Source organism: Streptomyces sp. NPDC001222 (genome assembly GCF_042896945.1).
GTDB lineage: Bacteria > Actinomycetota > Actinomycetes > Streptomycetales > Streptomycetaceae > Streptomyces > Streptomyces gibsoniae.
Genome location: NZ_JBIAXT010000001.1, coordinates 101,630 through 158,718, shown reverse-complemented (window position 1 = coordinate 158,718; position 57,089 = coordinate 101,630). Strand labels below are relative to the sequence as shown.

Below are 57,089 nucleotides of genomic sequence, written 5' to 3'. Positions count from 1 at the left end.
GTGGCCCATGAGGTCGAAGCGGAACCCGTCCACCTTGTACTCCTTGGCCCAGGTGACGAGCGAGTCCACGACGAGCTTGCCCATCATGGCGTTCTCGGGCGCGGTGTTCGCACAGCAGGTGCTGTTCGCCACCGAGCCGTCGGCGAGCAGCCGCTGGTAGTAGCCGGGCACGATCCTGTCCAGGACGCTGGTGTCCGCCTGCCCGCTCGCCGCCGTGTGGTTGTAGACGACGTCCATCACGACCCTGAGGCCGTCGTCGTTGAGGGACTTGACCATCGTGCGGAACTGGACCGTGCGCCCGGTGCCGTCCGGGTCCGTGGCGTACGAGCCCTCGGGGACCGTGAAGTGGTACGGGTCGTAGCCCCAGTTGTAGGCGTCCTTCGCGGCGGTCGCGGCGACGCAGGCCTGCTGCCGGTCGGAGTCGGCGGCGTAGGAGGCGAGGTCGCAGCCGGGGGTCTGCTGCTCGGACTTCTTCTCGGGGATGGTCGCGATGTCGAAGGCGGGCAGCAGATGGACGTACGAGGTGCCCGCCTTCGCCAGCTCGCGCAGATGCCGGGAGCCGTCGCTCCTCTTGTCGGCGAAGGCGAGATAGGTGCCCTGGTCCTTGGCCGGCACGGTCTTGTCCGCGACGGAGAAGTCCCGGATGTGCAGCTCCTGGATCCGGGCGTCCCTGAGCGGCACCGCCTTCGGCTTCCTCAGATGCGACCAGCCGCTCGGGGCGAGGGACCGGTCGTTCAGGTCGACGACGAGGCTGCGCGCGGAGTCGGCCGTGAGGGCGAGGGAGTACGGGTCGGTGACCTTGTTGGTGACGATCTTCCGGGCGCTGGGCGCCCACACCTTCACGACATACCGGTAGGGCTTGTTCTTCCAGGACGCCGGGCCCGTGACGGACCAGACGCCGGTGGTGGCGTTCCGCCGCATGGCGACCGTGGAGCCGCCCACTTCGAGCCTCACCGACTGTGCGGTGGGCGCCCACACGGCCAGCGTGGGACGGCCGTGGTGGAACGTCGGCCCGAGGTCGGCCTTCGTCGCGTCGTACACGTCATCGAGTACGCCGGCGATCTGGACGCCCGTCGCCGCCGGCACCGCCCCGTCGGCGGCCCGCTGCGAGGCGACGAGCTGGCCGCTCAGGGCCTCGCGCACCCGGCCGCGGTCGCGCGGGTCGACGGACCAGGCGGTGTAGTCCTTCAGATAGGGGAACTTCGCCTTCTGGGCGTCGGTGAGCGTGGTTTTCGTCAGCCGCAGCCAGCGCTCGTCGTCGCTCGTCAGCGTCCCGTCCTTGACGGCGATGGAGCCGTCGTGGGAGTAGACCAGCTGGGTGGAGGCGGCGCCGTCGGCGCCGTTCCAGGCGAGCGTGTCCCGGTCGATCCAGACCGCCTTGGAGGTGGTGAGGTCGAGAGCGGCCGAGCTTCCCGCGGGCTGCGGCAGCAGGTACTTCTCCTGGCCGTTCAGCAGCCACACCTCGTGGCCGTTCGCCTTCAGGTCGAGCGACTGGTCGGCGGCGAGGTCCTTCTCGTCGCCCTTGTGGATGATGTAGCTGAGGCTGGTGGCGCCGTCGGCGAGCGGCACCTCGAAGACCGCGCCGTACGCGTCGGTCCGTACCGGCTTGAGCGGGCTGGACCAGTCGGTCGGGTTCGCGGCGCCCGTCCAGACGTGGAGGCCCCAGCCGTCGTAGTTCCCGTCGGCGCGGTGGTAGTGGATGACCGCCTTGGCCGTGTCCTGCGGCGGGTAGTCGGCCGTCGGCTTCTCGGTGAGGACGGTCTCCTTGCCCTGCTCGACCCAGACCTCGCCGGTCTTGGTGACGTCGATGGTGCGGTCGGCGGAGACGTCCTTGTCGCCGTTCTTGTCGATGACGAGGAAGCCGACGCTGGAGGCACCGGGCTTCAGCTTGACGTAGGCGAAGGCCCCGTAGGCGTCGCGGCCCACGAAGGGATGGCTGTCCGGCCAGGTCGTCGCCTCGCCGTCGGCGAGGTCACCCCAGGCGTACAGACCCCAGTCGGCGTAGTTCCCGTCGGCGCGCCTGTAGTGGACGATCGCGTAGTCGCGGGAGGAGGCGGTGGGGACCTGGGGGGCCGGCGGGGTGCCGGTCGTACTGTCCGCCGTCGCGCTCGCCGTGCGGCCTGCCGAGTCGATCACGACCGCCTTGTAGCGCAGGGCGGTTCCGGCCGCGACGTTCTTCGCGAGGGTCTGGGTGACCTTGTACGGGGCGTGGTCGGCGGAGCCGAGGGTCCGCCAGGAGCCGTTGCCGGTCTGGGCGGCGAAGACGACCCGGTCGAGCTGCCCGCCCTCGACGTCCGCGGAGACCTCGACGGTGCCGGTGGCGCCCGCGTCCGGGGCCTTCAGGGTGATCGTCGGTCTGGTGGCCGGTGCGCCGAGCGGGCGGGTGGCCTTGAGGACGACGGCGGAGTAGGCGGGGACGGTGACGGTGACCTTGCGGTCGGCGTCGCTGCGGACCGACGCGTCCGTCCCGTGGATGCCCCGGAAGGTCATGTCCGGTGAGCCGGTGGCGAAGGCGGCCGTCTTCTGCTCGCCCGCGTTGTTGAGGGCGACGAGGTACTCGGTGCCGTCGGTGCCGGTGCGCGAGAAGGCGTAGATGCCCGCGCCGTCGGCCGCGTAGCGCTCGGTCTGGACCCCGTCGGCGAGGGCGGGGTTGGCCTTGCGGAGCTCGGAGAGAGCGGCGATCTGACGGTAGAGCGGCGCACTCGTGTCGTACGCGTCGCTCGCGTGGGTGCGGTCGGTGCCGATCTCGTCGTCGTCCAGATAGTCCGCGACCTTTGAGGCGAACATCGTCTGGCGGGCGTCCTTGTCACCGCCGGAGCCGGTGAAGCCCTGCTCGTCGCCGTAGTAGACGACGGGGTTGCCGCGGCTGAGGAACATCACCTCGTCGGCGAACTCGTCCTTCTTCAGCAGCTCCGCGTCGGACGCCTTCGGGTTGTCCTGCTTCAGGAAGTACCCGATCCGCCCCATGTCGTGGTTGCCGAGGAAGGTGACCTGCTCGTACGCGTTGGCCTTGTCGGTCGTGTACTTGTAGTCGTCGGCGAAGACGCCCGCGAGTTTCCGTGCGCTGCCGCCCTGCGAGGCGTACTCCCGGGCCGCTTCCTGGAAGGGGAAGTCGAGCGTGGCGTCCAGGCGGCCCTCGGTGACGTACGGTGCGGTGATCGAGGGGTCGGCGGAGTAGACCTCGCCGAACATGAAGAAGTTCCTGCGGCCGTGCGCGGCGGCGTACCGGTCGAGCGCGGTCGCCCACTGCGTCCAGAACTCCATGTCGACGTGCTTCACGGTGTCGATCCGGAAGCCGTCGACGCCGAAGTCCCGCACCCAGCGCTCATAGATCTTCTCCATGCCGCTGACGACCTCGGGGCGCTCGGTCCACAGGTCGTCGAGGCCGGAGAAGTCGCCGTAGGTGGCGTTCTCGCCGGCGTAGGTGGAGTCACCGCGGTTGTGGTACATCGTCGGGTCGTTGAGCCACGACGGCTCCTTGATGTTCTTCTTCGCGGCCGGCACGACGGGCGTGCGCGGGAAGGAGCCGGTGCCGACCGGCGGGAAGCCCTTGGTGCCGTCCGCGTAGTCGGCGTCGTCGAAGGGCCGGCCGTCCTTGGTCAGATAGGGGAAGGCGCCCTTCGAGAGATAGTCGTGCGAGTGGCCCGCGTAGTCGACCACGTCGGCGGTGTGGTTGGTGATGACGTCGAAGAAGACCTTCATGCCCCTGGCGTGTGCCTTGGCGATGAGACCCGCCAGGTCCTCGTTGGTCCCGAAGTGCGGGTCGACTCTGGTGAAGTCGGTGATCCAGTAACCGTGGTACCCGGCCGATGCGTCGGCTCCGGTGCCCTGCACGGGCTGGTTCTTGAAGATCGGGGCCAGCCAGATGGCGGTGGTGCCGAGGCCCTTGATGTAGTCGAGCTTCCGGGTCAGGCCCTTGAGGTCGCCGCCCTGGTAGAAGCCCTTGTCCGTGGGGTCGTATCCGGTGGCGAGCCGTGAACCGGTGAGCCCGCCCCGGTCGTTGGAGGTGTCGCCGTTGGCGAACCGGTCCGGCATCACGAAGTAGAACTGCTCGCGGGTGTCGTCGTGCCGGGCGGGCTCGGCCGCGAGCCGCGCGTCGGAGGGCGGCGCGGGCGGGGTGGCCGCCCTGGCGGCGAGGGGCGGCAGGAGCGCCGCGGCGAGCGCGGTGACGGTGAGGGCCGTGACCCTTCTCCGGCTGGGGGTACGACGCCTCGGGGGCGTCGGCCATCTCGGTATCACAGGCGTGAACTCCTTGCGGCTGCGGCTCAATCGGGTCCGACCCCTGCGCCGCGGGACGGCTGCGTCGCCGGGCGCCCGCGCGACCGTACCGCCGACGAAAGCCTTACAGCAAGAGTCTTGAAACTCACGGCAAGTACTTTCAGAGCCAATTCCGCTCGGTACCGACTCACGGGCCGTGCACGGCTGTTGGGGCCCGGACACGACGGTGTGCCCTCCGGCGGATCTGCCGGAGGGCACCGCGGCGGTACGGACTGTCAGTCGGTCAGCAGCTCGACTTCCCCGCGTAGAGGGCGAGCGCGGTGTTCGGGGCGACGGACGCCTGGAACCAGCCGCTGCTGTTCACCGTCACGGTCCTGTTGCCCTGTACGTCGCAGTAGGTGCCGGCGGGCAGGGCTGTCTCGTACCACCGGTCGGCCGTGGTGCTCTCGTGGTTGATCACCACATAGCCCTTGGTGCCGCGGCCGAACGCGATGAGGTTGTTGCCGTCGTCCCACCACTTGGTGACCGCCTGGCCGCGCGTGGCGTTGCGGAAGGCGACCATGGACCTGATCTCCGGCCAGGCGTGCTGGCACTTCCAGCCGTTCTGCCAGCAGGCGTTCACCGCACCGCCGTTGGGCGGACCGGCGTCCGCGTCGGACCACTCGTAGCCGGAGTTGATGTCGGGGGCGCCGTAGGGCCAGGCCAGCATGAAGACGTTCGCCAGGGTGTAGTTGGCGCCGTCCTTGTAGTTCAGGGTCGAGCCGTTGCGCTCGGTGTCGTGGTTGTCCACGAAGACCCCGGCGACCGAGTTGCCCAGATAGCCCCAGCCCTCACCGAAGTTGTTCAGATAGGCGAGCTTCTCGCTGTTGAAGACCCGCTTGAGGTCGTAGGCGTAGCGGAACTCCTGGACGTCGCCGTTGCCCGTGTACTCGCTCGGCTGGACGGCCTCGCCGGCGCCGTAGATGACCTCCTGCTTCCAGTACGCGGAGGGGTTGGTCAGCCGGGACTTGATGTCGGCCAGGTCCTCGGCCGGGATGTGCTTGGCGGCATCGATGCGGAAGCCGTCCACGCCGAGACTGAGCAGGTCGTTCACATAGCCGGCGATGGTCGCGCGGACGTGCTCCTCGCCGGTGTCGAGGTCGGCGAGGCCCACCAGCTCGCAGTGCTGGACGTTCCAGCGGTCCTGGTAGTTGGTGACCTGGGAGGTGCAGTCGTCGAAGTCGGCGTACGAGTACAGGCCCGGGTAGTCGTACTTCGTGTACGACGAGCCTCCCGTGCCGGTGCCGCCGCCCGCCGACATGTGGTTGACGACGGTGTCCACGACGACCTTCACACCGGCCGCGTGGCAGGTGTTGACCATGTTCTGGAAGGCCGTGCGGTCGCCGAGGCGGCCCGCGATCCTGTAGCTCACCGGCTGGTACGACGTCCACCACTGGGGGCCCTGTATGTGCTCGGCGGGCGGGGAGACCTGGACGTAGCCGTAGCCTGCCGGGCCGAGGGTGTTGGTGCACTCCTTGGCGACCGAGGCGAAGTTCCACTCGAACAGAACCGCGGTGACGTCCTTGCTGCCGGGCGGGGAGGCGTACGCGGTCCCGGCGGGGACGGCGAGGGCGACCGACGCCGCCGCCGCGAGGGCGAGGGCCCCGGAGAGCGTTCTACTGGCCATGTGGGGGTTCCTTCTCCGTTGAAGGATCTGCTGAGGGGGTCCCTGACGGGCCGTGAGATCCCCTGAAGGGAATTGCTGCAAGTTTTCAACTACTTACAGTGCAGCAGACCGTACGAGCCCCGACCTCGACGGTCAACCCCCCGGACATGTTCCTGTCACATACGCGAAATAGTGGTCGGTTGCGGCTGGTTGACGCCACATCACCCGGTGCGGGCACACGACGGGGCCCGCCGTCCCGGTCGGACGACGGGCCCCTGAAATCCGATGAAAGGCTTGCGCCGGATCAGCCGGCTGTCCACCACACGGTGGTGTCGGCGGGCACCCTGCCCTCGCCGTTCGTCTCCGTCACCTCACCACTGGCGACCAGGACACGGCCGTACCACGGGACCGTGACGGCCTCGCCCGTGGTGTTGGCGACGCAGACGAAGTCCCCACGGCGGAAGGCGAGCACCCCCTCGGGCGCCCTCAGCCACTCCACCGAGTCGCCCGCGCCCAGTCCGGGCTGCTCGCGCCGCACGGCGAGGGCGGTGCGGTACAGCTCCAGGGTCGAGCCGGGGACCCCCTGCTGGGCCTCGACGCTGAGGTCGCCCCAGCTCACGGGCTGCGGCAGCCAGCTGCCGCCGCTGCCGAAGCCGTACGACGATCCGGTGCGGGTCCACGGGATCGGCACCCGGCAGCCGTCACGGAAGCCGTCCTGGCCCTCGCCCCGGAAGTAGGCGGGGTCCTGACGCACCTCGTCCGGCAGGTCCACGACGTCCGGCAGACCGAGTTCCTCGCCCTGGTAGAGGTACGCCGAGCCGGGCAGCGCCAGCATCAGCAGCGTGGCCGCGCGGGCGCGCCGCAGCCCCAGCTCGCGGTCGCCCGCCAGCCGGATCTGGGTGCCGAGGCCGGGCTCGTTGGCGAAGCGGGTGGCGTGCCGGGTCACATCGTGGTTGGACAGCACCCAGGTGGCGGGGGCACCGACCGGGCGCATCGCGTCGAGGGTGCGGTCGATGACCGTGCGCAGCTCCGCCGCGTCCCAGTGGGTGCCCAGGTACTGGAAGTTGAAGGCCTGATGCAGTTCGTCGGGGCGTACGTAGTGGGCGGTGCGCTCGATGGTCGGAGTCCAGGCCTCGGCCACGAAGATGCGCCCGCCCGTCTCCCACCACCGCCCTTCCGACGAAGGCTCTTCGAGCCCCATGTTCACGGCGTACTCGTCGAGGATCGTGCGCCACTGCCGGTAGATGGCGTGCACACCGTCCTGGTCGAAGAACGGCATGACATCGTTGCCCAGCAGTTTGAGCTGGTCGTGGCTGCCGAGGTCGGGCAGGCCCGCCGCCTTCACCAGGCCATGGGCGACGTCGATACGGAAGCCGTCGACCCCCATGTCCAGCCAGAAGCGCAGGATCGAGCGGAACTCGTCGCCGACCGCCGGGTGGTCCCAGTTGAAGTCGGGCTGCTCGGGCGCGAAGAGATGCAGGTACCACTCGCCGGCCGTGCCGTCGGGCTCGGTGACCCGGGTCCAGGCCGGGCCGCCGAAGATGGACTCCCAGTCGTTGGGGGGCAGCTCGCCGTTCACGCCCTTGCCGGGGCGGAAGTGGTAGCGCTCCCTCAGGGGTGAGCCCGGACCCTCCGCGATCGCCCGCTTGAACCACTCGTGCTGGTCGGAGGAGTGGTTGGGAACCAGGTCGACGATGATGCGCAGCCCCAGCCCATGGGCGTCGCGGATCAGCGCGTCGGCGTCCAGGAGGTTGCCGAACATGGGGTCGACGGCGCGGTAGTCGGCGACGTCGTAGCCGGCGTCGGCCTGCGGCGAGGCGTAGAAGGGGCTGAGCCACACGGCGTCCACGCCGAGGTCGCGCAGATACGGAAGTCGGGAACGTACGCCCTCCAGGTCGCCCATGCCGTCGCCGTTGCTGTCGGCGAAGCTGCGCGGATAGACCTGGTAGATCACCGCGTCACGCCACCAGTCGCGATGGGTGGCGACGGTGGCGAGAGCGGTGTTCGGGGCCGGGTCGGCGGAGTGCTGGCTCATGGCGTCCTTGATGCGGTGGGGTTCCCCGCCCCGGCGGAGCCGGGCGGGCAGGAGTCGGGGTCATGGAGTCATGCGAAGGGGCGGGGGTGACATGGCGGCCGCGGTGTCAGCGGGGTCGGAACGACACCGCGGCCGCCACCCGCGCGGATCAGGCGCGCGGGGGCTCCGGGAGGCGGGTCAGCCCTTGGTCCCGCCCGCGGTGAGGCCGGTCACCAGGTTCTTCTGCACAAGGTAGAAGAACACCGACACGGGTATCGCGATCAACACCGCGGTGGCGGCCATGTAGTTCCACTGCGCGTCGTGCTCGCTGACGAAGGTCTGCAGACCGACGGCGAACGTGTACTTCGAGTCGTCGAGCATGAAGGTGGTCGCGAAGGCGACCTCGCCGACGGCCGTGATGAAGTTGTAGAAGGCCGCCACGGCCAGTCCCGGGCGGGCCAGCGGCAGGATGAGCCGGAAGAAGGTGCCGAACGGGCTGAGCCCGTCGACGCGTCCCGCCTCGTCGATCTCGAAGGGGATGGTGTCGAAGTACCCCTTGAGCAGCCAGGCGCTGTACGGCACGGCCGTGGTGCAGTTGATGACGATCAGTGCCCAGTAGGTGTCGATGAGATCCAGCTCGCTGAAGATCTCGTACATCGGCACGATCAGGATGGCGATCGGGAAGGCCTGGGTCAGCAGCAGGACCCACATCAGCGGCTTGTAGCCGGGAAAGCGCATCCGCGAGACCGCGTAGCCGGTGGTGGCGGCGACGAAGACACCGATCACGGTGGTGCCGAGGGCCACGATCATCGTCGACTTGAACCAGTCGAAGAATCCGGTGTGCTGGAGCACATAGCTGTAGTTGGAGAAGGTGACCTTGCCCAGGATCTTGCCCGGGTGCAGATAGTCGTCCTTCTCCGGACCGAGAGACAGGAAGATCAGCCACGCCACCGGGGCGAGCGCGATCAGGCTCGCGACGGCTAGGCCGCCGTGCAGCAGGGCGATGCCGGCCGGGCCGCGCTCGCCGCGCCGGCGGGTCCGGCGCGAGGGCCGGGCGGCGGGGGCCGGTGCGGCCGCTGTCTCTTCCAGGGTCGTGATGCTCATGGCGGCGGCTCCTGCGGCGTCAGACGGCGAGCTGGTCATTGCGCTTCAGCCAGCGGAAGTAGAAGGAGGTGAAGACGGTGATGATCGACAGCAGCAGTACGCCGTACGCGGCGGACTGGGCGAAGTCGCGCGGCTGCTGTCCGAAGCCCAGGAAGTAGGCCCACGTGACGAGGATCTGGGCGTCGGGGGCGCTGGTCGGGCCGAACAGCAGGAAGATGATGGCGAACTGGTTGAAGGTCCAGATGATGCCGAGGAGCACGACGGTGGAGCTGACGGACCTCAGCCCCGGCAGGGTGACGTGCCGGAAGCGCTGCCAGGCGCTCGCGCCGTCCATCTCTGCCGCCTCGTAGAGCGAGGAGTCGATGGACTGCAGACCGCCGAGCAGCGAAAGCATCATGAACGGCACACCGCACCAGGTGTTGACCATGATCGCGGCGAAGCGCTGCCAGAAGGTGTCCTCCAGCCACTGCGGCTGGGGCAGGTGCAGGGCGTGCAGGACCTGGTTGATCACGCCGGAGTCGGCGAGCATGATCCGCCAGGAGAAGACCGTGACGAAGGTCGGCACGGCCCAGGGCACGACCAGCAGCACCCGGTAGAAGGTGCGTCCGCGCAGCTTCTCGTTGAGCATGAGCGCGAGGCCCAGGCCGAGGGCGTAGTGCAGGGCCACACAGGCGACCGTCCAGACGACGGTCCACAGGAAGTGCGACCAGAACCGGTCGTACGACAGCGGGCCGAACAGGATGTCCTTGTAGTTGTCGAGCCCGATGAACCTGTAGGTCGCCGCGATGTGGTTGACGCCGATCGTGCGCGCCGAGTTGAGGCTGTTGGCGTCCGTGAGGGTCAGGTAGAAGCCGCGGATCAGCGGATAGCCCACGATCACGGCGAGTACGACGACCACCGGGGCGATCATCGTGTAGGCGTACCAGTACTTCTGGTAGCCGTTTCTGATGCGCTGCCCCAGCCCGGGCCGGGGCCCGCGGTCACCGCGGCGCTTGCCGGTCGCGCGGTCGATGGCGACTGTCATGGTTCGACACCTTCAAAACGATCAGGAGTTGGGCTGGGCCGGGCACAGGGCGGTGGCCGCCGGCTCCCCTCCCCCGGTGGGGGAGATCCGACGGCCACAAGGGCTCACTTGCTGAAGTCGGGGACCAGCTTGGCGATGGCCACCTCGGCGTTGCTCAGGCCCTTGTCCAGCGGCTCCTTGCCGCCCGCGATCTTGGGCAGCTCGGTGTCGAGCGGGCCCCACAGCGAGCTGTACTCGGGCAGCGCCGGGCGCGGCTGGGCGGCGCTGAGCACGCTCTGGTAGCCGGCGATACCGGGGTCGGCCTTGACCTGGGCGCTGTAGGCGTCCTCGCGCGTCGGCAGCGTGGAGTTCTTCAGGGCGATGTTCTCCTGGGACTTCGCCGAGGTCATGAAGTTGACGAACTTCAGCGCCGCGTCCTGGTGGGCCTTGTCCGAGCCCGCGTACACGGAGAGGTTGTGACCGCCGGTCGGGGCGCCCGCCTTGCCGGAGGAGCCGGCCGGGACGCGGGCGATGCCGAGGTTGGACTTGTCCGAGAAGGCCGAGCCCTTGTAGAAGTTCGTGATCTCCCAGGGGCCCTGGATGATCGCGGCGACCTTGCCGTTGACGAACGCGTCCTGGATGTGGGCGTAGGCGTCTGCGGTGGTGTCGGCCGCGTGCAGGCCCTTGCCGGAGAACAGGCCCAGCCAGGTGCCGTAGGCCTTCTTCGCGGGGGCCGAGTCCACGGTGATCTTCTTGGCGGAGGCGTCGACCGTGTCGGTGCCCTCGCCGTAGAGGAAGCTCTGCGCGTAGTAGGCCTGGGTGGAGCCCCAGTAGCCGTCGACGCCCGCCTTGTCCTTGACCTTGGCGGCGTCGGACTTCAGCTCGGCCCAGGTCTTCGGCGCCTCGGTGATCCCGGCCTTCTTGAAGAGGGCCTTGTTGTAGACCAGCGCGAGGGTGTCGGTCACCAGCGGCACACCGTAGGTCTTGCCCTGGTACTGGGCCTGCTGGATCAGGCTGGACTGGAACTTGTCCTTGTCCGCGAGCGCCTGGGTGCCGTCCAGCGGCAGGAAGTAGCCCTTCTTCGCGAAGGCGGGGGTCCAGCCGACCTCGGAGCGCAGCACGTCCGGGGCGCCCTTGGAGCCGGCGGCGGTGTCGAACTTGTTCTGCGCCTGGTCGAAGGGGACGTCGACGTAGTTGACCTTGATCTTCGGGTTGGCCTTCTCGAAGTCCGCGACCAGTGCCTTGTACGTCGGCGCCTCATTGGTGGCGTTGGAGGTGTCCCACCAGGTGATGGTGACCGGCCCGTCGGACTTGCCGCTGCCGTTGTCACTTCCGCCGCAGGCCGTCGCCGCAAGGGCAACGGACGCCACCAGCGCGGTGGCCGCTATGCCACGCCGCATGAGTTCTCCTTGAGGGTGAAAGCCCGTGTAGCTACAGGTGGCGGTCCCGTCCGCCGCCCCTGCCGACTGTGCCGATGGGAGCCCCGCCCCCTCGCGGTCGAGGGGGCGGGGCTCCGCCGGGCGACGTGAACGTAACAGCGATGCAACCGGCGCGAAAGACCTTGCAGAAAAAAAGTGCAAGGGCTGACGATGGTTACCCGCCCGTGATCTGGCCGTGAGGGTCGGTACACCTGGCTTCGGGGCTGATCTGCGGGGCACAGACACGTGTGCAAGACTCTGCAATCTCTTGCCATGCGTTGCACGCGTGGGGATCATCCCCTTGCGGACACGGACGCCGAACACGATCACGAGGGAGCGCGATGACGCAGCAACCCGCAGCGGGCAGGCCAACCGCCCGGGCCCGGCGTCCGATTGGTGGGCAAGCGGAGACGCGACCGGTACAGTCCGGCCACGTGACCACACGGCTTGCCGACATCGCGGCGCAGGCGGGGGTCAGCGAGGCGACCGTCAGCCGTGTCCTCAACGGAAAGCCGGGCGTCGCCGCGACCACCCGCCAGTCCGTGCTGGCCGCCCTCGACGTGCTGGGCTACGAGCGCCCGGTGCGGCTGCGCCAGCGCAGCGAGGGCCTGGTCGGTCTGATCACCCCGGAGCTGGAGAACCCGATATTCCCGGCCCTCGCCCAGGTCATCGGCCAGGCGCTGACGCGGCAGGGGTACACCCCGGTGCTGGCGACCCAGACCCCCGGCGGCTCCACGGAGGACGAGCTGACGGAGATGCTGGTGGACCGCGGGGTGGCGGGCATCATCTATGTCTCCGGACTGCACGCGGACACCACCGCCGACATGCAGCGCTATGAGCGGCTGCGCGCCCAGGGCGTGCCCTTCGTGCTGGTGGACGGCTTCTCCCCCAAGGTGCAGGCGCCCTTCATCTCCCCCGACGACCGGGCCGCGATGTCGCTGGCGGTCACCCATCTGGTGTCCCTGGGGCACACCCGGATCGGGCTGGCTCTCGGACCCAGGCGTTTCGTGCCGGTGCAGCGGAAGATCGAGGGCTTCGTCCGCGCGATGCAGGACCAGCTCGGGCTGTCCCCGGAGGACATCGAGTCGCGACTCATCCAGCACTCCCTGTACACCCTGGAGGGCGGCCAGGCGGCGGCCGGCGCGCTCATCGAGCGGGAGTGCACCGCCGTGGTGTGCGCGAGCGACATGATGGCGCTCGGTGCGATACGCGCCGCGCGGCAGCGCGGGCTGGAAGTCCCCACGGACGTCTCGGTGGTGGGCTTCGACGACTCCCCGCTGATCGCCTTCACGGATCCGCCGCTGACGACGATCCGCAAGCCGGTCCCGGCGATGGGGCAGGCCGCCGTGCGGACGCTGCTGGAGGAGATCGGCGGGACGCCCGCGCCGCACAGTGAATTCGTGTTCATGCCGGAGCTGGTGGTACGGGGATCGACCGCTTCGGCTCCCGGGGACCGGAGTCGTCCCTAGGCAGTAGCCGCCGGGCCCCGCCACGGGTCCTCCAGGTGGAGAACATGCGGCCGGAACCCTTCCAAGGGATGATCGGCAGAAGATGGCTTTTCTGGCAGACTCTGTGCCTATGGGTGATAGGACCGTGTCGACAGTGGAGGGCCGGGCGCCGGCCGAGCCACAGGACGTCACGGACCGCGCGCAGGACCGGACGGGCCAGAGCCTCCTGCGCAGAATGCGCGCTCCGCGCCGCCCGCGCTTCTGGTTCGAGATCCTGCTCATCGGGGTCAGTTACTGGACGTACTCCCTGATCCGTAACGCCGTGCCGGAGCAGAGGACGAAGGCCCTGGCCAACGCGGACGGGCTGTGGCGCCTGGAACACCATCTGGGGATGGCGGTCGAGGACTCGGTCAACCACGCCGTCAACTCGGTGGCATGGCTGATCGTCGGAATGAACTACTACTACGCCACCCTGCACTTCGTGGTGACGATCGGGATCCTGGTCTGGCTCTACCACAGCCATCCGGGCCGGTACGCGGCCACTCGGCTCGCGCTTTTCGCCACGACGGCGGCAGCGCTGCTCGGCTACTACTTCTTCCCGCTCGCGCCGCCCCGTCTGATGAACGGGGGGCGCTTCGTCGACACGGTGGTGGTGCACCACACCTGGGGCTCGATGGCGTCGGGCGATCTGAAGCACATGTCCAACCAGTACGCGGCCATGCCGTCGATGCACATCGGCTGGTCGCTGTGGTGCGGACTGACGCTGTTCGCCCTGGCCGGCGTGGACTGGGTGCGGATCCTGGGACTGCTGTACCCGGTGGTGACGCTGACGGTGATCGTTGCCACGGCGAACCACTTCTGGCTGGACGCGGTCGGCGGGACGCTCTGCCTCTCGGCCGGCTTCGCGACGGCCTGGCTGTGGTACGGCGCCCTGCCGTTCTCACTGCCCCGCCGGGTGGCCGGGGCCGGCGGCCCGGTGCTGCGGCCCGCGGAGGCGTGAGGGCCGCGCCCGGTCCGCGTCGCCCACCGTCACCGGCCGTGGCGGACCGCGGTCACGAGCCGTAGAACAGCTCCTCCACCACGGTCCTGGCCCGGCGGGTCGTCCGCCGGTAGTCGTCCAGCATGTCGCCTGCGTGCCCCGGTCCGTACCCCAGGTAGCGGCCCACCGCGGCCAGCTCCCGGCTCTCCGTCGGGAACGTGTCGCCCGCCCGACCCCGGACCAGCATCACCGCGTTGCGCACCCGGGACGCGAGCACCCATGCCTCGTCCAGGGTCGCCGTGTCCTCCTCCGACAGCAGTCCGGCCTGGAGCGCGGCGGAGAGGGCGGCGCGGGTGCGGGTGGTGCGCAGCTCCGGCACCTGCGCACCGTGCCCCAGCTGCAGCAGTTGGACCGTCCACTCCACGTCCGACAGGCCGCCACGGCCCAGCTTGGTGTGGAGCGTCTTGTCCGCGCCCCTCGGCAGCCGCTCCGACTCCATGCGGGCCTTCAGCCGCCGGATCTCGCGCACGGCGTCGCCGCCGAGGCCCGCCGCCGGGTAGCGCAGCGGGTCGATCAGCTCGACGAAGCGGCGGCCCAGGTCCTCGTCCCCGGCCACGGGCTCGGCCCGCAGCAGGGCCTGCGACTCCCACACCAGCGACCAGCGCCGGTAGTACGCCTCGTACGACGCCAGGGTGCGCACGAGCGGCCCCGACTTGCCCTCGGGCCGCAGTCCCGCGTCGATGAGCAGCGGCGGGTCGGTGCTCGGCAGCTGGAGCAGGCGGCGCATCTCCGCCACCACCTTGTTGGCGGCCTCGCCCGCCTCCCGCTCGTCCACGCCCTCCTGCGGCTCGTGCACGAAGAGGACGTCCGCGTCGGAGCCGTAGCCCAGTTCGTGCCCGCCGAAGCGGCCCATGCCGATGACCGCGAACCTGGTGGGCAGGGTGTCGCCCCAGCCGGCCCGCACGACCGCGCGGAGCGTGCCCGCGAGGGTGGCCGCCGTCAGGTCCGAGACCGCGCCGCCGACGAGGTCGATCAGCTCGCCCTGGTCGGCGGGGGCGGGGGCGTCCTCGGTCCCGTACGAGCCGACGATGTCCGCGGCGGCCGTCCGGAACAGCTCGCGCCGGCGTACCCCGCGGGCCGCCGTGACCGCCTGCTCGGCGTTCTCGGCACGGCGGACCGCGGCGAGGATCTCCTGTTCCAGAGGGGTGCGGCCGCGCGGTTCGAGCCCGCCGCCGCTGCCGTCGCCGTCACCGAGCAGGGCCACGGCCTCGGGGGCGCGCATCAGCAGGTCGGGGGCGAGCCGGCCCGCGGACAGCACCCGGGCGAGGTTCTCGGCGGCGGCGCCCTCGTCCCTCAGCAGCCGCAGATACCAGGGGGTCTTGCCGAGCGCGTCGGAGACCTTGCGGAAGTTCAGCAGGCCCGCGTCCGGGTCGGCGGAGTCCGCGAACCAGCCGAGCAGGACGGGCAGCAGGGTGCGCTGGATGGCGGCCTTGCGGGTGACGCCGGAGGCCAGCGCCTCCAGATGGCGCAGCGCGGCGGCCGGGTCCGCGTAGCCGAGCGCGACCAGGCGCTCCCGGGCCGCGTCCGGGCTCAACCTGGCCTCGCCGGGGGCGAGTTGGGCGACCGCGTCGAGCAGTGGGCGGTAGAACAGCTTCTCGTGCAGCCGGCGTACGACACCGGTGTGCTGCTTCCACTCGCGCCGCAGCCCGTCCACGGGATCGGTGCGCAGCCCGAGGGAGCGGCCGAGGCGCCGCAGATCGTTCTCGTCCTCGGGGACGAGATGGGTGCGGCGCAGCCGGTAGAGCTGGATGCGGTGCTCCAGGGAGCGCAGGAAGCGGTACGCCTCCTCCAGCTGCCCGGCGTCGACGCGCCCGACGTAGCCGCCGGCCGCGAGCGCCTTCAGGGCGTCCAGGGTGGTACCGCTGCGCAGCGAGGAGTCGGCGCGCCCGTGCACCAACTGCAGGAGCTGTACGGCGAATTCGACGTCCCGGAGGCCGCCGGGACCGAGCTTCAGCTCGCGCTCGACCTCCCCCACGGGGATGTTGGCGACCACCCGGCGGCGCATCTTCTGCACGTCCGCGACGAAGTTCTCGCGCTCGGCGGCCATCCAGACGAGGGGGGCGAGGGTGGCCACGTACTCCTCGCCGAGTTCCACGTCGCCGGCCACCGGACGGGCCTTGAGCAGGGCCTGGAACTCCCAGGTCTTGGCCCAGCGCTGGTAGTAGGCGAGATGGCTGCTCAGGGTGCGCACGAGCGGGCCGTTCCTGCCCTCGGGCCGCAGATTGGCGTCGACGGGCCAGATGCTTCCCTCGACGGTGGTCTCGGAGCAGATCCGCATCATGTGCGAGGCGAGCCGGGTCGCGGCCTGCAGGGCCTTGCGTTCGTCGCCGCCGTCGCGGGTCTCGCCGACGAAGATGACGTCCACGTCGGAGACGTAGTTCAGCTCGTGGCCGCCGCACTTGCCCATCGCGATCACCGCGAGCCGGCAGTGCGCGGCGTCGTCGGGGGCGGCGGTCCGGGCGATGGCGAGGGCGGCGCGGAGGGTGGCGGTGGCGAGATCGGCCAGTTCGGCGGCGGTCTGGGCGACATCGGTGGTGCCGCACACGTCGCGGGCGGCGATCGACAGCAGACAGCGGCGGTAGGCGACGCGCAGGGAGACGGGGTCGGCGGCCTCCGCGAGCTCCTGTTCGAACTCCTCCACCCCGGGGTGGAGGTCCTGGGATTCGTAGGTGACCAGGACGTGCCAGTCGCCGGGGTGGCGGGCGAGGTGGTCGGCGAGCGCGGCGGAGGCGCCGAGCACGCCGAGCAGCCGGTCCCGCAGGGGCTTGGCCGCGATCAGGGTGTCGAGCAGCTCGCGCCGGGCGGTGGGGTCGGGCTGCGCCTCCACCAGCCGGACCAGTCCGTGCAGTGCCAGATCCGGGTCGGCGGTCGCGCCCAGGGCCTCCAGCAGCACGGGATCGGTCCTTATCGGCGCCAGCTCGACGCTCTCCAGAAGCCGCTCGGCGGCGGAGGGGTCGGTGAAGCCGTGCCGCAGCAGCCGGGTGAAGGTGCTGCTTCTGCGTCCTTGGGGCACGGTCATCCCTTGGCCTCCCGAGCGTCGATCAAGGTCCTGCGGCTTTGAGCCTAGCCCCAGTGCCCGGCCCAGGCGCCGCGCGGTGCCTCGGGATCGTGTTCCCGCCGGGTCATCTCGGGCCACCGGGTCGGGCGGGCCGCACCTGGTGCGGGAGTTGCGAACACGTCCCTACGAGGGCCCGGCGGCGGCGGCGCGGAAGCAATTCACCGGCTCTTCATCCGACGGGTGAGACGGCGAGAGGGGGCGGCATGTTGGCGTGTGCATGATCTGTCCGCACCGCCACCCCGTACCCTCGCCCCCACCGGAGGTTGAAGTGTCCGGCCGTTCTGGTAGTCCTGTCAGTTCAAGGTTTCGCCGTACCCGCACCGCCGTGGCGTCCGCGACGGCCCTCGCCGCCGCAGCGTTCGGACTGTGGGCGGGGCTCGGCGGCGAGTCCCCCGCGCACGCCGCGGGCGCCGTGCCGACCCCGGACCACGTGGTCGTCGTGGTCTTCGAGAACCACGCCTACAGCCAGGTGATCGGCTCCTCCAGCGCCCCGTACCTCAACTCGCTGAAGTCCGGCGGCGCCAACCTGACCCAGTCGTACGCCGAGACCCACCCCAGCCAGCCCAACTACTTCGCGCTGTTCTCCGGCTCCACCCAGGGCGTCACGGACGACAGCTGCTACACGCCCGGCTTCTCCTCCGCCCCGAACCTGGCCTCCGAGCTGATCGCCGCCGGCCGGACCTGGGCGAGCTACAACGAGACGCTGCCCAGCCAGGGCTCGACCACGTGCAGCAGCGGCAACTACGCCCGCAAGCACAACCCGTGGTTCGGTTTCAGCAATGTGCCGACCTCGTCCGCGAAGACGTTCACGCAGTTCCCGAGCGACTACTCGACGCTGCCGCAGGTGTCCTTCGTCGTCCCCAACCTGTGCAGCGACATGCACGACTGCTCGGTGTCGACCGGTGACACCTGGCTGAAGATCAACCTCGGCGCGTACGCCACCTGGGCCAAGACACACAACAGCCTGCTCGTCGTCACCTTCGACGAGGACAACCGGCTCAGCGGCAACCGCATTCCGACGGTGCTGTACGGCCAGCCGGTCACGGCCGGGGCCAGCAGCTCCACCACGTACAACCACTACGACCTGCTGCGCACCCTGGAGGACTCCCAGGGCCTGACGACGCACGCGGGCAACGCGGCCTCCGGCAAGGACATCACCGGCATCTGGGCGTCCTGACGTGTACGTAGCGGACAGCCGCGCGAGCACCCCATCGGCGCCGGCGTCCGCGGACGGCGCCGTCCGGCCCTCCGCCGGGCGGCGCCGCGCCGCGATCGCCCCCACGGTGCTCGCCCTCGGCACGGTCAGCCTGGTCACCGACGTCTCGTCCGAGATGGTCACGGCGGTGCTCCCGCTGTACCTGGTGGCGGAACTCGGACTGTCCCCGCTGGGCTTCGGCCTCCTGGACGGCATCTACAACGGCTTCTCCGCGGTCGTACGCCTGGCCGGGGGCCATCTGGCCGACCGGGGCGGCGGACGGCACAAGTGGGTGGCGGGCCTCGGCTACGGCGTCTCGGCCCTCTGCAAACCGCTTCTGCTGCTCGCGCACACCCTGACCCCCATCGGCCTGGTCCTGGCCGCCGACCGCACCGGCAAGGGGCTGCGAACGGCACCCCGGGACGCGCTGATCTCGCTGTCCAGCACCCCGGAGACCCGTGGCCGGGCCTTCGGGGTGCACCGGGCGATGGACACCGCGGGCGCGCTGCTCGGCCCGCTCGTGGCGTTCGTGATCCTGCGGGCCACGGTGGACGGGTACGACGCGGTGTTCACGGTCAGCTTCTGTGTCGCCCTGGCGGGCGTCCTGGTACTGATCCTTTTCGTCCCGAACGGTGGCCGCACCGGGCAACCGCGCGACAGCCGCACCACGGAGCCCCGCGGCGGCCACACCGTGGAACCCGCCGACCGCCGCGCCCCGGCTCCCGAGGACGACGCCCGCCCCACCCTCCGCGCCGCACTCGCCCTCCTCCGCCGCCAGGAGCTGCGCCGGATCACGGTCTGCGCGCTGCTGCTGGGCCTCGCGACCGTCAGCGACTCGTTCGTCTATCTGCTGCTGCAACGGCGCCTCGGCGTCCCCGACCGCTGGTTCGCGCTGCTTCCGCTGGGCACGGCGGCGGCGTTCCTGGTTCTCGCGGTGCCGCTGGGGCGGCTCGCGGACCGGGTGGGACGCTGGCGGATCTTCCTGGCGGGCCACGGCGCGCTGCTCACGGCGTACGCCCTGCTGCTCACCTCCTGGCACTCGGCCGCGTTGCCGTACGCCGTGCTCGCCCTGCACGGCGGCTTCTACGCGGCGACCGACGGCGTGCTCATGGCGGCGGCGTCGGACAGCGTCCCGGAGGCCCTGCGCTCCTCCGGTCTCGCCCTGGTGCAGACGGGTCAGGCGCTGGCCCGGTTCGTCTGCTCGCTGGGGTTCGGGGCGCTGTGGACCGTGTGGGGCGACCGCAGCGCGCTCCTTGCGTCGACGGCGGCGCTGGCGGTGTGCGCGGTCTTCGCCCTGACCCTTCGACCGCAGGCCCCGGTGGTCCGGCACCCGGACGCCGCGGCGACCAACCGCCCGGAAGGCACGGCATGACGGCACGCACCCGCATCCTGGTCCTGCTCTCTGCGCTCGTGGTGCTCACCGGGGTCGCCACGGCCTCGGTGCTGCACGCCTCGGCGCGCGCGGAGCGCAGAAACCGGCCCCAGGCGGGCGGCCCGCGGATCACGTCCGGCGCGGTGACCCTGACGGAGCCCGGCCGCGTGGTGTTCCGCAACATGGCGTGGGGCCCGCACCGCGACGAGCTGGTGTCGGCCCCCGCCACCGACCCCTCGGGGCCGCGCACGGCGTCCCGCGTGAAGTGCCTGCGCTTCTACGCCGCCGCGGGCACCGGGGTCTGTCTCCAGGCGGTGCACGGCCCGGTCTCCGACACCTACCGCGCGGTGGTCCTCGACGCCTCCCTGCACATCAGGGCCCGCTACGACGTCCCGGGCATCCCGTCCCGCGCCCGGGTCTCCCCGAGCGGCCGCTATGCCGCGTGGACGGCCTTCGTGGGCGGGGACTCGTACGCCGGGACGAACTTCTCGACCCGCGCGGCGATCGTGGACACCCGTACGGGCGAGCTCACCGAGTCCCTGGAGGCGTACCGGATCGTCAAGGACGGCCGGACCTACCACGCGGCGGATGCGAACTTCTGGGGCGTGACCTTCGCTTCCGACGACCGCACCTTCTACGCGACGCTCGGCACGCGGGGGAGCACCTATCTGGTCCGCGGCGATCTGCGCAGTCGCACGGTGACCACCCTCCACACCGATGTGGAGTGCCCGTCCCTGTCACCCGACGGCACCCTGATCGCGTTCAAGAAGCGGGTACCGGGCCTGCCCAAGGACGCGCCCTGGCATCTGTACGTCCTGAATCTGCGCACGCTCCACGAGACCCCGCTGGCCGAGCCCCGCAGCGTGGACGACCAGGTCGTCTGGCGGGACGACCACACCCTGGTCTACGCCCTCCCCGGCGACTACGGAGCGGACCTGTACACGCTCCCGGCGGACGGCACGGGAAAGCCGCGGCGCATCAGCACCGCGGCCGTGTCCCCGGCGTACGTCAGATGACGCGTTCGGCCTCGGCCGACGGCGCCTCGCCGATGTCCTCGGCCCAGACGTCCGGATAGCGCTTCTGGAATTCCGCCATCAGGTCCTTGCAGCGCGCGTCGTCGAGGAGGATCACTTCCACGCCGCGTTCCGTGAAGGTATTCAGATTCCCCTCGAAGGTCGTCGCCTCGCCGACCACCAGTCGCTTGATACCGAAGAGAAGAATCGCTCCGGTGCACATTTCGCACGGAGACAAGGTCGTGTACAGCGTGGTGCCCTCGTACGACGTCAATCGGCCGGCGTTGCGAAGGCACGCCATCTCGCCGTGGGCAATGGGATCGTTGCGCTGAACCCGCTCGTTGTGGCCTACGGCGACGAGACCGCCGTCCCGCTGGAGCGCGGCGCCGACGGGAACCCCACCGGACTCCAGCCCCTTCCGCGCCTCTGCCAGCGCGGCTTCGAAGCATTCCCTGTCCACCGTTGTGAGAGTCACGCCCGGCAGCATACGCCAGGGGACCTGACAGGTCGACAGTGCGCGTAAGCGCCCTTTCCAGGGAGAAGACGGGAACGCGAGGCGGCGACGAGACGCTTTCGGGTATCGTCGCACCTTTCACGCCGCTTTCACGCCGCCCTTCTCTGGAGGACCACGCCGAGCAGAAGCAGGATCGCCGCCAGTTGCGCGACGATCCAGGAGATCCGATAGCTCAGCGTCCTCCGGTTGCGCACATGCAGCAGTTTCAGAAAGAGGTCCTCGGAGTTCTCCAGCTCGCCCGTGTCGGTCCAGTGCACCCATACGACGCTCAGACACAGGGCGGAGGAGACGACACTCACCACGAGGGACGAGAAGACCAGCACGCTGCCCGTGGTGATGTCTCGCGAGAACATGGACAACGTGATCGAACTCGCGGCCATCAGGATTCCGTCGTAGGAAAGAAGCGCCTGGGCCTTGGAATCCAGAACACTGAGACACGAATACAGATAGTCGTGCTCGAAGGCATCGTCACGCTGCGGCTGAAGCGCCCGAATCGCCTCGAGATGACGTTCCCCGTCCTCGTCCCCCCGGTACACCCCTTCGAACAGCCATGAGAATAAATTACCGAAAACAGCCACCGTTCCCCCCGCCCGCTCTTCGCCCCCGAAGCGGTGAAACCACGGCACCGCCGCGAGCAGCATAGGGGCGGGCCCGGCTTGATCGGTAGATATTGGACCCGCCGCCGAAAGCGGAAGAAAATCAAACCGGGCAACGCCATGCGCTGGATCCTCACCGGGGAGGAGTTCGACGCCGACGAGGCTCACCGCATCGGCCTGTGCGGGAACTCGCCGCCTACGGACCGGCCGCGATCGAGCGCGCCACGCAGATCGCCCGCGTCATCACCGAGAAGTCCGTCCCGCCGGGAGTGCGGGCCGTCCTCGACTCCGCCCACCCGGCACAGGAGCAGGGCGAGAGGGCCGCGATCGAGCGGCTGCGCCGCACCATCGCCCGGCTCGCCGCCACCGCCCACGGCGCCGAAGGCATCCGGTCCTTCGTCGAGCGCGACGCCGCTTTCACCGGCCGCTGACCACGGGGCGTCCGCCACCGGGGATGGACGGCCCAGAGCCGACACGAGTGCCGTGGGGCCCACGACGACTGCGTGGGCCCCACGGCACTCGTGTCGGCCTACGGCCTCTGACCTGTGCCTACAGCACCGGCAGGTTCTTGCGGAGCTCGAACGCCGTGACCTCGCTGCGGTACTCCTCCCACTCCTGCTTCTTGTTGCGCAGGAAGAAGTCGAACACGTGCTCGCCCAGGGTCTCCGCGATGAGGTCGCTGCGCTGCATCAGGGTGAGCGCCTCGCCGAGGTTCTGCGGGAGGGGTTCGATGCCCATCGCGCGGCGCTCGGCGTCCGTGAGGGCCCAGACGTCGTCCTCGGCGCCCGGCGGCAGCTCGTAGCCCTCCTCGATGCCCTTCAGGCCGGCGGCCAGCAGGACCGCGTAGGCCAGATACGGGTTGGTGCCCGCGTCGAGCGAGCGGACCTCGACCCGCGCCGATCCGGTCTTGCCCGGCTTGTACATCGGGACGCGGACGAGGGCGGAGCGGTTGTTGTGGCCCCAGCAGATGTAGGAGGGGGCCTCGCCGCCGGCGCCCGCCGTGCGCTCGGAGCCGCCCCAGATGCGCTTGTAGGAGTTCACCCACTGGTTGGTGACCGCCGAGGTCTCCGCCGCGTGCCGCAGCAGTCCCGCGATGAAGGAGCGGCCGACCTTGGAGAGCTGGTACTCGGCGCCCGACTCGTAGAACGCGTTGCGGTCGCCCTCGAAGAGGGACAGATGCGTGTGCATACCGGAGCCGGGGTGCTCCGAGAAGGGCTTGGGCATGAAGGTCGCCTGCACGCCCTGCTCCAGCGCCACCTGCTTCATGACCAGGCGGAACGTCATGATGTTGTCCGCCGTGGAGAGCGCGTCCGCGTAGCGCAGGTCGATCTCCTGCTGGCCCGGCGCGCCCTCGTGGTGGGAGAACTCGACCGAGATGCCCATCGACTCCAGCATCGTGATCGCCTGGCGGCGGAAGTCCATGCCGACGTTCTGCGGGGTGTGGTCGAAGTAGCCGGAGTTGTCGGCCGGGGTGGGGCGGCTGCCGTCGAGGGGGCGGTCCTTCAGCAGGAAGAACTCGATCTCGGGGTGGGTGTAGAAGGTGAAGCCGAGGTCGGAGGCGCGGGCCAGGGCGCGCTTGAGGACGTAGCGCGGGTCCGCGAACGACGGGGAGCCGTCCGGCATGAGGATGTCGCAGAACATCCGGGCCGTGCCCGGGGCCTCGGCACGCCAGGGCAGGACCTGGAAGGTGGACGGGTCCGGCTTGGCGATCATGTCGGACTCGTAGACCCGCGCGAAGCCCTCGATGGCGGAGCCGTCGAAGCCGATGCCCTCGTCGAAGGCCTGCTCCAGTTCGGCGGGTGCCACGGCCACGGACTTGAGGAAGCCCAGCACGTCCGTGAACCACAGGCGTACGAAACGGATGTCGCGCTCCTCCAACGTCCGGAGCACGAACTCCTGCTGCTTGTCCATCTTCCGCTTCCCCATCCTTGCTGGTCAGGCCGCCTGCCGCCCGATGCCACGGGAGAGACGGTCGGGCACCTGAGCATCCCACCACACGACCGTTTCGTACGCGTTGCGGACCTTGATCGGCCGGCCCCGCGCTGAACGCCCGCGCACGGCAGGTGTTCCGCTCTGCCGCCCATCTTGCCTGTTCGCCGGCCCGTTCGTAACGGGTGCCCCCGTCCGGCTGCCCCGAGTTGAAAACTTGCATTTGAGATGCAAGTTTTAATACCGTCGGGGACGCCGAACGGGCCGCCCCCACCCCCACGCAAAGGAGTTCCCGATGCTGTCCGAACAGTCCGCCGCCACCGTGCGCGCCACCCTTCCCGCCGTCGGTGCCGCTCTGGGCGAGATCACCGAGCGCTTCTACGACGGGCTGTTCGCCGCCCACCCGGAGCTGCTGCGCGACCTCTTCAACCGCGGTAATCAGGCGGCCGGCACCCAGCGCCAGGCGCTGGCCGGCTCGATCGCCGCCTTCGCCACGTACCTGGTGGACCGGCCGGACGAGCGCCCCGACGTGATGCTCAACCGCATCGCCCACAAGCACGCCTCGCTGGGCGTGGCGCCCGACCAGTACAAGGTCGTCCACCAGCACCTCTTCGCGGCCATCGTGGAGGTCCTCGGCGCCGCGGTCACCCCCGAGGTCGCGGGCGCCTGGGACGAGGTCTACTGGCTGATGGCGAACGCGCTGATCGCGATCGAGAAGCGGCTGTACACGGAGAGCGGGCAGACCGGCTGGCGGACCTGGACGGTCGCCGGACGCGTCGAGGAGACCGCTGACGTCGCCACCTTCCAGCTCCGCCCGGCCGACGACGGCCCCGTCCCGGACTTCCTCCCCGGCCAGTACGTCTCCGTCCGCGTCGAACTCCCCGACGGCGCCCGGCAGATACGCCAGTACAGCCTCTCCGCCGCCCCCGGCTCCCCGCTGCGCCAGATCAGCGTCAAGCGCGTGCAGGGCGAGGCGGGCCCCGACGGCGAGGTCTCCGGCCACCTTCACGCCCAGGTGCACGAGGGCGACACCGTGGAACTGTCCGCCCCGTACGGCGACCTCGTCCTGGAGCACACGGACCGGCCGCTGGTGCTCGCCTCCGCCGGTATCGGCGTGACCCCGATGATCGCCATGCTGGAGCAGCTCGCCCGCACCGGTCACACCGCCCCGGTCACGGTCGTGCACGCGGACCGCTCCCCCGTCACCCACGCCCTGCGCGGTGATCACGAGGCCTTCGCCGCGAAGCTGCCGGACACCGCCGTGCACTTCTGGTACGAGCAGGAGGCTCCCGAGACCGCGCGCACCGGTCGCGTCGACCTCTCCACGGTTCCGGTCGCCTCGGGCACGCGCGCGTACCTGTGCGGTCCGGTGCCCTTCATGCGGGCGGTGCGCACCCAGCTACTGGAGAAGGGCGTGGCGCCCGCCGACATCCACTACGAGGTGTTCGGGCCGGACCTCTGGCTGGCCCAGGGCTGACCTGCCCGCGATCTTCGGTGACACAGCACCCCGGGCCGCGGCGCCCGGGGTGCTCCGCATGCGGTCGGAGCCCTCGGTCAGGGGCTTCGCCCAAGGCCCTCGGTCAGGGCCTGCGGGAGATGTTCAGCAGGAGCGGTCCCGTCGGCGCCGCCACCACGTCCTCCACCGTCACCGGATCCAGCGCGGCGAAGAACGCCTCCTGGGCCCGGCGCAGCGCGCCGCGCAGCCGGCAGCCGGTGTGCAGAGGGCACGGTGTGGCCCCCTCGCACTCGACGACGTCGCCCTCCCCCTCGAAGGCGCGGGCGATCGCACCGACGGACGCCTTGCGTCCCGTCTCGGTGAGCGCGAGCCCGCCGCCCCGGCCGCGACGGGCCACGAGCAGGCCCATGTGCTGGAGTTCGGCGACGACCTTGGCGGCATGGGTGTAAGGCACGTCCATGGCCTCCGCGACCTCACGGGTCGTGGGGTTGGACTCGTCGGCGACGGCGAGCCGCATCAGGACGCGCAACGCGAGGTCGGTGGATCGCAACAGCCGCATGCCACCAGCGTAAATAATGCGCATCTCGTCTTCAAATTATCGGAACGAAAGCCGCTTCTTCGGTCATTCGCGTGTCCGGTCCACGTTCCGGTCTCCCGCCCCCATTACCATCAGCGGTCCCGAACGTCCCTCCTTCCAAAGGACTGGCCATGGGTTCCGCCAACAAGACCGGCTCCGCCGAGCGCAAGGCCCGGATAGAGGAGATGCGAAGCGCAGAGCGCGCCCGCGAGCGGCGCAACCGGATCCTCACGATCGCGGCGAGCGTGGTCGTCGTCGGCGGCCTCGTCGTCGGTGGAGTCGTCCTCATCCAGTCGCAGACCGGCGCCAAGGCCGTCGCGGCGAGCAGCACGAAGGCCGGCATGAAGGGCGACGGGAAGAGCGGTGCGAAAGGCACCACGAAGGGTGACACGGGCCACTTCGTCACCGGCGCGGACGGGGTGAGGACCTGGAAGGGCACCCTGGGCCGCACCCACACCACCGATCCCGTGACCTACCCCATGGAGCCCCCGGTCGGCGGCAACCACTACCCGGTGTGGCAGAACTGCAACGGCGACGTCTACACCGAGCCGGTCAACAACATGAACGCCGTGCACTCCCTCGAGCACGGCGCGGTCTGGGTGACGTACAACACCAGGGCGGCCAAGGGCGACGTCGAGGCGCTCGCCGCCAAGGTGAAGAGGACGCCGTACACGCTGATGAGCCCCGTCGAGGACCAGAAGGACCCGATCATGCTCAGCGCCTGGGCCCACCAGCGCACGGTCAAGAGCGCGAACGACCCGGCCGTGGACAAGTTCTTCGCCACGTTCGTGCAGGGCGCCCAGACGCCCGAGCCGGGCGCCCCCTGCACGGGCGGGCTGGGCCGGTGAGGCACATCGGCTGGATCGCGGGGGCCGCGGCGTCGGCGCTCGTCGCGGCCGGGGCGATCACCTACGCCGCGGCCGAGGGCACCCCGCCCACCACGAAGGTGCCCACCGCCGACTCGGCGGACGCAGGCTTCGCGCGGGACATGGCGGTCCACCACCAGCAGGCCGTGGAGATGTCGTACATCGTGCGCGACCGCACGAACGACGAGGCGGTGCGCCGGCTCGCGTACGACATCGCGCAGACGCAGGCCAACCAGCGCGGCATGCTGCTGGGCTGGCTCGACCTGTGGGGACTGCCGAAGGTGTCCGCCGATCCGCCGATGACCTGGATGGGCATGGGCGACATGGCCTCCGGCAAGGACGGCGCGCTGATGCCGGGCATGGCCACCAACACCGAGCTGCGGAAACTGAACACGCTGCGGGGCAAGCAGGCCGAGATTCTCTATCTGCAACTGATGACCGGCCATCACAAGGGCGGCATCCACATGGCCGAGGGCTGTGTCGCCAAGTGCAGCGTGGGCGTGGAGAAGAGGCTCGCCCAGGGCATGGTGGACGCCCAGCAGTCGGAGATCGGGCTGATGGCGACGATGCTCAAGGAACGGGGCGCCGAGCCGCGCGACTAGCCCCGCGCAGCGGCCCGGGGCTGTCGTGAGGGGATCGCGCGTCTTCGCAAGGGATCCACGACGATCGCAACCTCCCCGCAATCAACGGCAGTTCCCTGAAACCGTGACAAAAAGCCCCTTACTGACGGTCACTTGGGGTCTTCTTGGCCTTTTCATTCCCCTGACATGAACCGTTCATCGCCAGAGTGGCCCCCATCGCGTGATCCATTCACCGCGCCGTCACCGCGCGGTTGTCTACGCGGATCACTCGCGACCACACCGTGCGACGCATCGCATAGCAGGGGGTTTTATGAGATCCAACCGCGCCAAGGCGCGCGCCGGGGTGAGCTTGGCTGCCGCATTGCCGCTGCTCACCGGCGCACTGGCGCTCGGCATTCCCACGGCGCACGCCGCGGACAACCCCGGCCGGGACCTGCTCGCGGGCACCAAGCCCGCGTGGGCCACGGCCAAGGCGGACAAGGGCGCGACCGCTGACAGCGCCCAGATCTCGGCCCGCGTCTACCTCGCCGGCCGCAACTCCGCCGGCCTCGCCGCCTACGCGAAGGCCGTCTCCGACCCGAGCTCGCCGCTCTACGGCAAGTACCTCAACGCCAAGCAGTCGCAGGCGCGCTTCGGCGCGACCAAGGCGCAGGTGGCCGCGGTCACGGCGTGGCTGAAGTCGTCGGGCCTCAAGGTCACCGCGGTCACGCAGCACTACGTCGCCGTCTCGGGTGACGTGGCCGCCGCCGAGAAGGCGTTCGGCACCCAGCTGCACAACTACACCAAGGGTTCGAGGACGTACCACGCGCCCTCGAAGGCGGCCTCCGCGCCCCAGGCCCTCAAGGGTGCCGTCCTGACCGTCACCGGTCTGGACAACGCCCCGCACAAGGCCAACCACAGCGACCAGCTGCCGCCGCCGGACGCCGTGTTCAAGAACGCGGGACCGTTCTCCTCCTACTACGGCTCCAACGTCGCCTCGACGCTGCCGGACGCGTACGGCTCCAAGATCCCCTACGCCGTCGAGGGCTACACCGGCAAGCAGCTCCGGGCCGCCTACGGCGCCGGGGAGTACACGGGCAAGGGCGTCCGGATCGCCATCACCGACGCCTACGCCTCGCCGACCATCGCCTTCGACGCGGCCACCTACGCGAAGAAGCACGGCGACGCCGCGTTCGGCACCAGCCAGCTGCACCAGGTGCTGCCGGGCAAGTACACGAAGACCGAGGAGTGCGGGGCCGCCGGCTGGTACGGCGAGGAGACCCTGGACGTCGAGGCCGCGCACGCGGTCGCCCCCGGTGCGAACATCACGTACGTCGGCGCGGCGTCCTGCTACGACGACGACCTGCTCGACTCGCTCAGCAAGGTCGTCGACAACCACCTGGCCGACATCGTCTCCAACTCCTGGGGCGACATCGAGGCCAACCAGACGCCGGACCTCGCGGCCGCCTACGACCAGGTCTTCCAGTTCGGCGCGGTCGAGGGCATCGGCTTCTACTTCTCCTCCGGTGACAACGGCGACGAGGTCGCCCACACCGGGACGAAGCAGGTCGACACCCCGGCCAACTCGGCGTGGGTGACCGCGGTCGGCGGCACCTCGCTGGCCGTCGGCAAGGGCGACAAGTACCAGTGGGAGACCGGCTGGGGCACCGAGAAGGCCACGCTGTCCACGGACGGCAAGAGCTGGACGAACTTCCCCGGCGCGTTCACCTCCGGCGCGGGCGGCGGCACCAGCAAGACCGTGCCGCAGCCGTACTACCAGAAGGGCGTCGTCCCGAACGCGCTCGCCACGGCGAACAACGCCGCGGGCAACCGCGTCGTCCCGGACATCGCGGCGATCGCCGACCCCAACACGGGCTTCAAGGTCGGCCAGACGCAGACCTTCCCCGACGGGTCGCAGCAGTACAGCGAGTACCGGATCGGCGGCACCTCGCTCGCCGCGCCGGTGATCGCGGCCGTCCAGGCCCTGGCGCAGGAGGCACACGGCGGCAAGGCGATCGGCTTTGCCAACCCGGCGATCTACGCCAAGTACGGTTCGAAGTCGTTCCACGACGTCACCGACGACCCGACGGGCTCCGGCCTCGCCGTGGCGCGCATCGACTTCGTGAACGGCCTCGACGCGACCGGCGGTGTGAGCACCTCCGTCCGCAGCCTCGGCAAGGACAGCTCCCTGCAGGCCGTGAAGGGCTACGACGACGTGACCGGCGTGGGCTCGCCCGCCCCGGGCTACGTCGACTCGTGGCGCCGTCACTGACCGGCGTCGCCCTGAGGTGACCGCGTCGCGCCCGTCCCCCTCCCGGAGGGGGGCGGGCGCACGTGCGTGCGCGGCCCGGCCCAGCCCCCATTGTGTCGCTCTGACGATTACACTGGGCGGGTGCCTCAACTTCGCCTCGCCCTGAATCAGATCGACTCGACCGTCGGAGACATCGCCGCGAACACCGAGGCGATCGTCCGCTGGACCCGGCACTCCGCCGACCAGGGAGCGCACCTGGTGGCGTTCCCCGAGATGGTGCTGACCGGGTATCCCGTCGAGGACCTGGCCCTGCGGTCGTCGTTCGTGGAGGCCTCGCGCGCGGCGCTGAAGGACCTCGCCGCGCGTCTGGCCGGCGAGGGCCTCGGGGAGCTGCCGGTGGTCGTCGGCTACCTGGACCGCTCCGAGACCGCCCAGCCGAAGTACGGCCAGCCGGCCGGCGCCCCGCAGAACGCGGCGGCGGTGCTGCACCGCGGCGAGGTCGCCCTCACCTTCGCCAAGCACCATCTGCCCAACTACGGCGTCTTCGACGAGTTCCGCTACTTCGTGCCCGGCGACACGATGCCCGTGGTGCGGCTGCACGGCATCGACATCGCGCTCGCCATCTGCGAGGACCTGTGGCAGGACGGCGGCCGGGTGCCGGCCGCGCGCAGCGCGCAGGCCGGGCTGCTGCTGTCTATCAACGCCTCGCCGTACGAGCGCGAGAAGGACGACACGCGTCTGGAGCTGGTGCGCAAGCGGGCGCAGGAGGCCGGCTGCACCACCGCCTACGTCGCCATGATCGGCGGCCAGGACGAGCTGGTCTTCGACGGGGACTCGATCGTCGTCGGCGCGGACGGCGAGGTGATCGCGCGGGCACCCCAGTTCGTCGAGGGCTGTGTGGTCCTGGACCTCGACCTGCCCGCGGCACGGCCGGACGCCCCGGCGGGCGTCGTGGACGACGGGCTGCGCATCGACCGCCTGGTGCTGTCCGAGGAGCCGCTGCCGGCCTACGAGCCCGAGCTGACGGGCGGGTACGCACAGCGGCTGGAGGACCACGAGGAGGTGTACTCGGCGCTGGTCACGGGCCTGCGGGCGTATGTACGGAAGAACGGCTTCCGGTCCGTGCTCATCGGCCTGTCCGGCGGTGTCGACTCGGCGCTCGTCGCGGCGATCGCGTGCGACGCGGTGGGCGCGGAGAACGTGTACGGGGTCTCGATGCCGTCGAAGTACTCCTCGGGGCACTCCCGGGACGACGCTGCGGAGCTGGCGCGGCGCACGGGCCTGCACTTCCGTACCGTCCCCATCGAGCCGATGTTCGGCGCCTACATGGACGCCCTGGGGCTGACGGGCCTGGCGGAGGAGAACCTCCAGTCCCGGCTGCGCGGCACGCTGCTGATGGCCGTCTCCAACCAGGAGGGCCACATCGTGCTGGCGCCCGGCAACAAGTCGGAACTGGCGGTGGGCTACTCGACGCTGTACGGCGACTCGGTGGGCGCGTACGGCCCGATCAAGGACGTCTACAAGACGTCGATCTTCCAGCTGGCGCGGTGGCGCAACCGTGCGGCGGCCGAGCGGGGCCAGACGCCGCCGATCCCGGAGAACTCGATCACCAAGCCGCCGAGCGCGGAGCTGCGCCCGGGCCAGGTCGACACCGACTCGCTGCCCGACTACCCGGTCCTGGACGCGGTCCTGGATCTGTATGTGGACCGGGACCAGGGCGCGGACGCCATCGTGGCGGCGGGCTTCGACCGGGATCTGGTGGTGCGGACGCTGCGGATGGTCGACACGGCCGAGTACAAGCGCCGGCAGTACCCGCCGGGCACGAAGATCTCGGCGAAGGGCTTCGGCAAGGACCGCCGGCTGCCGATCACCAACCGCTGGCGCGAACACGCGTGACAGCCGCCGGGGGCGCCGTGGTCTCCACGGCGCCCCCGGCGTTCGTGTGCCGCCTGGTCCGTCAGCCGCGCACGCTCTGCGGGTGCTCCGGTACGTGCGTCGCCACCAGGCGTTCCCGCGCGGTCGCCGGAGCGCTCCGGCGGCGGTCCACCGCGTAGGCGACCCCCGCCACCGCGAGGCCCAGCACCGCCAGGGCCGCGCCCGCGAGCGCCGGGGAGGTGGCACCGAGGCCCGCGGCCAGGGCGAGGCCGCCGATCCAGGCACCGCCCGCGTTGGCCAGGTTGAAGGCCGCCTGGTTGGCCGAGGAGGCGAGGGAGGGGGCGGCGGACGCCTTCTCCATCACCATCAGCTGGAGCGGGGAGCCGGTGACGAACGCGGCCGTACCGAGCAGCCCCACGGCCACCGCCGCGCTCCACTCGGCGTGCATGAGCAGCGGGAACACCCCCAGCACCAGCGCCAGCGCGAGCAGGCCGCCGAAGAGGGTGCCGCGCAGCGAGTGGTCCGCGAGCCGGCCGCCCACCAGGTTGCCGATCGTCGCGCCCACGCCGAACAGAGCCAGCAACAGGGTCACGCTGCCGTCCGCGTAGCCCGCCGCGTCCGTCAGCATCGGTGTGATGTAGCTGTACGCCGCGAACAGCGCGCCGAAGCCCGCCACCGTCGTGCCCAGCGCCAGCCAGACCGGCAGGGAGCGCAGCGCGGCGAGTTCGCCCCGCAGGCCGCCGGCCGGGCCGTGGGTGTGGTCGCGCGGGATCAGCAGGGCGAGCGACACGATCGCCGCCACGCCGATCACGCTGACTCCGAGGAACGTGGCCCGCCACCCCAGGTGCTGGCCCATCAGAGTGGCGACGGGGACACCGGCGATGTTGGCGACGGTGAGGCCCATGAACATCAGCGACACCGAACGGGCCTTGCGCTCGGGGGCGACCAGGCCGGTCGCTACGACCGCGCCGACGCCGAAGAAGGCGCCGTGCGGCAGTCCGCTCAGGAAGCGGGCGGCGAGCAGCGCGTCGTAGCCGGGCGCGAGGGCCGAGAGCGCGTTGCCCACGACGAACAGGGCCATCAGGCCGATGAGGACCGTGCGGCGGGCGAGCCGGGCGGTGACCGCGGCGAGCAGTGGCGCGCCGATCACCACGCCCAGCGCGTAGGCCGAGACCAGATGCCCGGCGGCGGGGATGGATATGTGCAGGTCGTTCGCGACATTGGGCAGCAGGCCCATCATCACGAACTCGGTGGTGCCGATGCCGAAGGCGCCCACGGCGAGGGCGAGCAGGGCCAGGGGCATGAGGGACCTTTCAGAGCGGAGTTCCGTGCCGGATACGGTTCGTAAGTTCACCTACGGAACAAAGGGTCTCACGCCCGGTATTCCGGTGGCCATGGCTCCACGCGCAACGGCCCCGGACCCCGCTCCCGACGGCTCGGGACTCCGCTCACGACGGCGCAGGACTCCGCTCCCGACAGCCCAGGCCCCCGGCGGCTCAGGACTCCCCGTGGAGCTTCACACGGGCCGCGATCGGAAGGTGGTCGCTCCCTGTGCGCGGCAGGGTCCACGAGCTGACCGGATCCAGGCCCCGGACCATGATCTGGTCGATCCGCGCCATCGGGAACGACGCCGGCCAACTGAACCCGAAGCCGCTGCCCACCGCGCCCTGGGTGGAGCGCATCTGCGAGGTGACGGCGTTCAGGGCGCGGTCGTTCATGGTGCCGTTGAGGTCACCGAGGAGGATCACCCGGCTCAGGCTCTCGTCGGCGATGGCCTCGCCGAGCGCGTCCGCGCTGGTGTCGCGCTGGCGCGCGGTGAACCCGGCCGCCAGCTTGACCCGCACCGAGGGCATATGGGCGACGTAGACGGCGACCTCACCCGCGGGCGACTCGACGGTGGCCCGCATCGCACGGGTCCAGCCCAGTTTGATGTCCACGGGCCTCACATGGACGAGCGGGTACTTGCTCCACAGGCCGACCGTGCCCTGCACCGAGTGGTAGTTGTACGTCGACGCCAGCGCCTGCTCGTAGACCGGGACCGCGGAGGCCTTCAGCTCCTCCAGCGCCAGCACGTCCGCACCGGAGGCGGCGACCGCGCGGGCGGTGCCGGCGGGGTCGGGGTTCTCGGCGTTCACGTTGTGGGTGGCGACGGTCAGGTCGCCGCCGGTGCCGGTCTTGTCGCCGAGCAGCCCGCCGAAGAGGTTCAGCCAGACCACGGCGGGCAGCAGCACGGCGATCAGCGCGGTCGCCGACTTGCGCACCAGCGCGAGGATCAGCAGCAGCGGGACGCCCACGACACCGAGCCAGGGCAGAAACGTCTCGGTGAGACTGCCGAGGTTGCCGATGTCGTTGGGGATCCGTGCGTGCAGCAGCATCACCAGCGCGAGCAGGACGGCGAGAGCGGCCGGCACGAGGCCGCGGCGCCAGATGCCGCGGTCGCGCAGACTCTGTCGCAGGCGCCGGAGCCGGGATCCTGGGCGGTGGGGATCCGTGCCGCCGCCACCCGTCTCCGTCATGTACGCCTGCGCCATATGTCGCCTCACACCCTGCCGTGCACACCGTCGTCCCCCGGATATGACCCTAGGGGATGATCGGCTCGGTTCCCGCCGTCCCATGACGGCCGTTCGCGGACGAGGACGGGCAGGGCGGCCGCGGGAGTTCCGGCCGCGGGCACCAGAAGGGCCTTCTGTGACAAAACCTGCACATACCGGCTGGCGTCCCGGCACTGGCCCGGCTACTGGGAACTGACGGGCCGTAGTCCTTCGAGGACCGTGTCGACGACCTGCTCGGCGAGGCCCTGCTCCAGCTCTGCGTCGGGACGCAGCATGGAACGCACCAGCAGGGGACCGACGAGGATGTCGTTCATCAGCTCGATGTCCACGTCCCCGCGCAGTTCGCCGTTCTCCTGTGCGCGGCGCAGGACTTCCAGCCCGAGCCGGCGGCGGGGGGCGACGACGGTGGAGTGGTAGGCGGCCCAGATCTTGGGGCTGCTCTTTATCTGGGCGTACACGTTGCGCAGGATCGCCGAGGAGCGGGTGGCCACGCCGCGCTGCCGCAGCGACTCCAGCAGCACGACGAGGTCCTCACGCAGGGACGTGCCGGGCAGTTCGGGCCCCTCGGGCTCGGCGGCGCGCAGCACGTCGACGAAGAGGTCCTCCTTGTTGTCCCACCGGCGGTAGATCGTGGCCTTGCCCACGCCGGCGGTGCGGGCGATGCGCTCTATGGAGAGGTCCGCGAGGGGCACTCCCTCCTCGATGAGCTTCATCACACCCTCGATGATGGCCCGTTCGACGGCCTCGCTGCGGGGGCGCCCGCGTGCGGGGAGGTCTCGGTGGGGCCGGCTGCCGGCGAGGCTCACATTGCACTCCGTCCTTGCTCGCTGGGGATCATTCTCCCCGGTGCGCGCCGTGCCGGGCACCGGCACCCTGCCGGTGCCCGGTCGATGACGTGCCGTCAGTGGTCGTCAGTGGTCCGCGGCGACCAGTTGCTCCTCCTCCTTGCCGCGCTGTGCCACGGGCGCCTTCCCGGGCAGGAACAGCGCCACCACGATCGCGCCGATCACCGCCACGCCCGATCCCCACAGCGCCGTCACATGCATCGCGTGCAGGAAGGCGTCGTTGGCCGGGGTGACGAGGGCCTTGCCGTTCGGGCCGAGCTTGGCGGCCACGCCGAGCGTCGCCTCGATCGACTCGCCGGCGGTGTGCCGGATGCCCGCCGGGAGAAGGGAGAGCTTGTCCTCGATGCTGTTGCGGTACGTCGTCGACAGCACGGAACCGAGCACGGCGATGCCGAGCGCACCGCCGACCTGGCGGAAGGTGTTGCTCAGCGCGGACGCGGAGCCCGCCTTCTCGCGCGGCAGCGCCTGCATGATGACGACGCTGGTCGGGGTCATGATGTGGGCCATGCCGGTGCCCATGAGGAAGAAGACGACTTCCAGGATCCAGATGGGCGTGTCCGCCTTCAGGGTGGCGAACGCGGCGAGCATCGCGGCGATGACGATCATGCCGGCGGTGGTCGTGGCCCGGTTGCCGAACCGGTCCACCAGCAGCCGGGCGCGCGGCGCGAAGATCATCTGCGCGGCGGCCAGCGGCAGCATCAGCAGACCCGTCTGCAGCGCCGAGTAGCCCCGGACGCTCTGGGTGTAGAAGACGGAGAAGAAGGTCACACCCATCAGCGCGAAGAAGACGAGCGCGATCGCGGCGATGGCGGCGGAGAAGACCTTGTTCCGGAAGTAGGTGACATCGATGGACGGATGATCGCTGCGCTTCTCGTACACCACGAAGAGCGCGAGGACGGCGAGGCCGGCGGCGATCGTCGCCAGCACCTTGGCGTCACCGAAGTCGGCGAGCTGGCCGCCCTTGATGATGCCGTAGACGAGCAGGACCAGGCCCACGACCGACAGGACCACGCCGACGATGTCGACCCGGCCGGGGCGGGGGTCGCGGGAGTCGGGGACCAGCCAGATCATCAGGCCCAGCGCGAGGACCACGATCGGCACGTTGATCAGGAAGACCGAGCCCCACCAGAAGTGCGCGAGAAGCACACCGCCGGTGATCGGGCCTATCGCGATCGCGAGGCCGACGCCGCCGGCCCATATACCGATGGCCTTCGGCTGCTCGTCGCGCTCGAAGACGTTCATGAGGACCGCGAGCGTCGCGGGCATCACGAAGGCCGCGCCGAGGCCCATGAGCGCGCGGAACGCGATGAGCTGGGCCGGGGAACCCGACTCGGCCGCGAGGGCCGAGCCCGCGCCGAACACGGCGAGACCGGCCAGCAGCGTCTTCTTGCGGCCCAGGCGGTCGCCGAGGAGGCCCGCGGTGAACAGCAACCCGGCGAACACGAGGGTGTAGGCGTTGATGGCCCACTCCAGCTCGCTCTGGGTGGCGCCGAGACCGGTCGGCGCCGGGGTGGAGATCGTCTTGATGGCGACGTTCAGGATCGAGTTGTCGAGCACCACGATCAGCAGGCTGAGCATCAGTACGCCGAGGATGGCCCATCGGCGCCGATGCACCGCCTCCGGCACCCGCCGTTCGACAGAGGCAGTGGGAGTAGTCATGGGCATGAGCGTAGGGCATTTATGAAACGGAACGGTCTCGTATCTAAATCCTTTACAAGACCTTGAGTTCCCTGCGATTGAAACGGGGAACGGGGCGAGCGTGCCACGTTCGCGGGTCCGCTGTCGCGGGGTACCGCGTGGCGCATACCCCCACTAGCCGCGCGTGGCACGAGGTGCCACCATGGGGGTGATCCGGGGACGCCGTCAGGGTGCCTCGAGATGACCGAAGGAGCCGTTGCGATGACGCAGCTTCCCGCTGCCCAGGAGCAGCCCGCACCCGGTGTGCTCAAGCCCTCCGACAGCAGCAAGGCGCTGTACGGGGGAAAGAGCACCCGCCGCATCACCGTCCGCGACATCTCCGCCGCCAAGGAGCGCGGCGAGAAGTGGCCCATGCTCACCGCCTACGACGCGATGACCGCGTCCGTGTTCGACGAGGCCGGCATCCCGGTGATGCTCGTCGGCGACTCGGCGGGCAACTGCCACCTCGGGTACGAGACGACCGTACCCGTCACCCTCGACGAGATGACCATGCTCTCCGCCGCGGTCGTACGGGGCACCCGGCGCGCCCTGATCGTCGGCGACCTGCCCTTCGGCTCCTACCAGGAGGGCCCGGTGCAGGCGCTGCGCTCGGCCACCCGTCTGGTGAAGGAGGCCGGGGTCGGCGCGGTCAAGCTGGAGGGCGGCGAGCGGTCGCACGGCCAGATCGAGCTGCTGGTGCAGTCCGGCATCCCGGTCATGGCGCACATCGGCCTGACCCCGCAGTCCGTCAACGCGATGGGCTACCGGGTGCAGGGCCGCGGCGAGGAGGCCGCCGCGCAGCTGATGCGGGACGCCAAGGCGGTGCAGGACGCAGGCGCGTTCGCGGTGGTCCTGGAGCTCGTGCCGGCGGAGCTCGCGGGCGAGGTGACGCGGGCACTGCACATCCCGACCGTCGGCATCGGGGCCGGTGCGGAGACGGACGCGCAGGTGCTGGTGTGGACCGACATGCTGGGTCTGACCGGCGGCCGGGTGCCGAAGTTCGTGAAGAAGTACGCCGATCTGCGCCAGGTCATGGGCGACGCGGCGAAGGCGTTCGCCGAGGACGTCGTGGGCGGAACGTTCCCGCTCGAGGAGCACTCGGTGCACTGAGCGGCCGCCGGGTGCACTGACCGACCCACTGCGGGCCGTTTCAGGCCGGCCACGCAGTTCCCGGCGCCTCCCTGACGGGGCGCCCCGACAGCCCGCCGATCTTCCCCCGTCGGCGGGCTGTCGCGTTGTGCGCCTGAACCGGCGCCGTTCTCGCGGATCCGGTTGATCGCCGTCGTGGTTCCTCGATTGCCGGTCGCGGTGGTCGCCGGGGAAGCGCCGGCGACCGAAGGTGACCCGGTAGGCGATCTGTCGGCGGCCGTAGGCGCTGCTGTCGGCGGCCTGTAGGCGGTTTGTCGGTGGCGGCTGACACCTTGGTCGGCATGACGCGAATCGACAAGAACCCCATCGACGCCGCCCCGGACGCGGCCGTCACCGTACGGGGGCTGGTCAAGCACTACGGCGAGACCCGGGCGCTGGACGGCGTCGACCTCGACGTGCGCGAGGGCACCGTCCTCGGCGTGCTCGGGCCGAACGGCGCCGGCAAGACCACCCTGGTCCGCTGCCTGTCCACCCTCATCACCCCCGACGCCGGCCACGCCGTGGTCGCCGGCTACGACGTCGTCCGCCAGCCCCGCCAGACCCGGCGCGTGATCGGCCTCACCGGCCAGTACGCCTCGGTCGACGAGAAGCTCTCCGGCTTCGAGAACCTGTACATGATCGGCCGGCTCCTCGACCTGCCCCGCAAGGAGGCGCGGGCCCGGGCCGACGGACTCCTGGAGCGGTTCTCGCTCACCGAGGCCGCCAAGCGCCCGGTGCGCACCTACTCCGGCGGCATGCGGCGACGGCTGGACCTCGCCGCCTCGATGATCGGGCACCCGGCCGTCCTGTACCTGGACGAGCCCACCACGGGTCTCGACCCCCGCACCCGGAACGAGGTGTGGACCGAGGTCAAGCGCATGGTCACGGAGGGCGCGACCGTGCTGCTCACCACCCAGTACATGGAGGAGGCCGAGCAGCTCGCCTCCGAACTGACCGTCATCGACCGCGGCAAGGTCATCGCCGGCGGCCGTATCGACGACCTGAAGGCCAAGGTCGGCGGCCGTACGCTGCGCGTCCGCCCGGCGGACCCGCTGGAGCTGCGCCCCACGGCCACCGCGCTCGACGAGTTCGGTCTCACCGGTCCCGGCAAGGCGACCGTGGACACCGAGAGCGGCACCGTGCTCGTACCGATCCTCAGCGACGAGCAGCTGACCGCGGTGGTCGGCGCGCTCACCGCCCGCGGCATCACACTTGCCGGCATCGCCACCGAACTGCCCAGCCTGGACGAGGTGTTCCTGTCCCTCACCGGCCACAAGGCCAGTGCCCCGCAGGACGCGTCCCCCGCCCGAGAAGAGGTCGCCGCATGAGCACGGCCACCGTCACCGCACCCCCCGCACCGGTCGCCGACGGCCGCATCGGGCTGCGTGGCAATCTGCGCCACATCGGCGCCCTGGTCCGCCGCAATCTGCTGTGGATCCGCCAGGACCCCGAGTCGATGTTCGACGCGATCCTGTTCCCTATCGTCTTCTGCCTGCTGTTCGTGTTCGTCTTCGGCGGCGCGATCGCCGGGTCCGGCAACCGGCACGCGTATGTGAACTACGTGGTCCCCGGACTGATGGCGATGATGGGCATGAACATCGCCCAGGGCGTCGGCACCGGATTCAACGAGGACTTCCAGAAGGGCGTGATGGACCGCTTCCGGTCCCTGCCCATCAGCCGGGGTTCCGTCCTGATCGCCAAGATCACCGTGGAGATCGGGCGGATGCTGGTCGCCACGGCGGTCCTGCTCGTGGTGGGCTTCCTGCTCGGGCTGTCGGTGTCGAACGTACCCGGCCTGTTCGCCGCCATCGGTCTGTCGATGGTCTTCGGCTTCGGAGTCATGTGGATCTTTCTGACCCTGGGCGTGGTGATGAAGAGCGCCCAGGCCGTCCAGGGAATGGGGTTTCTCGTGCTGATGCCGCTGCAGTTCGGTTCGTCGATCTTCGCCCCGACCAAGACCATGCCGGGCTGGCTCCAGGCCTTCACCGACTACAACCCGCTGTCGTCGCTCGCGGACGCGGCCCGCGGCCTGATGAACGGGCCTGAGCCGGTCACCCACGACGTGCTGATGACCCTGGGCTGGTCGGCCGTGCTCACGCTGGTGATGGCCCCCATCGCCATCCGCAAGTTCACGACCAAGAGCTGAAGTTCACGGCCAGGAACCGACCTGCCCCGCAGTACACCGGTCCGCGTCAGACGAGGGCGGTGGCCTCCTCCACGGAGAGGCTGCCGCCCTCGGCGTACGCCGCCTCGTACTCCGCGTCGCCCAGCACGGCCCGCACGTCCGCCTCCGCTCGGGCGCGGGCCTCGCGCTCCGCCGTTCCCGGGAAGTGGCCGGGCGGCAGCAGAGCGTCGGCGGCCCCCAGGCAGACCGCCCCGTCCCGGGCACGGCTCCCGCCGTCCGCACCCGCGAGCGCCATCGCGGCGGTCGTCAGGTGAATCGAGATCTGATGCGGCGCGACCACCATCGCCATCCGGTCCCCGGCCCGCTCGAGCGCCCGCCGCACCGTGGCCAGGCCCTCGGGGTACCGCTCCTCCAGCACGTGCAGCCAGGCCTCCAGACCGAGCACGATGCCCTCGAAGACCGGGAAGGCGAGGGCTCTGAACTCGCTGCGCAGCAGGCGCGCCTGCTCACGTGCCTCGGGCACCCGTCCGGTGCGGCTGAACCACATCGCCAGGGACAGCCGTGCGAACGGATTGGCGTCGTTCGTCGTGTCGCGGACTTCCTCGATGACCTGGCGCAGCAGCCGCTCCCCCGGCTCGCCCTGCCCGGCTTCCAGCAGCACACCGCCGAGACGGGCGTCGAGCACGGACGCCTGGGAATGGGCGCCGAGTCGCTCGGCGTACACCCGGGCGGCCCGGTAGTCGTCGGCGGCGGGCAGGTAGTCGCCACGCCGTTCGCGGGCCTCCCCGCGGGCGGACAGGGCCTCGGCCGCGCCCCAGGCGTCCCCGAGCCGGAGAAAGATCTCCAGCGCCTCGTCCGCGTCCCGGGTCGCGTCCCCCGCCCAGTGAGTGCGGTTGGCGAGGATGTTGGCGCGCAACTGCAGGACCTGGGCCAGCTCCCAGGGGTAGCCCAGCTCGCGGCAGGTGCGGACGGACTCGTCGAGGAGCTCGCGCATACGGTCGAGGTCACCGCTGAGCACGACGGCGTAGAACCACAGGAAGCCGGGGAACCGGCAGGTCTGGGGCTGACCGGGGCGGTAGGTCTCGCAGACGACGCGCAGCTTCTCCTTCCCCTCGAAGGTGTCCCACGACTGGAACTCCACGTCCGTGGCGAAATGGACGAGATGGGCGCCGCGGCGGGCCTCCTGGAGGATCTCCGGGCGCATCGGCGGCGGGGCGTCGGTGCAACTCTCGGGGAGGTCCGGCACCGGCCGGACGGGCACCGTGAAGGGATCGGGGCCGAGCGCGATGACCGCGGTGGACCAGGTCCGGGCCTCGACGCGCTGATCGCGGATCTGCCAGTACCAGGCCAGGGAGTGCAGCAGGCACAGCGCCTCCTGCTCGTCGCGGTCGGCGACGGCACGGCGCAGGGCGGTGCGCAGGTTCTCGTACTCGACCTGGAACCGTTCGATCGCCGTGCGCTGGGCGGACGAGCGCAGCAACGGGTCCGTGGTGCGGGCCAGTTCGCGGTAGTACGTGAGGTGGGCGCGCTCGGCGGCGGGCCGGTCACCCGACTCGTCGAGCTGTTCGCCCGCGTACTCGGCGACGGTCTCCAGCAGCCGGTAGCGCATCTCCCCCTCGCCCGAAGGGGCCGCCACCACGAGGGACTTGTCGACGAGCGAGCCCAGCACCTCCAGTGCGACGGGGCCGCACACGGCCTCGGCGGCGGTGAGGTCGCAGCCGCCGGCGAAGACGGACAGCCGGCACAGCACCGCGCGCTCGTCCGCGTCGAGGAGGTCCCAGGACCAGTCGACCACGGCCCGCAGGGTCTGCTGCCGGGGCAGCAGGGTACGGCTGCCGGAGGTGAGCAGCCGGAAGCGGTCGTCGAGCCGGTCGGCGATCTGGCGCGGCGACAGCATCCGCAGCCGGGCCGCCGCCAGTTCGATGGCGAGCGGCAGTCCGTCCAGTCGGCGGCAGATCTCCGCGGCGGCAGCGGCGGTGTCCTCGTCGGCGTCGACCCGGAAGCCGGGACGGGCGGCGGCGCCGCGGTCGGCGAGCAGCTTCAGCGCGTGCGGCTGCGGCAGCGGCTCGACGGGGCGCAGCAACTCCCCCGGTACGCCGAGGGGTTCGCGGCTGGTGGCGAGGACCGTCAGCCCGGGGCAGTGCTGGAGGAGGTGCTCGACGAGGCGGGCGGCGGAGTCCACGACGTGTTCGCAGTTGTCGAGGATGAGCAGCATCCGGCGGCGCGCGCAGTGCTCGGCGAGCCGCTGGACCGGGTCGTCGTGCCGGTCGGTGACGGCGCGCATCTCCTCGGCGCCCGCGCCGCGCAGCACGGTCTCACGCGCCCCGACGGCGGTCAGCACGGCCTCGGGCACCGCCTCCGGGTCGTCGACGGGTGCCAGCTCGGCCAGCCACACCCCGTCCGGTGTCTCCTGCGCCACGGCCTCGGCGGCCTCCTGCGACAGCCGTGTCTTCCCGGCTCCGCCGGGTCCGAGCAGGGTGACGAGCCGCGCGGCCGCGAGGTCAGCGCGCAGGGTCTCCATGTCGGTGTCCCGCCCGACGAAGGAGGTGAGCCGGGCCCGGAGGTTGCCGGGACGGGGCGCCACGGCGAGGCTCTCGTCACCGGAGGGCGCGACGGCGGTCCCCGGCACGTCTGCGTGCGGGGCGGCGGGCCGTCCGGGTGCCGGGGTGTGCGGCACCTGTCCGCGCAGCAGTTCCCCGTGCAGCTCCCGCAGTTCGGGCCCCGGGTCGGACCCGAGGCGGTCCGCCAGCAGCCGTCGTACGGCGTCGTAGGCGGCCAGTGCCTGCGCCGGACGGCCCGCGTCGCGCAGCGCGCGCAGCCGCAGCGCCTGAAGGGACTCGTCGAGCGGGTGAAGGTCGCACAGGGCGGTCAGCTCGGGCAGGTACTGCTCCCCGTCGCCGAGGGCGAGGGCCGCGGCGAGGCGCGCGCGCCGCGCGTCGAGGCGGCGGGTCTCCCAGCGGGACACCTCGACCGCCCGGTCCGGGAGGTCGGCCAGGGCGGGCCCGTGCCAGAGGGCGAGGGCGTCGTCGAGCACGACCGCCGCCTTCCCGGGGTCGCCGTCGGCCAGCGCGCGCAGCCCCTCACCGGTGAGCCGCTCGAAGCGGTGCAGATCGACGTCGTCCGGGGCCGCCGCCAGCCGGTAGCTGCCGTCCGCCGACTCCACCGCGGCCGGCCCGAGCGTCCGGCGCAGCCGCCCGACCAGTGCCTGGAGGGCACCGGTGGCGTCGGCGGGCGGGTCGCCGTCCCACACCTCGTCGACGAGCAGGGCGACGGGGACCGGCCGGCCGGCCCTCAGCGCGAGCACGGTCAGCAGGGCACGCAGCCTGGCTCCGCCGACCGGGACGGGCGTGCCGTCGGTGCGGAGTGCCTGGGTGGTGCCGAGAATGCGATAGCGCACGGGGTTCATTGTCTCCGGTGGCAGCGAAAAGCGGACCGCCCGGCCCGGGGGCTCCCCGGCCCCGGCGAGGCCGGGAGCCGGGACGAGGGCGGGAGAGAGGTCGGGAGCGCGGGCGGGCCGGTCACGGTCCCGGCGGGGCGGCGCCGTACACGTCGAGGTCGACGAGGGCGCCCGACCGCCCCTCGCCGAACCAGCGCGGACAGCGGTACACGTCCTCCAGCGAGCGTCCGCCGGGCACGGGCACATACGTGCGCGAGCCGGGCGAGACCGGGACCCAGGTCTGGTGCACCAGCCGGACGGCGCGCACACGGCCGGTGGTCTCGGCCCAGCGGTCGCTGTGACGCTCGACACAGAGCAGGCCGCGCCGGCGGCCGTCCGCCTCCGCGGTGTCCCCGGGCACCGCGGCGACCAGCCCGTCCACCGCCCGCACCAGCCGGAGCGCGCCTGCCGCCTCGCGCGCCTCCGCCACCGGCGCGGCCAGGGTGCCGAGCGGCTCCTCCCAGCCGCCGCCGAGCACGTCCTCGGCGTCCATGAGCAGCAACGGCCAGCTCACCTCCTCCCCCACGGAGAACGGCGTGCCGCAGCACTCCATCTGCCAGTCCGCGTAGAACACCTGCCACATCCCCACGCCCCCACCTTTGCGGAACTCGGACCGCAGGGCGAGACGTTTTCCCGGCGTGGCGGGTACGGTCGGGCCGTCCGTACCCTTCTCGAGTCCAGGGAGCCACATGACCACCGCCGCCACCCGGCGCAGCGACCGGAGGATCAGCCCCGTCTTCGTGGGGCTGCTGGCCGTGACGGCGGTCACCGGCTGGGCCACCTGGAGCGGCTTCGCCGCGCGGCCGGGTGTCGCCGTGTTCCTGTTCGTGACGGCCGCCTGGATCGTCTCGCTGTGTCTGCACGAGTACGCACACGCGCGCACCGCCCTGCACGGCGGCGACATCTCGGTCGGCGCGAAGGGCTATCTCACACTCAACCCGCTGAAGTACACCCACGCGCTGCTGAGCGTCGCACTGCCGGTGGTCTTCCTGATCATGGGCGGGATCGGGCTGCCGGGCGGCGCGGTCTTCATCGAGCGGGGCCGGATCCGGGGCCGCTGGCGGCAGAGTCTGATCTCGGCGGCGGGCCCGCTGACCAACGTCCTGTTCGCGGTGGTGTGCACGGCCCCGTTCTGGCTGCATGCGCTGGACGGGGTGCCCGCCGAGTTCCAGTTCGCGCTGGCCCTGCTGGCCCTGCTCCAGGTGACGGCCGCGATCCTGAACTTCCTGCCGGTGCCGGGCCTGGACGGCTACGGGGTGATCGAGCCCTGGCTGCCGTACGACATCAAGCGGCAGGTGGAGCCCTTCGCGCCGTTCGGTCTGCTCGCCGTGTTCGCGATCCTGGGGATCCCGTCGGTGGGTGGCGCGTTCTTCGACGCGATCAACTCGGTCCTGAACGCGCTGGGCATCGACAACCTGCACAGCGCCTGCGGCTGGGAGCTGTACCGCTTCTGGAAGCCCGTTCCCGACGGCTGCGTCAGCCCGTGACCGAACGGCCTCCGCTGCGGCCCCGGCGCACGTAGTACCAGGTCATGTTGGACGACACACCGGCGAGCAACACCCAGACGATTCCCAGCCAGCTGCCCTGGACGAAGGAGACGACGGCCGCGACGGCGGACAGGACGCACACGGCGAGGGCGTAGAAGGCTAGGCGGGGCATGGAGGCGGCTCCTGACGGACGGACGGTGTGTGGTCGTACGCGGTGGTACGGCGTCCAGTGTCCCCCATGCCCCAGGGCCCGCTAGACGTCGGTCACCCTCAGCCCGGCGTGCGCCTTGTACCGCCGGTTGACGGAGATCAGGTTCGCCGTGAGCGCCTCGACCTGGTGGGCGTTGCGCAGCCGTCCGGAGAAGATGCCGCGCATGCCGGGGATGCGGCCGGCCAGCGCCTGCACGATCTCGACATCGGCGCGCTCCTCGCCGAGGACCATGACGTCGGTGTCGATCCGCTCGATGTCCGGGTCCTCCAGGAGGACGGCGGACAGATGGTGGAAAGCGGCGGCGACACGCGAGTCCGGCAGCAGCGCCGCGGCCTGCTCGGCGGCACTGCCCTCCTCGGGCTTGAGCGCGAACGCGCCCTTCTTGTCGAAGCCGAGCGGGTTGACGCAGTCGACGACGAGCTTGCCGGCCAGTTCCTCGCGCAGGGACGCGAGGAGCGTGCCGTGGCCCTCCCACGGCACGGCGACGATCACGAGGTCGCTGCGGCGTGCGGTCTCGGCGTTGTCGGCGCCCTCGATGCCGTGGCCGAGCTGTCCGGCCGCGGCCTCGGCGCGTTCCGTGGCGCGGGAGCCGATGATCACCTTCTGGCCGGCCCTGGCGAGCCGGTAGGCGAGGCCCTTGCCCTGCGGCCCGGTCCCGCCGAGTACGCCGACGACGAGCCCGGAGACATCGGGGAGGTCCCAGGGGTCCTTGGCGGGGGCCTTGGGTGCACTGTCGCTAGAGGTCATGGGCCGACTCTACGTGCGCCGCGGTCCCGTCCGCCGCTCAGGTGAGAGCCGCCACGGGGATCCGGCGGAAGGTGATCGTCTCGTAGGCGCCGAAGTCGCCGGTCTCGTAGAGCAGACCGACGGTCGCGTCGTCGACACGGACCAGGTCGGAGTACGCGGCGGGCAGTCCGTCGACGGTGTACGCGGCCCGCCAGGTGGTCCCGGCGTCGGCGGAGACGCGGACGGCCATCAGGGCGCGGAAGGCGGGGTCCGCGGGGCCGGAGAACAACAGCAGGTCCGGGTCGCGCAGTTGCAGAACGCTGGCCTGGCAGACGGGCGCGACCAGACCCGCCTGCGGGCGGAAGGGCCTGCCGAGGGTGCGGCCGCCGTCGGTGGAGTGGGCGTCGGCACGGTTGCCGGGGGACGGGGAGTCGTTGCGGGTGTTGAGGTAGACGCGGCCGTCGGGGAGTTCGGCCGCCGTGGTCTCGTTGACGTTGATGTAGCCGTTCGTGTTCTCGTCGAGGTAGCCGAGGTACCAGCTCTCGCCGCGGTCGTCGCTGAGCAGGCAGTGGCCGCTGTTGTACCTGGCTTCGGCACCCGCGTCGCCGCCGGTGGGCGCCAGGGTGTGATTGCCGGGGACGAGCACGCGGCCCGAGGTGAGCTGGAGGGCGTGGCCGGGGGTGGTGGCGTACCAGCGCCAGTCCTGCTTCTTCACCTGCCCGGTGATCTCTTTGAGGCCGGACCAGCTCAGTCCGTCGTCGTCGCTGTGCTGCACCCAGACACGGCGCCCGTCGGCGGGCTTGACCTTCCCGCGCAGGATGGCGTCCTCCGTCGCGCCGGCCGCCGCGCGGACATGGACGAGCAGGATGCGGCCGGTGTCCAGGACGACCGGCGCGGGGTTGCCGGCCAGCCCGGTCCCGTTTCGGGCGACGGCCTGGAGCGGGCCCCAGGTGCGGCCGCCGTCCGTGGACCGCTTGAGCACGATGTCGATGTGCCCGTGGTCGGCGGCGGAGGTCACCCGCCCTTCGCAGAAGGCGAGAAGCGTGCCGGCCCGGGTCGCGACGACGGCGGGGATCCGGTAACTGACGTATCCCTCACGGCCCGCCCGGAAGGGAACGGATCCGGCGAGGGGCGCAGGGGACTCCATGGGCTCGGAGGACTCGAGGGGCTCGGCAGTCCCGGTGGACCCGGCGGACTGCGCCCTCTCGGCTGCGGCTGCGCTCTTCTCGGTCATGCGGCTCCTCGGACAAAGCGGCGGTGGAGCGTGGCGCGACGGTCGTGAACCGTAATTCGGCTCCATGCCCGGGTCGGGCGAATTCGGGGTGAACTCCGGGTCACGAGTGACCGGTTGCGGCAGGATGCCGTCGCATGGACGCCGTACGGGTCGCGTTGCTGCGGGAAGTGCTCGCCGGGACCGAGTGGCCGGGTGCCACGCGGCGGTTCGCGGGGACCCTGCGCGGTTCCGTGGTGTCGCACGGGGGCGGGCTGCTGCTGGTCGGCACCGAGGAGTACGAGCCCTGGCACCTGGCCGCGCACCTGGTGGACGAGGCGGCCTGGTCGGGCACGCCGGAGCTGTCCCCGACGCTGGTGCGGCATGCGGCGCGGACCTCGGACCCGGCGCATCTGGCGGTGGGGCTCGGACGGCTGTCGGCGGCGCGGCGCGGGGAGACGCTGCTGGTGGTGTCGCCCGCCGCGCCGGGGGCCGGGCTGCTGGAACGGGTCCATGACGCGCGCCGGGCCGGGGCGACGGTGCTGGCGCTGGAGTCCGGGGACCGCGACCTCGTGGCCCTGGCGCACGAGGCGCTGACGGTGCCGGCGGACACGGACCTGGATCTGGACACGGTGCAGCATCTGGTGAGCGCGGCGGCCGGGGAGAACGTGCTGCCGGCCCCGCGGGCACACCGTCGCTTCCGGGACCGGCTGTCGCGCCTGGCCGATCTGCTGACGTCGCCTCCGCCGTCGCGCTGGTGAGGACCGGAAAACCTGTTGCCCGGAGCGCCGGAGTCGGCTGAGCATGGCCCGTCGTGACCGACGACGCCCCCGCACCCTCCGCGCCCCTCTCACCGGCCCCGGCATGCTCGGACGAGCCCGCCGACGCCTCCCCCACCGGCGGCTTCCGGTTGCGCGCCCTGCTCCCCGACCTCGCGCCCTGGCACGCGTCGGCGGACTTCCGCCGGCTCTGGCTGGCCGGGGTGATCACCAACTTCGGCACCTTCCTCACCTTCGTCGCGCTCCCCGTGCAGCTGAAGGACCTCACCGGTTCGGCGGCGGCCGTGGGCGCGATCGGTGCCGTCGAAGTCCTGCCGCTGATCGTCTTCGGTCTGTACGGCGGCGCGCTCGCGGACGCGTACGACAAGCGGAAGCTGATCCTGTCCACGGAGGCCGGGCTGGGGCTGCTGTCCGCCGTGCTGCTGCTGAACGCGCTGCTGCCCCGGCCCGCCGTCTGGCCCCTGTACGCCGTCGCGGCCCTGTCCTCGGCCCTCGACGCGCTCCAGCGTCCCGCGCTGGACTCCCTCGTCCCGCGGATCGTCGCGCACGACCACCTTCCGGCCGCCGCCTCGCTCAACTCGCTGCGCTGGACGGTCGGCGGCGTCGCGGGCCCGGCGGTGGCGGGCGTGGTCGTGGCGTACGCCGGGCTGGGCGCGGCCTACGGCGCCGACCTGGTGACCTTCGTGGTGTCGGTGGTGCTGTGCCTGGGGCTCGCGGCGTCGCCCGCCTCGCACGAGGCCGCGAAACCCTCGCTGCGGTCCGTCGCGGAGGGCGCGCGCTACGCGTGGAGCCGCAAGGAACTCCTGGGCACGTATGTCGTCGACATCGCCGCGATGCTCTTCGCGATGCCGCTCGCGGTGCTGCCGTTCCTCGCCGACGAACTGCGCGCCCCCTGGTCGCTGGGGCTGATGTACGCGTCCTTTCCCGCCGGTGCGCTGGTCGTGTCGCTGACCGGCGGATGGACCTCGCGGATCCACCGGCACGGACGGATGGTGGTCCTCTCGGCGGCCGCCTGGGGGCTGGCGGTCGCGGCGGCGGGTGTCGCGGGGAACGTCTGGCTGGTGCTGCTCCTGCTGACCCTGGGCGGCGCCTTCGACATGGTCAGCGGCATCTTCCGGGGGGCGATGTGGAACCAGACGATCCCGGACGAGCTGCGCGGCCGCCTGGCCGGCATCGAGCTGCTGTCGTACTCCGTCGGCCCGCAGCTCGGTCAGGTCCGCTCGGGCGGCATGGCGGCGTGGCGGGGTGTGCGCGCCTCGGTCTGGTCGGGCGGGCTGCTGTGCACCGGTGCGGTGGCCCTGCTGGCCCTGTGCCTGCCCGGTCTGATGCGCTACGACGCCCGGACGAACGAGCACGCGGTACGGCTGAGGGCCCAGCGGACGCGCGCGGCCGTCTGAGGCCGGGCGGGCGGGCCGCCCAGCCGTCCGGGACCGCTCAGGCGGCTCAGTCTTCCTCCCGCTCCCCCGCGGTCGCGTCGTGCCACCGGGGGTCCGTGTCCCACTCCTCGTTGCGCTCGCGCGCGATGTCCATCGCGTGCTGCGCCTCCTCGCGGGACGCGTACGGACCGAAGCGGTCCTTGGCCGGGCACTCGGGGCCCTCCTCGACCTTCCCGTGGACCAGGCAGTAGTACCACTCGCCCGGCTTCCCGGCCGTCCGCTTCTTGAACAGCGCCATGACAGGAGCTCCTTTCCCCAGGGCCCATGTTCCCGTACACACGCTGGATAGACTCGCTGGCATGTCTGGCCAGTCGCTGCTCGTACCAGGAGAGCTGTCTCCCACCCGTTCCGTACCCGGAAACATCCGGCGCCCCGAATACGTCGGCAAGCCCGCGCCGACCCCGTACACCGGGCCCGAGGTGCAGACGCCCGAGACCGTCGAGGCGATGCGAATCGCCGGGCGGATCGCGGCCCAGGCGATGGCCGAGGCCGCGAAGCTGATCGCCCCGGGCGTCACCACGGACGAGCTGGACCGGGTCGCGCACGCCTACATGTGCGACCACGGCGCCTACCCGTCGACGCTCGGCTACCGCGGCTTCCCCAAGTCGCTGTGCACCTCGGTCAACGAGGTCATCTGCCACGGCATCCCGGACTCCACCGTGCTGCGCGACGGCGACATCATCAATCTGGACGTGACGGCGTACATCGGCGGCGTGCACGGCGACAACAACGCCACGTACCTGGTCGGCGACGTGGACGAGGAGTCCCGGCTGCTGGTCGAGCGCACCCGGGAGTCCCTCAACCGCGCGATCAAGGCCGTCCGGCCCGGCCGCCAGGTCAACGTCATCGGCCGGGTCATCGAGTCGTACGCCAAGCGGTTCGGCTACGGAGTGGTGCGGGACTTCACCGGGCACGGGATCAACTCGTCGTTCCACTCCGGCCTGATCATCCCGCACTACGACAGCCCGCACGCGACCACCGTGATGCAGCCCGGCATGACCTTCACCATCGAGCCCATGCTCACCCTCGGCAGCCACGAGTACGACATGTGGGACGACGGCTGGACGGTGGTGACGAAGGACCGCAAGCGCACCGCCCAGTTCGAGCACACGCTGGTCGTCACGGACACGGGCGCGGAGGTCCTGACCCTGCCGTAAGCGCCTCGCCCGCACCACCCGCGCCAGGAGCCCGCTCCCTCCACGGAGCGGGCTCCGTCATGTGGAGAGGCCCGGGGATCCTGGGTACGGTCTTACCGACAGCCTGTCGGTAAGACCGAGGAGGCCCCATGACCGCGCCGGACCCGTCCCGCACGGAGTTCTCGACGCTTCTGCGCACCGCGTCGCACGACCACCACCGGGAGGCGAACAGCTCGGCCTTCATCACCGGACTGCTCGGCGGCAGCTTCGAGGTCGAGGCGTACGCGCGCTACACCGAGCAGCTGTGGTTCGTCTACGAGGCCCTGGAGGCCGGGGCCCGGCGGCTGGCGGGCGACCCGGTGGCGGGCCCCTTCGTACGGCCGGAACTGTTCCGGCTGGCCGAGCTGGAGCGGGACCTCGCGCATCTGCGCGGCCCCGGCTGGCGCGCGGGTCTCGCTCCCCTGCCCGCGACCCGGACGTACGCGGACCGGGTGCGGGAGTGCGCCGAGAAGTGGCCCGGCGGCTATGTGGCCCACCACTACACCCGCTATCTCGGCGACCTGGCGGGCGGCCAGATCATCCGCGACACGGCGGAGCGGACCTGGGGATTCACCCGGAAGGGCGATGGGGTTCGGTTCTATGTGTTCGAGGGGATCCCGAACCCGGCGGCGTTCAGGAAGACGTACCGGGCACTGTTGGACGGGATCCGGGCGGACGACATGGAGAAGCAGCGGGTCGTCGCCGAGTGCCGGCGGGCGTACACACTGAACACGGCGGTCCTCCAGGCCCTGGGCGAGGAGTTCCCGCTGAGCGCCTGAAGCGGCGTCAGCGCTCCAGGAACACCCGTCCGCCGATCTCCACCCACCCCTCGGGCTGCGGCGCCGTCAGGATCTGCGAGCCCGCCCCCTGGGTGATGTTCAGCGCGCGGCCCAGTCGCGCGGTCAGCAGCAGCGCCGCCGCGCCCGTCGCCTCGTCCTCGTCGATGCCGTCGTCACGGCCGGGGAAGCCGCGCGCCCGGATCCGGCCCGCCGCCTCGTCCTCCCACGCCCAGGCGTAGATCCACTCCCCCGGCGAGGGCACCTCCAGCCCGTCCACCTCGGCGGCCGTCGCGTACTGCTTCAGGGTGCGCGGCGGTGCCCACTCCGGGAGGGCCTCGATCCAGCTGAACTCGCCGTCCAGGCGCGCCCCCACCACCCCGGCCGGGGTGACGATCTCGGGCACGTCGAGCAGCCAGGCCGTGCCGACGCAGGGGTGTCCGGCGAACGGCAGCCGCAGCGTGGGGGTGTAGATGTCGATGACGCCGCGCTCGGGGTCGTCGACGAACACGGTCTCGCTGAAGCCGAGCTTGCCGGCCAGCGCCTGGCGGTCGCCGCGCTCGGGAACCGTCGAGCCGTCGCGGACGACACCGAGTTCGTTGCCGTAGCCGCCGCCGGGTCCGCAGAAGACGCGGAGCACGTCGTAGTCAGTCACACGGGCATTCAAACATCACATCGGCAGACGGGAGCGCCGACGTGGGTGCCGGACCCCTCACCGTCACTTGACTTTCTCTTGACTACCCCTTGGGGTCTGCCTTGAGGCGACGTGATCAAGCCGTAATCCGTGATCTTTCCGTGGGAACGGAATCACGACCCGGGGGTATGAGCGAGGTAAGGCTCGGGTAACTTAGGCAAGCCTCACCACACCACGCGGGCTCCCTCCGTGTGGTGTGTCCGTCGTTCGCCCCTTGGAGCATGCATGCGAGCCGCCCGACTCTCCGTCGTCACCGCCGTCGCCACCGCGGCCGCCCTGACCGCCGTCTCGGCCTGCACCGCCAAGAGCGACGCCAAGGACGGCGACGCGATCCAGGTGACGGCCGCCGACTCCACGTGCGACACCTCGGTCGCCTCCGTGCCGGCCGGCCAGGTCACGCTGAAGGTCGAGAACAAGGGATCGAAGGCCACCGAGGTCGAGATCCTGTTCCCGGACGACCGGATCGTCTCCGAGAAGGAGAACATCGGCCCGGGCACCAAGTACACGCTGACCGCCGAGGTCAAGGCCGGTTCGTACGAGATCGCCTGCCGTCCGGGCATGAAGGGCCACGGCGTACGGCAGAAGCTGACCGTCACCGGCGGCTCGGCCGCCCAGCGCAACCCGAAGCTGGACAAGGCCGTCGCCGACTACCGCGAGTACGCCCAGGAGCAGGCCGACGCCACCGTGCCGCTCGCCGAGACCTTCGCGAAGGCCATCAAGGCCGGCGACCTCGAGGCCGCCAAGAAGGCCTACGCGCCCTCGCGCATCGGCTGGGAGCGCACCGAGCCGGTCGCGGAGTCCTTCGGTGACATCGACCCCAAGACCGACACGCGCGCCGACGGCCTGGAGCAGGGCCAGAAGTGGACCGGCTGGCACCGGCTGGAGAAGGCCCTCTGGCAGGACAAGAAGATCGGCGCCGAGGAGAAGACCCTCGCCGGCCAGCTGGTGACCGACCTGAAGGACTGGCAGACGCGGGTCGGCAAGGCCGCGATCACCCCGACCTCCATGGCCAACGGCGCCAAGGAGCTGCTGGACGAGGTCGCCACCGGCAAGGTCACCGGTGAGGAGGACCGCTACTCGCACACCGACCTGGTCGACTTCAAGGGCAATGTCGAGGGCGCCCAGAAGGCGTACGAGCTGCTGAAGCCGGTCGCGTCGAAGAACGACTCCGCCCTCACCACCGAGCTCGACAAGCAGTTCACCGCACTGAACACGCTGCTCGACAAGTACCGCACCGACAAGAACGGCTACGACTTCGTCTCCTACGACAAGGTCGCCAAGGACCAGCGCAAGGAGCTGTCGGACGCGGTCAACGCCCTCGCGGAGCCGCTGTCCAAGCTCGCCGCCGCGGTCGTGAAGTAGGAGAGGGGCATGACCGAGATCCAGGGCACTTCCTCCCCCTCCCGCCGGGCGCTGATCGGTTGGGGCGGCGCCGGGCTCGCGCTCGGTGCCGCCGCGGCCGGCGGTGCGGTGGCGGCGGTCAAGGCGGGCGACGACGTGGCTCCGGTGGCCGCCGGGACGGGCGCCGCGGTGCAGTTCCACGGCGCCCACCAGGCCGGCATCGCCACCCCCGTACAGGACCGGCTGCACTTCGCCGCGTTCGACGTGAAGACCGACGACCGCGCCGAGTTCGTCCAGCTGCTGAAGGACTGGACGGAGGCGGCGCGGCGGATGACCGCGGGCCGGACGGTCGGTGAGGGCGCCTACGGCGGACTCGCCGAGGCCCCGCCGGACGACACCGGTGAGGCGCTGGGCCTCAAACCGTCGCGGCTGACGCTGACGATCGGCTTCGGGCCGTCGCTCTTCGAGAAGTTCGGGCTGCGGGACAGACGGCCTCAGGCGCTGGTCGATCTGCCCCCGTTCCCGGGCGACAACCTCGACCGGTCCCGCACCGGCGGCGATCTGTGCGTCCAGGCCTGCGCGGACGACCCGCAGGTCGCCGTGCACGCGATCCGCAACCTGGCCCGCATCGGCTTCGGCAAGGTCGCCATCCGCTGGTCCCAGCTCGGCTTCGGCAAGACCTCGTCGACCACCCCGGACGCCCAGACCCCCCGCAACCTCATGGGGTTCAAGGACGGCACCCGCAACATCGCGGGCACGGAAACGGACCGGCTGAAGAAGTTCGTGTGGGTCCAGGACGGCGACGGCGACCGGAACTCGGCCTGGATGACCGGCGGTTCGTATCTCGTCGCCCGGCGCATCCGTATGAACATCGAGACCTGGGACCGCACCTCGCTGCAGGAGCAGGAGGACGTCTTCGGCCGCGACAAGGGCGAGGGCGCCCCCGTCGGCAAGGCGAAGGAGCACGACGCGCCGTTCCTGAAGGCGATGAAGCCCGACGCACATGTGCGGCTCGCCCACCCCGAGTCCAACAACGGGATCACGATCCTGCGCCGCGGCTACTCCTTCACCGACGGCACGGACGGACTGGGCCGCCTGGACGCGGGCCTGTTCTTCCTCGCCTACCAGCGCGACCCCCGCAAGGGGTTCGTCCCGCTCCAGCGCAGGCTGTCGGCGTCCGACGCGCTCAACGAGTACATCCAGCACGTGGGTTCGGCCGTCTTCGCGGTCCCGCCGGGCGTCCGCGACAAGGACGACTGGTGGGGCCGGACCCTGCTGACCGAGGAGGCGTAGCCCGTGTTCTCCAACTATCTGATCGGCCTGCGGGAAGGGCTGGAGGCCAGCCTCGTCGTCTGCATCCTGATCGCCTATCTGGTCAAGACCGGCCGCAGGGAAGCCCTGAAGCCGATCTGGATCGGCATCGCCATCGCGGTCGCCATCGCGCTGGGCTTCGGCTGTGTCCTCGAATTCGGCTCCCAGGAGCTGACGTTCCAGGCGCAGGAGGCACTCGGCGGCTCCCTGTCGGTCGTCGCGGTCGGCCTGGTGACCTGGATGGTCTTCTGGATGCGGCGCACCGCCCGGCATCTGAAGGCGGAGCTGCACGGCAAGCTGGACGCGGCCCTCGCCATGGGCACGGGCGCGCTGGTCGCCACCGCGTTCCTGGCCGTCGGCCGGGAGGGCCTGGAGACCGCGCTGTTCGTGTGGGCGTCGGTGCACGCGGCCAGCGACGGCACCCCGCGTCCGCTCATCGGCGTCGCCCTGGGCCTGGCCACGGCGGTCCTGCTGGGCTGGCTGTTCTACCGCGGCGCCCTGAAGATCAACCTCGCCAAGTTCTTCACCTGGACCGGCGGCATGCTGGTCGTGGTCGCCGCGGGCGTGCTCGCCTACGGCTTCCACGATCTGCAGGAGGCCGACTGGCTCCCGGGGCTGACGCACCTCGCCTTCGACATCAGCGGCGTCATCCCGCCGGACAGCTGGTACGGCACACTGCTGAAGGGCGTGTTCAACTTCCAGCCCGACCCGACCGTGCTCCAACTCACGGTGTGGGCCCTGTATCTGGTTCCCACACTCGCGATCTTCCTCTCCCCGGCCGGGTTCGTCCTGGGCGGGAGCAGGCAGCAGGCCACGCCTCCCCCCGTGCGGGACAAGGTCTGACGGAGCGCCGGGCGCCGTCGGCGGGACGCGGCAGGGGAACCGGCCGCCCACCGCTCGCCCCGTCCCGGTAGGGTTCGCCTCCGGGAAGGGGAAGGTGAAGGCCAGTCATGAGCAGGGATCGCGGGGTCGGCGGGGATCGCAGCCCTCGGACGCTTCGTAGTCGCAGCCTTCGGACGCCTGGTGGCGGCGGACCTCGGACGCCTCGCCGTCGCAGCCGGTTCGCCCTGGCGACAGCGGTGGCCGCCGTCGTCTGCATGACGGCGAGCGGCTGCGTCGTCGTCCACGGCGAACGCGAGGTCGTGCCGTCGGCGACCAGACCCGAGGCGGCCCGCGCGCTCAAGGACTTCCTCGCCGCCTACAACAAGGCGGACAAGACCTACGACCGCTCCGCGGACGCGAGCCGTGTCACCGGCGCCCTCGCCGACATCGACGGCGGCAAGCTGGAGGCGGGGCACAAGACCAACCCGGACGGCAACCCCGGCCATGTCCCGCTGCAGCTGACCGACGCCACGTTCACGATCCCGAAGAAGGCGGGCTGGCCCCGCTGGTTCGTCGCCGACACCCACGCCAACAAGGGCAGCGCGAGCGCCCATTGGCTGCTGGTCTTCACCCGCACCGACCCGGACAAGGTGTGGGCGGTGTCGTATCTGACCATCCTCGCGCCGGACGACGTGCCGACGTTCGCGAAGGACAAGGACGGCTGGGCCGAGTCCGTCGCCGCGAACGACGCGTCGCTCGCCGTACGGCCGAGCGGACTCGGGGCGGCGTACGCGTCGTATCTGAAGAGCGGCGGGAACGTGTTCGCGCCCGGCCCGCACACCTCGCAGTTCCGGGCGAGCCGACTGGCGAGTGCGAAGCGGCCCGGGGTGGCCCGGCAGTATCTCGATCAGCCGCTGACGGACAGCGGCGCCTACGCTCCGCTGGGGCTGCGCACCACCGACGGTGGCGCGCTGGTGTTCTTCGCCACGCGCCGCTACGAGAAGCAGACGGCCGCGCAGGGCGTGAACATCACCATCACCGACCCGGGCGTCAAGGCCCTGCTGACCGGGGAGATCAAGCAGTCCCTCACGCGGGAGTTCGTCTCCAACCAGGCGGTGCTGGATCCCAAGCAGGGTCAGGTGAAGTTCCTCAGCCGAGTGGAGGGGCTGACGGGCGCGAAGGGCGAGTGAGGGCTCAGCCCCCGTGCGGCCAGCCCGCGAGCTGGTCCTCGGCGGCGTCCCCGACATGGCGGGCGCAGGCGTCCGTCAGATGCTCCAGCAGGCTCAGCGGATCCGGCAGCGCGTGCTCCGGCCCCCGCACCCACTCGACCGACAGCTCACCGGGCAGCCGGGCGGGCGGCAGCAGGACGTACGAGCCCCGACAGTGCCAGCGCAGGCCCGGATGCTCGTCCATCGTCTCCGGCCGGCAGTCCAGGACGCACGGCCACCACTCGTCCTCGTCCTCGGGGGTGCCGCGGGTCAGTGTGAAGAACAGCATGCGACCGTCACCGGTCGCGGCGACGGGACCCACCTCCACGCCGGCGGCGAGCAGCCCTTCGAGGGCCTCCTCGCCGGCCTCCCGCGGGACGTCCAGCACGTCGTGCACCATCCCGGTCGCGGTGATGAAGTTCGCCTCGGGCTGGTGCCGGACCCAGCGCTCGACCTGTGCCCGGTCCGTCGTGGACTGGGTCTGCCAGGCGAAGGAGACGGGGTGCCGGGCGGGCGTGGGACAGCCGATGCGGTCGCAGGAGCAGCGGTAGCCGACGGGGTGTGCGGCGGGCGCGAGCGGCAGCCCCGCGGCGGCGGCAGCCAGCAGCATCGCCTCACGGCCGCCGTCGCCGGCGTCCTCCTCGAGACGGGCGGGACGGCGTCCGCGCAGCCACTGGGAGATCCTGCCCTGCCGGCCCGGGCGGCGGCCGAACTCTGCGCTCATCTATCCCCTCGCCTCACTGCCGTGGTCGGGACGCATGTCCCATGGTCGCACCATCCTGCGCCCCGGGTGCCCGGAGTCCCCATCCGGGGTAGGTGGGGCGATGCCAACCGCGGGCCGGTATCAGGCGGCATTACGGGATTTATAGGCATGTGTCCAACGACAGGGAGACCGGCACGAGTGTCCGACCGCACTCGCGTGCGGGCGGGGTTCCCGTCGCCTGCGGAAGGGGCAGCCCGGTGCGGGCGGGGTCCCGTCGCCTGCGGAAGGGGCAGCCC

General features: G+C 71.0%; 46 protein-coding genes (1 of these 46 cut by a window edge). 23 read left to right on the top strand and 23 right to left on the bottom strand.

Features of this window, described 5'->3' with window-relative positions:
* The 6 genes from pulA to ACFY2Z_RS00705 form a co-directional block, all read right to left on the bottom strand.
* On the bottom strand, nt 1-4,239 hold the 5' portion of the coding sequence (gene pulA / locus ACFY2Z_RS00730; protein WP_390742011.1) for a pullulanase-type alpha-1,6-glucosidase. It extends 1,173 nt beyond the left edge of the window; the window shows 4,239 of its 5,412 coding nt (coding positions 1-4,239); its start codon is at nt 4,237-4,239; the stop codon falls past the left edge of the window.
* Nucleotides 4,240-4,501: 262 nt separating this feature from the next.
* Complete coding sequence (locus tag ACFY2Z_RS00725) at nt 4,502-5,884, bottom strand: alpha-amylase family protein (protein WP_390742010.1); 1,383 nt, start codon at nt 5,882-5,884, stop codon at nt 4,502-4,504.
* Between the two features lie 283 nt (nt 5,885-6,167).
* Nucleotides 6,168-7,898: a glycoside hydrolase family 13 protein gene (locus ACFY2Z_RS00720; protein ID WP_390742009.1), complete on the bottom strand. Its 1,731-nt coding sequence runs from the start codon at nt 7,896-7,898 to the stop codon at nt 6,168-6,170.
* A 177-nt stretch (nt 7,899-8,075) separates the two neighbouring features.
* Nucleotides 8,076-8,981: a sugar ABC transporter permease gene (locus ACFY2Z_RS00715; RefSeq protein WP_390742008.1), complete on the bottom strand. Its 906-nt coding sequence runs from the start codon at nt 8,979-8,981 to the stop codon at nt 8,076-8,078.
* Nucleotides 8,982-9,000: 19 nt separating this feature from the next.
* On the bottom strand, nt 9,001-10,005 hold the full coding sequence (locus ACFY2Z_RS00710) for a carbohydrate ABC transporter permease (protein WP_390742007.1): 1,005 nt from the start codon (nt 10,003-10,005) through the stop codon (nt 9,001-9,003).
* A gap of 104 nt (nt 10,006-10,109) precedes the next feature.
* Complete coding sequence (locus tag ACFY2Z_RS00705) at nt 10,110-11,384, bottom strand: extracellular solute-binding protein (protein ID WP_390742006.1); 1,275 nt, start codon at nt 11,382-11,384, stop codon at nt 10,110-10,112.
* A gap of 452 nt (nt 11,385-11,836) precedes the next feature.
* On the opposite strand from ACFY2Z_RS00705, the gene ACFY2Z_RS00700 reads away from it, so the two are divergent.
* Both ACFY2Z_RS00700 and ACFY2Z_RS00695 read left to right on the top strand, forming a co-directional pair.
* Entirely contained in the window at nt 11,837-12,871 is a 1,035-nt protein-coding gene (locus ACFY2Z_RS00700; protein ID WP_311690613.1) for a LacI family DNA-binding transcriptional regulator, read from the top strand.
* Nucleotides 12,872-12,980: 109 nt separating this feature from the next.
* A complete protein-coding gene (locus ACFY2Z_RS00695; RefSeq protein ID WP_390742005.1) occupies nt 12,981-13,850 on the top strand; it encodes a phosphatase PAP2 family protein in 870 nt (289 codons plus the stop codon).
* Between the two features lie 52 nt (nt 13,851-13,902).
* On the opposite strand, the gene ACFY2Z_RS00690 is transcribed toward ACFY2Z_RS00695, so the two are convergent.
* The gene (locus tag ACFY2Z_RS00690; RefSeq protein WP_390742004.1) at nt 13,903-16,908 is read right to left on the bottom strand and encodes a bifunctional [glutamine synthetase] adenylyltransferase/[glutamine synthetase]-adenylyl-L-tyrosine phosphorylase; all 3,006 of its coding nucleotides are present in this window, start codon (nt 16,906-16,908) and stop codon (nt 13,903-13,905) included.
* 364 nt (nt 16,909-17,272) lie between these two features.
* On the opposite strand from ACFY2Z_RS00690, the gene ACFY2Z_RS00685 reads away from it, so the two are divergent.
* Genes ACFY2Z_RS00685 through ACFY2Z_RS00675 form a run of 3 tightly spaced genes read left to right on the top strand, consistent with a single transcriptional unit; the run spans nt 17,273 to nt 20,530 of the window.
* Nucleotides 17,273-18,124: an alkaline phosphatase family protein gene (locus ACFY2Z_RS00685; protein ID WP_390742003.1), complete on the top strand. Its 852-nt coding sequence runs from the start codon at nt 17,273-17,275 to the stop codon at nt 18,122-18,124.
* A 1-nt stretch (nt 18,125) separates the two neighbouring features.
* Nucleotides 18,126-19,514 (top strand): MFS transporter, encoded by a 1,389-nt coding sequence (locus ACFY2Z_RS00680; protein WP_390742002.1) that lies wholly within the window; start codon nt 18,126-18,128, stop codon nt 19,512-19,514.
* A complete protein-coding gene (locus ACFY2Z_RS00675) occupies nt 19,511-20,530 on the top strand; it encodes a TolB family protein (RefSeq protein WP_390742001.1) in 1,020 nt (339 codons plus the stop codon). The genes ACFY2Z_RS00680 and ACFY2Z_RS00675 overlap by 4 nt, the downstream gene beginning before the upstream one ends.
* On the opposite strand, the gene ACFY2Z_RS00670 is transcribed toward ACFY2Z_RS00675, so the two are convergent.
* Nucleotides 20,523-21,002: a nucleoside deaminase gene (locus ACFY2Z_RS00670; RefSeq protein ID WP_390742000.1), complete on the bottom strand. Its 480-nt coding sequence runs from the start codon at nt 21,000-21,002 to the stop codon at nt 20,523-20,525. The genes ACFY2Z_RS00675 and ACFY2Z_RS00670 overlap by 8 nt on opposite strands.
* 128 nt (nt 21,003-21,130) lie before the next feature.
* A complete protein-coding gene (locus ACFY2Z_RS00665) occupies nt 21,131-21,805 on the bottom strand; it encodes a hypothetical protein (protein ID WP_390741999.1) in 675 nt (224 codons plus the stop codon).
* A gap of 11 nt (nt 21,806-21,816) precedes the next feature.
* On the opposite strand from ACFY2Z_RS00665, the gene ACFY2Z_RS00660 reads away from it, so the two are divergent.
* Nucleotides 21,817-22,068 (top strand): hypothetical protein, encoded by a 252-nt coding sequence (locus ACFY2Z_RS00660; RefSeq protein ID WP_390741998.1) that lies wholly within the window; start codon nt 21,817-21,819, stop codon nt 22,066-22,068.
* Between the two features lie 118 nt (nt 22,069-22,186).
* Here the strand turns inward: ACFY2Z_RS00660 and glnA are convergent, their stop codons facing one another.
* Nucleotides 22,187-23,548, bottom strand: coding sequence for a type I glutamate--ammonia ligase (gene glnA / locus ACFY2Z_RS00655; RefSeq protein WP_390741997.1), 1,362 nt, complete (start codon nt 23,546-23,548; stop codon nt 22,187-22,189).
* Nucleotides 23,549-23,861: 313 nt separating this feature from the next.
* Here glnA and ACFY2Z_RS00650 point away from each other — a divergent pair, with 313 nt between their 5' ends.
* The gene (locus ACFY2Z_RS00650) at nt 23,862-25,043 is read left to right on the top strand and encodes a globin domain-containing protein (RefSeq protein WP_390741996.1); all 1,182 of its coding nucleotides are present in this window, start codon (nt 23,862-23,864) and stop codon (nt 25,041-25,043) included.
* Nucleotides 25,044-25,146: 103 nt separating this feature from the next.
* Here ACFY2Z_RS00650 and ACFY2Z_RS00645 read toward each other — a convergent pair whose 3' ends face one another.
* Nucleotides 25,147-25,581: an RrF2 family transcriptional regulator gene (locus ACFY2Z_RS00645; RefSeq protein ID WP_390741995.1), complete on the bottom strand. Its 435-nt coding sequence runs from the start codon at nt 25,579-25,581 to the stop codon at nt 25,147-25,149.
* Nucleotides 25,582-25,730: 149 nt separating this feature from the next.
* Here ACFY2Z_RS00645 and ACFY2Z_RS00640 point away from each other — a divergent pair, with 149 nt between their 5' ends.
* The 4 genes from ACFY2Z_RS00640 to ACFY2Z_RS00625 all read left to right on the top strand — a co-directional run bounded on the left by ACFY2Z_RS00640 (nt 25,731) and on the right by ACFY2Z_RS00625 (nt 31,172).
* On the top strand, nt 25,731-26,447 hold the full coding sequence (locus ACFY2Z_RS00640) for a DUF3105 domain-containing protein (protein ID WP_390741994.1): 717 nt from the start codon (nt 25,731-25,733) through the stop codon (nt 26,445-26,447).
* Nucleotides 26,444-27,067 carry a DUF305 domain-containing protein gene (locus ACFY2Z_RS00635; protein WP_390741993.1) on the top strand — a complete coding sequence of 208 codons (624 nt, stop codon included), beginning with the start codon at nt 26,444-26,446 and terminating at the stop codon, nt 27,065-27,067. The genes ACFY2Z_RS00640 and ACFY2Z_RS00635 overlap by 4 nt, the downstream gene beginning before the upstream one ends.
* A gap of 289 nt (nt 27,068-27,356) precedes the next feature.
* Nucleotides 27,357-29,297, top strand: coding sequence for a protease pro-enzyme activation domain-containing protein (locus ACFY2Z_RS00630; protein ID WP_390741992.1), 1,941 nt, complete (start codon nt 27,357-27,359; stop codon nt 29,295-29,297).
* A gap of 120 nt (nt 29,298-29,417) precedes the next feature.
* Complete coding sequence (locus ACFY2Z_RS00625) at nt 29,418-31,172, top strand: NAD+ synthase (RefSeq protein ID WP_390741991.1); 1,755 nt, start codon at nt 29,418-29,420, stop codon at nt 31,170-31,172.
* Between the two features lie 61 nt (nt 31,173-31,233).
* On the opposite strand, the gene ACFY2Z_RS00620 is transcribed toward ACFY2Z_RS00625, so the two are convergent.
* From ACFY2Z_RS00620 to ACFY2Z_RS00605, 4 genes are all read right to left on the bottom strand, one after another.
* Complete coding sequence (locus tag ACFY2Z_RS00620) at nt 31,234-32,454, bottom strand: MFS transporter (RefSeq protein WP_390741990.1); 1,221 nt, start codon at nt 32,452-32,454, stop codon at nt 31,234-31,236.
* A 193-nt stretch (nt 32,455-32,647) separates the two neighbouring features.
* Nucleotides 32,648-33,667 (bottom strand): endonuclease/exonuclease/phosphatase family protein, encoded by a 1,020-nt coding sequence (locus ACFY2Z_RS00615; protein WP_390742411.1) that lies wholly within the window; start codon nt 33,665-33,667, stop codon nt 32,648-32,650.
* A gap of 218 nt (nt 33,668-33,885) precedes the next feature.
* Complete coding sequence (locus tag ACFY2Z_RS00610) at nt 33,886-34,509, bottom strand: TetR/AcrR family transcriptional regulator (RefSeq protein ID WP_390741989.1); 624 nt, start codon at nt 34,507-34,509, stop codon at nt 33,886-33,888.
* Between the two features lie 105 nt (nt 34,510-34,614).
* Complete coding sequence (locus ACFY2Z_RS00605) at nt 34,615-36,207, bottom strand: MFS transporter (protein ID WP_390741988.1); 1,593 nt, start codon at nt 36,205-36,207, stop codon at nt 34,615-34,617.
* Between the two features lie 240 nt (nt 36,208-36,447).
* On the opposite strand from ACFY2Z_RS00605, the gene panB reads away from it, so the two are divergent.
* From panB to ACFY2Z_RS00590, 3 genes are all read left to right on the top strand, one after another.
* The gene (gene panB, locus ACFY2Z_RS00600) at nt 36,448-37,335 is read left to right on the top strand and encodes a 3-methyl-2-oxobutanoate hydroxymethyltransferase (RefSeq protein WP_390741987.1); all 888 of its coding nucleotides are present in this window, start codon (nt 36,448-36,450) and stop codon (nt 37,333-37,335) included.
* Nucleotides 37,336-37,655: 320 nt separating this feature from the next.
* Entirely contained in the window at nt 37,656-38,681 is a 1,026-nt protein-coding gene (locus tag ACFY2Z_RS00595; protein ID WP_390741986.1) for an ATP-binding cassette domain-containing protein, read from the top strand.
* Entirely contained in the window at nt 38,678-39,499 is an 822-nt protein-coding gene (locus ACFY2Z_RS00590) for an ABC transporter permease (RefSeq protein WP_390741985.1), read from the top strand. Before ACFY2Z_RS00595 ends, ACFY2Z_RS00590 begins: the two co-directional genes overlap by 4 nt.
* 46 nt (nt 39,500-39,545) lie before the next feature.
* On the opposite strand, the gene ACFY2Z_RS00585 is transcribed toward ACFY2Z_RS00590, so the two are convergent.
* Together ACFY2Z_RS00585 and ACFY2Z_RS00580 are read right to left on the bottom strand one after the other, a co-directional pair.
* A complete protein-coding gene (locus ACFY2Z_RS00585; RefSeq protein ID WP_390741984.1) occupies nt 39,546-42,884 on the bottom strand; it encodes a BTAD domain-containing putative transcriptional regulator in 3,339 nt (1,112 codons plus the stop codon).
* A gap of 112 nt (nt 42,885-42,996) precedes the next feature.
* The gene (locus ACFY2Z_RS00580) at nt 42,997-43,497 is read right to left on the bottom strand and encodes a DUF6578 domain-containing protein (RefSeq protein WP_390742410.1); all 501 of its coding nucleotides are present in this window, start codon (nt 43,495-43,497) and stop codon (nt 42,997-42,999) included.
* Nucleotides 43,498-43,603: 106 nt separating this feature from the next.
* Between ACFY2Z_RS00580 and ACFY2Z_RS00575 the strand changes: the two genes are divergently transcribed.
* Nucleotides 43,604-44,401 carry a site-2 protease family protein gene (locus ACFY2Z_RS00575; RefSeq protein ID WP_390741983.1) on the top strand — a complete coding sequence of 266 codons (798 nt, stop codon included), beginning with the start codon at nt 43,604-43,606 and terminating at the stop codon, nt 44,399-44,401.
* Here ACFY2Z_RS00575 and ACFY2Z_RS00570 read toward each other — a convergent pair.
* From ACFY2Z_RS00570 to ACFY2Z_RS00560, 3 genes are all read right to left on the bottom strand, one after another.
* A complete protein-coding gene (locus tag ACFY2Z_RS00570; RefSeq protein WP_390741982.1) occupies nt 44,391-44,573 on the bottom strand; it encodes a hypothetical protein in 183 nt (60 codons plus the stop codon). The genes ACFY2Z_RS00575 and ACFY2Z_RS00570 overlap by 11 nt on opposite strands.
* Nucleotides 44,574-44,654: 81 nt before the next feature.
* Nucleotides 44,655-45,359 carry an NADPH-dependent F420 reductase gene (gene npdG / locus ACFY2Z_RS00565; protein WP_311690562.1) on the bottom strand — a complete coding sequence of 235 codons (705 nt, stop codon included), beginning with the start codon at nt 45,357-45,359 and terminating at the stop codon, nt 44,655-44,657.
* 37 nt (nt 45,360-45,396) lie between these two features.
* Nucleotides 45,397-46,485, bottom strand: coding sequence for an exo-alpha-sialidase (locus tag ACFY2Z_RS00560; RefSeq protein WP_390742409.1), 1,089 nt, complete (start codon nt 46,483-46,485; stop codon nt 45,397-45,399).
* A gap of 221 nt (nt 46,486-46,706) precedes the next feature.
* Here ACFY2Z_RS00560 and ACFY2Z_RS00555 point away from each other — a divergent pair, with 221 nt between their 5' ends.
* Nucleotides 46,707-47,309, top strand: coding sequence for a hypothetical protein (locus ACFY2Z_RS00555; RefSeq protein ID WP_390741981.1), 603 nt, complete (start codon nt 46,707-46,709; stop codon nt 47,307-47,309).
* A gap of 53 nt (nt 47,310-47,362) precedes the next feature.
* Nucleotides 47,363-48,724 (top strand): MFS transporter, encoded by a 1,362-nt coding sequence (locus ACFY2Z_RS00550; RefSeq protein ID WP_390741980.1) that lies wholly within the window; start codon nt 47,363-47,365, stop codon nt 48,722-48,724.
* Nucleotides 48,725-48,770: 46 nt separating this feature from the next.
* On the opposite strand, the gene ACFY2Z_RS00545 is transcribed toward ACFY2Z_RS00550, so the two are convergent.
* Nucleotides 48,771-49,001, bottom strand: a complete 231-nt coding sequence (locus ACFY2Z_RS00545; RefSeq protein ID WP_311690558.1) for a hypothetical protein — start codon at nt 48,999-49,001, stop codon at nt 48,771-48,773.
* Between the two features lie 61 nt (nt 49,002-49,062).
* Between ACFY2Z_RS00545 and map the strand changes: the two genes are divergently transcribed.
* Nucleotides 49,063-49,920, top strand: coding sequence for a type I methionyl aminopeptidase (gene map, locus ACFY2Z_RS00540; protein ID WP_390741979.1), 858 nt, complete (start codon nt 49,063-49,065; stop codon nt 49,918-49,920).
* A gap of 128 nt (nt 49,921-50,048) precedes the next feature.
* On the top strand, nt 50,049-50,717 hold the full coding sequence (locus tag ACFY2Z_RS00535; protein ID WP_390741978.1) for a heme oxygenase (biliverdin-producing): 669 nt from the start codon (nt 50,049-50,051) through the stop codon (nt 50,715-50,717).
* Between the two features lie 7 nt (nt 50,718-50,724).
* Here ACFY2Z_RS00535 and ACFY2Z_RS00530 read toward each other — a convergent pair whose 3' ends face one another.
* Nucleotides 50,725-51,369 carry a PhzF family phenazine biosynthesis protein gene (locus ACFY2Z_RS00530; protein ID WP_390741977.1) on the bottom strand — a complete coding sequence of 215 codons (645 nt, stop codon included), beginning with the start codon at nt 51,367-51,369 and terminating at the stop codon, nt 50,725-50,727.
* Nucleotides 51,370-51,633: 264 nt separating this feature from the next.
* Here ACFY2Z_RS00530 and efeO point away from each other — a divergent pair, with 264 nt between their 5' ends.
* The 4 genes from efeO to ACFY2Z_RS00510 all read left to right on the top strand — a co-directional run bounded on the left by efeO (nt 51,634) and on the right by ACFY2Z_RS00510 (nt 56,072).
* Nucleotides 51,634-52,770, top strand: coding sequence for an iron uptake system protein EfeO (efeO, locus tag ACFY2Z_RS00525; RefSeq protein WP_390741976.1), 1,137 nt, complete (start codon nt 51,634-51,636; stop codon nt 52,768-52,770).
* 9 nt (nt 52,771-52,779) lie between these two features.
* A complete protein-coding gene (gene efeB / locus ACFY2Z_RS00520; protein ID WP_390741975.1) occupies nt 52,780-54,042 on the top strand; it encodes an iron uptake transporter deferrochelatase/peroxidase subunit in 1,263 nt (420 codons plus the stop codon).
* 3 nt (nt 54,043-54,045) lie between these two features.
* On the top strand, nt 54,046-54,903 hold the full coding sequence (gene efeU / locus ACFY2Z_RS00515; RefSeq protein ID WP_390741974.1) for an iron uptake transporter permease EfeU: 858 nt from the start codon (nt 54,046-54,048) through the stop codon (nt 54,901-54,903).
* A gap of 254 nt (nt 54,904-55,157) precedes the next feature.
* The gene (locus ACFY2Z_RS00510) at nt 55,158-56,072 is read left to right on the top strand and encodes a hypothetical protein (RefSeq protein ID WP_390741973.1); all 915 of its coding nucleotides are present in this window, start codon (nt 55,158-55,160) and stop codon (nt 56,070-56,072) included.
* 4 nt (nt 56,073-56,076) lie between these two features.
* Here ACFY2Z_RS00510 and ACFY2Z_RS00505 read toward each other — a convergent pair whose 3' ends face one another.
* A complete protein-coding gene (locus tag ACFY2Z_RS00505) occupies nt 56,077-56,814 on the bottom strand; it encodes a bifunctional DNA primase/polymerase (protein ID WP_390741972.1) in 738 nt (245 codons plus the stop codon).
* Between the last annotated feature and the right edge of the window lie 275 nt (nt 56,815-57,089).

What these genes read in the sequence shown, in the direction of transcription:
- ACFY2Z_RS00555 (WP_390741981.1), top strand. Translation starts at nt 46,707, where the DNA reads ATGGACGCCGTACGGGTCGCGTTGCTGCGGGAAGTGCTCGCCGGGACC.
- ACFY2Z_RS00720 (WP_390742009.1), bottom strand. Translation starts at nt 7,898, where the DNA reads ATGAGCCAGCACTCCGCCGACCCGGCCCCGAACACCGCTCTCGCCACC.
- ACFY2Z_RS00690 (WP_390742004.1), bottom strand. Translation starts at nt 16,908, where the DNA reads ATGACCGTGCCCCAAGGACGCAGAAGCAGCACCTTCACCCGGCTGCTG.
- ACFY2Z_RS00545 (WP_311690558.1), bottom strand. Translation starts at nt 49,001, where the DNA reads ATGGCGCTGTTCAAGAAGCGGACGGCCGGGAAGCCGGGCGAGTGGTAC.
- ACFY2Z_RS00640 (WP_390741994.1), top strand. Translation starts at nt 25,731, where the DNA reads ATGGGTTCCGCCAACAAGACCGGCTCCGCCGAGCGCAAGGCCCGGATA.
- panB (WP_390741987.1), top strand. Translation starts at nt 36,448, where the DNA reads ATGACGCAGCTTCCCGCTGCCCAGGAGCAGCCCGCACCCGGTGTGCTC.
- ACFY2Z_RS00630 (WP_390741992.1), top strand. Translation starts at nt 27,357, where the DNA reads ATGAGATCCAACCGCGCCAAGGCGCGCGCCGGGGTGAGCTTGGCTGCC.
- ACFY2Z_RS00715 (WP_390742008.1), bottom strand. Translation starts at nt 8,981, where the DNA reads ATGAGCATCACGACCCTGGAAGAGACAGCGGCCGCACCGGCCCCCGCC.
- ACFY2Z_RS00620 (WP_390741990.1), bottom strand. Translation starts at nt 32,454, where the DNA reads ATGCCCCTGGCCCTGCTCGCCCTCGCCGTGGGCGCCTTCGGCATCGGC.
- ACFY2Z_RS00570 (WP_390741982.1), bottom strand. Translation starts at nt 44,573, where the DNA reads ATGCCCCGCCTAGCCTTCTACGCCCTCGCCGTGTGCGTCCTGTCCGCC.
- npdG (WP_311690562.1), bottom strand. Translation starts at nt 45,359, where the DNA reads ATGACCTCTAGCGACAGTGCACCCAAGGCCCCCGCCAAGGACCCCTGG.
- ACFY2Z_RS00705 (WP_390742006.1), bottom strand. Translation starts at nt 11,384, where the DNA reads ATGCGGCGTGGCATAGCGGCCACCGCGCTGGTGGCGTCCGTTGCCCTT.
- map (WP_390741979.1), top strand. Translation starts at nt 49,063, where the DNA reads ATGTCTGGCCAGTCGCTGCTCGTACCAGGAGAGCTGTCTCCCACCCGT.
- ACFY2Z_RS00505 (WP_390741972.1), bottom strand. Translation starts at nt 56,814, where the DNA reads ATGAGCGCAGAGTTCGGCCGCCGCCCGGGCCGGCAGGGCAGGATCTCC.
- efeB (WP_390741975.1), top strand. Translation starts at nt 52,780, where the DNA reads ATGACCGAGATCCAGGGCACTTCCTCCCCCTCCCGCCGGGCGCTGATC.
- ACFY2Z_RS00710 (WP_390742007.1), bottom strand. Translation starts at nt 10,005, where the DNA reads ATGACAGTCGCCATCGACCGCGCGACCGGCAAGCGCCGCGGTGACCGC.
- ACFY2Z_RS00580 (WP_390742410.1), bottom strand. Translation starts at nt 43,497, where the DNA reads ATGTGGCAGGTGTTCTACGCGGACTGGCAGATGGAGTGCTGCGGCACG.
- ACFY2Z_RS00615 (WP_390742411.1), bottom strand. Translation starts at nt 33,667, where the DNA reads ATGACGGAGACGGGTGGCGGCGGCACGGATCCCCACCGCCCAGGATCC.
- ACFY2Z_RS00510 (WP_390741973.1), top strand. Translation starts at nt 55,158, where the DNA reads ATGACGGCGAGCGGCTGCGTCGTCGTCCACGGCGAACGCGAGGTCGTG.
- ACFY2Z_RS00675 (WP_390742001.1), top strand. Translation starts at nt 19,511, where the DNA reads ATGACGGCACGCACCCGCATCCTGGTCCTGCTCTCTGCGCTCGTGGTG.
- ACFY2Z_RS00605 (WP_390741988.1), bottom strand. Translation starts at nt 36,207, where the DNA reads ATGACTACTCCCACTGCCTCTGTCGAACGGCGGGTGCCGGAGGCGGTG.
- ACFY2Z_RS00535 (WP_390741978.1), top strand. Translation starts at nt 50,049, where the DNA reads ATGACCGCGCCGGACCCGTCCCGCACGGAGTTCTCGACGCTTCTGCGC.
- ACFY2Z_RS00590 (WP_390741985.1), top strand. Translation starts at nt 38,678, where the DNA reads ATGAGCACGGCCACCGTCACCGCACCCCCCGCACCGGTCGCCGACGGC.
- glnA (WP_390741997.1), bottom strand. Translation starts at nt 23,548, where the DNA reads ATGGACAAGCAGCAGGAGTTCGTGCTCCGGACGTTGGAGGAGCGCGAC.
- ACFY2Z_RS00575 (WP_390741983.1), top strand. Translation starts at nt 43,604, where the DNA reads ATGACCACCGCCGCCACCCGGCGCAGCGACCGGAGGATCAGCCCCGTC.
- ACFY2Z_RS00595 (WP_390741986.1), top strand. Translation starts at nt 37,656, where the DNA reads ATGACGCGAATCGACAAGAACCCCATCGACGCCGCCCCGGACGCGGCC.
- ACFY2Z_RS00645 (WP_390741995.1), bottom strand. Translation starts at nt 25,581, where the DNA reads ATGCGGCTGTTGCGATCCACCGACCTCGCGTTGCGCGTCCTGATGCGG.
- ACFY2Z_RS00650 (WP_390741996.1), top strand. Translation starts at nt 23,862, where the DNA reads ATGCTGTCCGAACAGTCCGCCGCCACCGTGCGCGCCACCCTTCCCGCC.
- ACFY2Z_RS00695 (WP_390742005.1), top strand. Translation starts at nt 12,981, where the DNA reads ATGGGTGATAGGACCGTGTCGACAGTGGAGGGCCGGGCGCCGGCCGAG.
- ACFY2Z_RS00725 (WP_390742010.1), bottom strand. Translation starts at nt 5,884, where the DNA reads ATGGCCAGTAGAACGCTCTCCGGGGCCCTCGCCCTCGCGGCGGCGGCG.
- efeO (WP_390741976.1), top strand. Translation starts at nt 51,634, where the DNA reads ATGCGAGCCGCCCGACTCTCCGTCGTCACCGCCGTCGCCACCGCGGCC.
- ACFY2Z_RS00585 (WP_390741984.1), bottom strand. Translation starts at nt 42,884, where the DNA reads ATGAACCCCGTGCGCTATCGCATTCTCGGCACCACCCAGGCACTCCGC.
- ACFY2Z_RS00560 (WP_390742409.1), bottom strand. Translation starts at nt 46,485, where the DNA reads ATGGAGTCCCCTGCGCCCCTCGCCGGATCCGTTCCCTTCCGGGCGGGC.